The 54,942-nt window shown below is 73.3% G+C and carries 55 protein-coding genes and 1 pseudogene (1 of these 56 only partly in view); 38 read left to right on the plus strand and 18 right to left on the minus strand.

Annotated elements, in window-relative coordinates; genetic code table 11:
- Positions 1-128: 128 nt before the first annotated feature.
- Entirely contained in the window at positions 129-506 is a 378-nt protein-coding gene (locus ACZ4UB_RS22870) for a DUF1844 domain-containing protein (protein ID WP_354382649.1), read from the minus strand.
- A gap of 404 nt (positions 507-910) precedes the next feature.
- Here ACZ4UB_RS22870 and infC point away from each other — a divergent pair, with 404 nt between their 5' ends.
- The 10 genes from infC (at position 911) to ACZ4UB_RS22920 (ending at position 11,960) form a co-directional block, all read left to right on the plus strand.
- Positions 911-1,666, plus strand: coding sequence for a translation initiation factor IF-3 (gene infC, locus ACZ4UB_RS22875; protein ID WP_468072668.1), 756 nt, complete (start codon positions 911-913; stop codon positions 1,664-1,666).
- A 105-nt stretch (positions 1,667-1,771) separates the two neighbouring features.
- The gene (gene rpmI / locus ACZ4UB_RS22880) at positions 1,772-1,966 is read left to right on the plus strand and encodes a 50S ribosomal protein L35 (protein ID WP_351053231.1); all 195 of its coding nucleotides are present in this window, start codon (positions 1,772-1,774) and stop codon (positions 1,964-1,966) included.
- A 103-nt stretch (positions 1,967-2,069) separates the two neighbouring features.
- Positions 2,070-2,456 (plus strand): 50S ribosomal protein L20, encoded by a 387-nt coding sequence (gene rplT / locus ACZ4UB_RS22885; protein WP_330329547.1) that lies wholly within the window; start codon positions 2,070-2,072, stop codon positions 2,454-2,456.
- Positions 2,457-2,627: 171 nt separating this feature from the next.
- On the plus strand, positions 2,628-3,491 hold the full coding sequence (locus ACZ4UB_RS22890; protein WP_354382648.1) for a TrmH family RNA methyltransferase: 864 nt from the start codon (positions 2,628-2,630) through the stop codon (positions 3,489-3,491).
- 63 nt (positions 3,492-3,554) lie between these two features.
- A complete protein-coding gene (locus ACZ4UB_RS22895; RefSeq protein ID WP_468072670.1) occupies positions 3,555-4,760 on the plus strand; it encodes a sensor histidine kinase in 1,206 nt (401 codons plus the stop codon).
- A gap of 152 nt (positions 4,761-4,912) precedes the next feature.
- Positions 4,913-6,040: a phenylalanine--tRNA ligase subunit alpha gene (pheS, locus tag ACZ4UB_RS22900; RefSeq protein WP_354382646.1), complete on the plus strand. Its 1,128-nt coding sequence runs from the start codon at positions 4,913-4,915 to the stop codon at positions 6,038-6,040.
- Complete coding sequence (gene pheT, locus ACZ4UB_RS22905; protein ID WP_468072672.1) at positions 6,040-8,568, plus strand: phenylalanine--tRNA ligase subunit beta; 2,529 nt, start codon at positions 6,040-6,042, stop codon at positions 8,566-8,568. The genes pheS and pheT overlap by 1 nt, the downstream gene beginning before the upstream one ends.
- Positions 8,569-8,707: 139 nt before the next feature.
- Positions 8,708-9,733, plus strand: a complete 1,026-nt coding sequence (locus ACZ4UB_RS22910; protein WP_468072674.1) for a PP2C family protein-serine/threonine phosphatase — start codon at positions 8,708-8,710, stop codon at positions 9,731-9,733.
- A gap of 269 nt (positions 9,734-10,002) precedes the next feature.
- Positions 10,003-11,376: a transcriptional regulator gene (locus ACZ4UB_RS22915; protein WP_468072676.1), complete on the plus strand. Its 1,374-nt coding sequence runs from the start codon at positions 10,003-10,005 to the stop codon at positions 11,374-11,376.
- Positions 11,377-11,438: 62 nt separating this feature from the next.
- On the plus strand, positions 11,439-11,960 hold the full coding sequence (locus ACZ4UB_RS22920) for an NUDIX hydrolase (RefSeq protein WP_468072678.1): 522 nt from the start codon (positions 11,439-11,441) through the stop codon (positions 11,958-11,960).
- Between the two features lie 10 nt (positions 11,961-11,970).
- Here ACZ4UB_RS22920 and ACZ4UB_RS22925 read toward each other — a convergent pair whose 3' ends face one another.
- Positions 11,971-12,873, minus strand: a complete 903-nt coding sequence (locus tag ACZ4UB_RS22925; protein ID WP_468072680.1) for a 3-hydroxybutyryl-CoA dehydrogenase — start codon at positions 12,871-12,873, stop codon at positions 11,971-11,973.
- Positions 12,874-13,027: 154 nt separating this feature from the next.
- Here ACZ4UB_RS22925 and ACZ4UB_RS22930 point away from each other — a divergent pair, with 154 nt between their 5' ends.
- The gene (locus tag ACZ4UB_RS22930; protein ID WP_468072682.1) at positions 13,028-14,293 is read left to right on the plus strand and encodes a glycoside hydrolase family 10-like protein; all 1,266 of its coding nucleotides are present in this window, start codon (positions 13,028-13,030) and stop codon (positions 14,291-14,293) included.
- A gap of 19 nt (positions 14,294-14,312) precedes the next feature.
- On the opposite strand, the gene ACZ4UB_RS22935 is transcribed toward ACZ4UB_RS22930, so the two are convergent.
- Together ACZ4UB_RS22935 and ACZ4UB_RS22940 are read right to left on the minus strand one after the other, a co-directional pair.
- Positions 14,313-14,510, minus strand: a complete 198-nt coding sequence (locus ACZ4UB_RS22935) for a DUF1918 domain-containing protein (RefSeq protein ID WP_354382640.1) — start codon at positions 14,508-14,510, stop codon at positions 14,313-14,315.
- 55 nt (positions 14,511-14,565) lie between these two features.
- Positions 14,566-15,531 carry a DMT family transporter gene (locus ACZ4UB_RS22940; RefSeq protein ID WP_468072684.1) on the minus strand — a complete coding sequence of 322 codons (966 nt, stop codon included), beginning with the start codon at positions 15,529-15,531 and terminating at the stop codon, positions 14,566-14,568.
- Between ACZ4UB_RS22940 and ACZ4UB_RS22945 the strand changes: the two genes are divergently transcribed.
- From ACZ4UB_RS22945 to ACZ4UB_RS22955, 3 genes are read left to right on the plus strand one after another with little or no spacing between them, the layout of a single operon-like run.
- The gene (locus ACZ4UB_RS22945; RefSeq protein WP_468072686.1) at positions 15,440-16,963 is read left to right on the plus strand and encodes an aminotransferase-like domain-containing protein; all 1,524 of its coding nucleotides are present in this window, start codon (positions 15,440-15,442) and stop codon (positions 16,961-16,963) included. The two genes, ACZ4UB_RS22940 and ACZ4UB_RS22945, sit on opposite strands and share 92 nt — an antisense overlap.
- Before the next feature lie 32 nt (positions 16,964-16,995).
- Positions 16,996-17,589, plus strand: a complete 594-nt coding sequence (locus ACZ4UB_RS22950; RefSeq protein WP_468072688.1) for a histidine phosphatase family protein — start codon at positions 16,996-16,998, stop codon at positions 17,587-17,589.
- A 51-nt stretch (positions 17,590-17,640) separates the two neighbouring features.
- Positions 17,641-18,573: a TIGR03619 family F420-dependent LLM class oxidoreductase gene (locus ACZ4UB_RS22955; protein WP_468072690.1), complete on the plus strand. Its 933-nt coding sequence runs from the start codon at positions 17,641-17,643 to the stop codon at positions 18,571-18,573.
- 42 nt (positions 18,574-18,615) lie between these two features.
- On the opposite strand, the gene ACZ4UB_RS22960 is transcribed toward ACZ4UB_RS22955, so the two are convergent.
- The 3 genes from ACZ4UB_RS22960 to ACZ4UB_RS22970 form a co-directional block, all read right to left on the minus strand.
- Positions 18,616-19,212 carry a chitin binding peritrophin-A domain-containing protein gene (locus ACZ4UB_RS22960; protein ID WP_468072692.1) on the minus strand — a complete coding sequence of 199 codons (597 nt, stop codon included), beginning with the start codon at positions 19,210-19,212 and terminating at the stop codon, positions 18,616-18,618.
- 277 nt (positions 19,213-19,489) lie between these two features.
- On the minus strand, positions 19,490-20,680 hold the full coding sequence (locus ACZ4UB_RS22965) for a hypothetical protein (RefSeq protein ID WP_468072694.1): 1,191 nt from the start codon (positions 20,678-20,680) through the stop codon (positions 19,490-19,492).
- Positions 20,681-20,724: 44 nt separating this feature from the next.
- Positions 20,725-21,510: a LysR family substrate-binding domain-containing protein gene (locus ACZ4UB_RS22970; RefSeq protein ID WP_354382633.1), complete on the minus strand. Its 786-nt coding sequence runs from the start codon at positions 21,508-21,510 to the stop codon at positions 20,725-20,727.
- A gap of 57 nt (positions 21,511-21,567) precedes the next feature.
- Here ACZ4UB_RS22970 and ACZ4UB_RS22975 point away from each other — a divergent pair, with 57 nt between their 5' ends.
- On the plus strand, positions 21,568-21,972 hold the full coding sequence (locus tag ACZ4UB_RS22975) for a DUF5997 family protein (protein WP_468072697.1): 405 nt from the start codon (positions 21,568-21,570) through the stop codon (positions 21,970-21,972).
- Between the two features lie 96 nt (positions 21,973-22,068).
- On the opposite strand, the gene ACZ4UB_RS22980 is transcribed toward ACZ4UB_RS22975, so the two are convergent.
- From ACZ4UB_RS22980 to ACZ4UB_RS22990, 3 genes are read right to left on the minus strand one after another with little or no spacing between them, the layout of a single operon-like run.
- The gene (locus ACZ4UB_RS22980) at positions 22,069-22,479 is read right to left on the minus strand and encodes a VOC family protein (RefSeq protein WP_354382631.1); all 411 of its coding nucleotides are present in this window, start codon (positions 22,477-22,479) and stop codon (positions 22,069-22,071) included.
- 10 nt (positions 22,480-22,489) lie between these two features.
- Positions 22,490-22,933, minus strand: coding sequence for a helix-turn-helix transcriptional regulator (locus ACZ4UB_RS22985; protein ID WP_354382630.1), 444 nt, complete (start codon positions 22,931-22,933; stop codon positions 22,490-22,492).
- On the minus strand, positions 22,930-24,318 hold the full coding sequence (locus ACZ4UB_RS22990; RefSeq protein WP_468072699.1) for an SMI1/KNR4 family protein: 1,389 nt from the start codon (positions 24,316-24,318) through the stop codon (positions 22,930-22,932). Before ACZ4UB_RS22990 ends, ACZ4UB_RS22985 begins: the two co-directional genes overlap by 4 nt.
- Before the next feature lie 45 nt (positions 24,319-24,363).
- Here ACZ4UB_RS22990 and ACZ4UB_RS22995 point away from each other — a divergent pair, with 45 nt between their 5' ends.
- On the plus strand, positions 24,364-25,230 hold the full coding sequence (locus tag ACZ4UB_RS22995) for a hypothetical protein (RefSeq protein WP_468072701.1): 867 nt from the start codon (positions 24,364-24,366) through the stop codon (positions 25,228-25,230).
- A gap of 43 nt (positions 25,231-25,273) precedes the next feature.
- Positions 25,274-26,050, plus strand: a complete 777-nt coding sequence (locus tag ACZ4UB_RS23000) for a maleylpyruvate isomerase family mycothiol-dependent enzyme (protein WP_468072703.1) — start codon at positions 25,274-25,276, stop codon at positions 26,048-26,050.
- A gap of 139 nt (positions 26,051-26,189) precedes the next feature.
- Here ACZ4UB_RS23000 and ACZ4UB_RS23005 read toward each other — a convergent pair whose 3' ends face one another.
- Positions 26,190-26,795 (minus strand): dihydrofolate reductase family protein, encoded by a 606-nt coding sequence (locus ACZ4UB_RS23005; protein WP_468072705.1) that lies wholly within the window; start codon positions 26,793-26,795, stop codon positions 26,190-26,192.
- A gap of 207 nt (positions 26,796-27,002) precedes the next feature.
- Between ACZ4UB_RS23005 and argC the strand changes: the two genes are divergently transcribed.
- The 6 genes from argC to ACZ4UB_RS23035 all read left to right on the plus strand — a co-directional run bounded on the left by argC (position 27,003) and on the right by ACZ4UB_RS23035 (position 32,790).
- Complete coding sequence (argC, locus tag ACZ4UB_RS23010; RefSeq protein ID WP_468072707.1) at positions 27,003-28,043, plus strand: N-acetyl-gamma-glutamyl-phosphate reductase; 1,041 nt, start codon at positions 27,003-27,005, stop codon at positions 28,041-28,043.
- Positions 28,044-28,131: 88 nt separating this feature from the next.
- The gene (gene argJ / locus ACZ4UB_RS23015; RefSeq protein WP_468072709.1) at positions 28,132-29,292 is read left to right on the plus strand and encodes a bifunctional glutamate N-acetyltransferase/amino-acid acetyltransferase ArgJ; all 1,161 of its coding nucleotides are present in this window, start codon (positions 28,132-28,134) and stop codon (positions 29,290-29,292) included.
- The gene (gene argB, locus ACZ4UB_RS23020) at positions 29,289-30,209 is read left to right on the plus strand and encodes an acetylglutamate kinase (protein ID WP_354382613.1); all 921 of its coding nucleotides are present in this window, start codon (positions 29,289-29,291) and stop codon (positions 30,207-30,209) included. Before argJ ends, argB begins: the two co-directional genes overlap by 4 nt.
- Entirely contained in the window at positions 30,206-31,423 is a 1,218-nt protein-coding gene (locus tag ACZ4UB_RS23025) for an acetylornithine transaminase (RefSeq protein WP_354382612.1), read from the plus strand. The genes argB and ACZ4UB_RS23025 overlap by 4 nt, the downstream gene beginning before the upstream one ends.
- A gap of 7 nt (positions 31,424-31,430) precedes the next feature.
- On the plus strand, positions 31,431-31,967 hold the full coding sequence (locus tag ACZ4UB_RS23030; RefSeq protein WP_354382611.1) for an arginine repressor: 537 nt from the start codon (positions 31,431-31,433) through the stop codon (positions 31,965-31,967).
- 16 nt (positions 31,968-31,983) lie between these two features.
- Positions 31,984-32,790: a hypothetical protein gene (locus ACZ4UB_RS23035; protein ID WP_468072712.1), complete on the plus strand. Its 807-nt coding sequence runs from the start codon at positions 31,984-31,986 to the stop codon at positions 32,788-32,790.
- Between the two features lie 26 nt (positions 32,791-32,816).
- On the opposite strand, the gene ACZ4UB_RS23040 is transcribed toward ACZ4UB_RS23035, so the two are convergent.
- Genes ACZ4UB_RS23040 through ACZ4UB_RS23050 form a run of 3 tightly spaced genes read right to left on the minus strand, consistent with a single transcriptional unit; the run spans position 32,817 to position 35,617 of the window.
- Positions 32,817-33,488 (minus strand): L,D-transpeptidase family protein, encoded by a 672-nt coding sequence (locus ACZ4UB_RS23040; protein ID WP_354382670.1) that lies wholly within the window; start codon positions 33,486-33,488, stop codon positions 32,817-32,819.
- 33 nt (positions 33,489-33,521) lie between these two features.
- The gene (locus tag ACZ4UB_RS23045) at positions 33,522-34,103 is read right to left on the minus strand and encodes a pyridoxamine 5'-phosphate oxidase family protein (RefSeq protein ID WP_468072714.1); all 582 of its coding nucleotides are present in this window, start codon (positions 34,101-34,103) and stop codon (positions 33,522-33,524) included.
- A 26-nt stretch (positions 34,104-34,129) separates the two neighbouring features.
- The gene (locus ACZ4UB_RS23050; protein ID WP_468072716.1) at positions 34,130-35,617 is read right to left on the minus strand and encodes a hypothetical protein; all 1,488 of its coding nucleotides are present in this window, start codon (positions 35,615-35,617) and stop codon (positions 34,130-34,132) included.
- A 119-nt stretch (positions 35,618-35,736) separates the two neighbouring features.
- Here ACZ4UB_RS23050 and ACZ4UB_RS23055 point away from each other — a divergent pair, with 119 nt between their 5' ends.
- Together ACZ4UB_RS23055 and argH are read left to right on the plus strand one after the other, a co-directional pair.
- Positions 35,737-36,930: an argininosuccinate synthase gene (locus ACZ4UB_RS23055; protein WP_468072718.1), complete on the plus strand. Its 1,194-nt coding sequence runs from the start codon at positions 35,737-35,739 to the stop codon at positions 36,928-36,930.
- A 104-nt stretch (positions 36,931-37,034) separates the two neighbouring features.
- Complete coding sequence (argH, locus tag ACZ4UB_RS23060; protein ID WP_468072720.1) at positions 37,035-38,462, plus strand: argininosuccinate lyase; 1,428 nt, start codon at positions 37,035-37,037, stop codon at positions 38,460-38,462.
- Between the two features lie 63 nt (positions 38,463-38,525).
- Here the strand turns inward: argH and ACZ4UB_RS23065 are convergent, their stop codons facing one another.
- Positions 38,526-39,041, minus strand: a complete 516-nt coding sequence (locus tag ACZ4UB_RS23065; protein ID WP_468072722.1) for an HAD domain-containing protein — start codon at positions 39,039-39,041, stop codon at positions 38,526-38,528.
- Between the two features lie 84 nt (positions 39,042-39,125).
- Here ACZ4UB_RS23065 and ACZ4UB_RS23070 point away from each other — a divergent pair, with 84 nt between their 5' ends.
- From ACZ4UB_RS23070 to ACZ4UB_RS23080, 3 genes are all read left to right on the plus strand, one after another.
- On the plus strand, positions 39,126-39,677 hold the full coding sequence (locus ACZ4UB_RS23070; RefSeq protein ID WP_354382604.1) for a TetR/AcrR family transcriptional regulator: 552 nt from the start codon (positions 39,126-39,128) through the stop codon (positions 39,675-39,677).
- Positions 39,674-41,221 carry an MFS transporter gene (locus ACZ4UB_RS23075; RefSeq protein ID WP_468072724.1) on the plus strand — a complete coding sequence of 516 codons (1,548 nt, stop codon included), beginning with the start codon at positions 39,674-39,676 and terminating at the stop codon, positions 41,219-41,221. The genes ACZ4UB_RS23070 and ACZ4UB_RS23075 overlap by 4 nt, the downstream gene beginning before the upstream one ends.
- A gap of 88 nt (positions 41,222-41,309) precedes the next feature.
- Complete coding sequence (locus ACZ4UB_RS23080; protein ID WP_468072726.1) at positions 41,310-42,809, plus strand: membrane-associated oxidoreductase; 1,500 nt, start codon at positions 41,310-41,312, stop codon at positions 42,807-42,809.
- Positions 42,810-42,830: 21 nt separating this feature from the next.
- Here the strand turns inward: ACZ4UB_RS23080 and ACZ4UB_RS23085 are convergent, their stop codons facing one another.
- Entirely contained in the window at positions 42,831-43,460 is a 630-nt protein-coding gene (locus ACZ4UB_RS23085) for a lysophospholipid acyltransferase family protein (protein ID WP_354382601.1), read from the minus strand.
- A gap of 379 nt (positions 43,461-43,839) precedes the next feature.
- On the opposite strand from ACZ4UB_RS23085, the gene ACZ4UB_RS23090 reads away from it, so the two are divergent.
- The 3 genes from ACZ4UB_RS23090 to ACZ4UB_RS23100 all read left to right on the plus strand — a co-directional run bounded on the left by ACZ4UB_RS23090 (position 43,840) and on the right by ACZ4UB_RS23100 (position 46,195).
- Entirely contained in the window at positions 43,840-45,030 is a 1,191-nt protein-coding gene (locus ACZ4UB_RS23090) for a glycerophosphodiester phosphodiesterase (protein ID WP_468072729.1), read from the plus strand.
- Between the two features lie 111 nt (positions 45,031-45,141).
- Complete coding sequence (locus ACZ4UB_RS23095) at positions 45,142-45,660, plus strand: sigma-70 family RNA polymerase sigma factor (RefSeq protein WP_468072731.1); 519 nt, start codon at positions 45,142-45,144, stop codon at positions 45,658-45,660.
- A 37-nt stretch (positions 45,661-45,697) separates the two neighbouring features.
- Complete coding sequence (locus ACZ4UB_RS23100) at positions 45,698-46,195, plus strand: GNAT family N-acetyltransferase (protein ID WP_468072733.1); 498 nt, start codon at positions 45,698-45,700, stop codon at positions 46,193-46,195.
- On the opposite strand, the gene ACZ4UB_RS23105 is transcribed toward ACZ4UB_RS23100, so the two are convergent.
- Both ACZ4UB_RS23105 and ACZ4UB_RS23110 read right to left on the minus strand, forming a co-directional pair.
- Complete coding sequence (locus tag ACZ4UB_RS23105) at positions 46,177-46,554, minus strand: hypothetical protein (RefSeq protein WP_354382669.1); 378 nt, start codon at positions 46,552-46,554, stop codon at positions 46,177-46,179. The two genes, ACZ4UB_RS23100 and ACZ4UB_RS23105, sit on opposite strands and share 19 nt — an antisense overlap.
- Positions 46,555-46,648: 94 nt before the next feature.
- Complete coding sequence (locus tag ACZ4UB_RS23110) at positions 46,649-47,017, minus strand: hypothetical protein (protein ID WP_354382597.1); 369 nt, start codon at positions 47,015-47,017, stop codon at positions 46,649-46,651.
- A gap of 68 nt (positions 47,018-47,085) precedes the next feature.
- On the opposite strand from ACZ4UB_RS23110, the gene ACZ4UB_RS23115 reads away from it, so the two are divergent.
- The 7 genes and pseudogenes from ACZ4UB_RS23115 to cobT form a co-directional block, all read left to right on the plus strand.
- A complete protein-coding gene (locus tag ACZ4UB_RS23115; RefSeq protein ID WP_385785157.1) occupies positions 47,086-47,733 on the plus strand; it encodes an HAD-IA family hydrolase in 648 nt (215 codons plus the stop codon).
- Between the two features lie 420 nt (positions 47,734-48,153).
- Positions 48,154-49,248 (plus strand): methionine ABC transporter ATP-binding protein, encoded by a 1,095-nt coding sequence (locus tag ACZ4UB_RS23120; RefSeq protein WP_468072736.1) that lies wholly within the window; start codon positions 48,154-48,156, stop codon positions 49,246-49,248.
- Positions 49,245-49,913: a methionine ABC transporter permease gene (locus tag ACZ4UB_RS23125; RefSeq protein WP_468072738.1), complete on the plus strand. Its 669-nt coding sequence runs from the start codon at positions 49,245-49,247 to the stop codon at positions 49,911-49,913. The genes ACZ4UB_RS23120 and ACZ4UB_RS23125 overlap by 4 nt, the downstream gene beginning before the upstream one ends.
- A gap of 98 nt (positions 49,914-50,011) precedes the next feature.
- Positions 50,012-50,875, plus strand: a complete 864-nt coding sequence (locus ACZ4UB_RS23130; protein WP_468072740.1) for a MetQ/NlpA family ABC transporter substrate-binding protein — start codon at positions 50,012-50,014, stop codon at positions 50,873-50,875.
- Positions 50,876-51,048: 173 nt separating this feature from the next.
- Positions 51,049-51,657: pseudogene (locus tag ACZ4UB_RS23135) on the plus strand (GNAT family N-acetyltransferase); the annotation flags it as partial.
- A 297-nt stretch (positions 51,658-51,954) separates the two neighbouring features.
- The gene (gene cbiE, locus ACZ4UB_RS23140; protein ID WP_468072742.1) at positions 51,955-53,172 is read left to right on the plus strand and encodes a precorrin-6y C5,15-methyltransferase (decarboxylating) subunit CbiE; all 1,218 of its coding nucleotides are present in this window, start codon (positions 51,955-51,957) and stop codon (positions 53,170-53,172) included.
- A gap of 292 nt (positions 53,173-53,464) precedes the next feature.
- Positions 53,465-54,942 carry the beginning of a nicotinate-nucleotide--dimethylbenzimidazole phosphoribosyltransferase gene (cobT, locus tag ACZ4UB_RS23145; RefSeq protein WP_468072744.1) on the plus strand. It continues 1,804 nt past the right edge of the window, so only the first 1,478 of its 3,282 coding nucleotides appear in the window; its start codon is at positions 53,465-53,467; the stop codon falls past the right edge of the window.

Here is a 54,942-nt window from a genome sequence, read left to right on the forward strand (position 1 = left end):
CCTTCCCCCTCCCCCCCCCCCCCCCCCCCCCCACCCCCCCCAACCCAAACCCCCCCCCCCCCCCCCCCCCCCCCCCCCCCCCCCCCCCCCCCCCCGGGACCGTCGGCGAGCGGGGTGGTGCGCGGCGATCAGCCGAAGACCGGACCCGTGAACTTCTCGCCCGGACCCTGGCCCGGCTCGTCCGGGACCAGCGAGGCCTCGCGGAAGGCCAGCTGGAGCGACTTCAGGCCGTCGCGCAGCGGGGCCGCGTGGAAGGAGCTGATCTCGGTGGCGCTGGCCGTGACCAGTCCGGCCAGGGCCGTGATCAGCTTGCGGGCCTCGTCGAGGTCCTTGTGCTCGGAGTCGGGCTTGTCCAGGCCCAGGTTGACCGCGGCGGCGCTCAGCAGGTGCACGGCCACCGTGGTGATCACCTCGACCGCGGGCACGTCCGCGATGTCGCGGGTCATGGCGTCGTAGTCGGGAGCCTGGTCGGCTTCGGTGGTCTCGGGGGGCGTCGCGTCAGTCATGCCTTCACGATAAGCCGGGGTCGCAGGGGGTCGGGACCGGGCCCCCGCGGCGTCGGGTCCGTGCCCCGCGGGTGGCCCGTTCACGGCCGGGTTAGCGTCCGGGAAGAGCCCTTGCTATATTGAGGTACCAGACCGGCTGGATGCGCATGCGTCCGGCCCACAAGTGGAGGCTCCGTACTCCCACCTAGTCGTCCTCCGGACGGCAGGTCACCGGTCAAGGCAGTATCCATCGTTCCGTACGGACGATGGAAAGCCGCCTGATGCTGCGCCCCGCGATGTTGTGATGCGGTGGTGTTCCGGTATTTCCAAGGAGCCCCGCCTGTGTCCCGTCCCGGGGCATTTTTTGTGTTCCGGATCGGTTGGTCTCACGTCAGAGACGTTACGCGGCTGTCTGCCAGGCGGCCGTGTGGTGGTGCAACCGAGGAGGATCCATCAGCACCGAGCCCCGCATCAACGACCGGATTCGCGTTCCCGAGGTACGACTTGTCGGTCCGAGCGGCGAGCAGGTCGGCATCGTGCCGCTCGCGAAGGCGCTTGAGCTCGCGCAGGAGTACGACCTCGACCTGGTCGAGGTAGCGGCGTCCGCCAGGCCGCCGGTCTGCAAGCTCATGGACTACGGCAAGTTCAAGTACGAGTCGGCCATGAAGGCCCGTGAGGCGCGCAAGAACCAGGCGCACACGGTCATCAAGGAGATGAAGCTCCGGCCGAAGATCGACCCGCACGACTATGACACCAAGAAGGGTCACGTCGTCCGGTTCCTCAAGCAGGGCGACAAGGTCAAGATCACGATCATGTTCCGTGGTCGCGAGCAGTCCCGTCCGGAACTGGGCTACCGACTGCTTCAGCGTCTGGCTTCGGACGTCGAGGACCTCGGGTTCATCGAGTCGAACCCGAAGCAGGACGGCCGAAACATGATCATGGTTCTCGGTCCGCACAAGAAGAAGACCGAGGCGATGGCCGAGGCCCGTGAGGCGCAGGCCGCCCGCAAGGCCGAGCGCCAGGGCCTTTCCGCCACGGACGAGGGTTCCGAGGACGAGTTCCTCGAGGACGAGGCCGGAGTCGACGAGGTCCTCGCCGACGAGGCCACCGAAGCCGAGGCCCCCGCAGCCGAGGCCGCTCCGGCCGAGGGCGCCTCCACCGAGGCTCCTGCCGAGGCCTGAGTCCGGAGCAGCCCGCCCCGGACTCAACCGAAACTATTGACGCTCCCGCCAGCCTGGTTCTTTCCGGACCGGTGGGAGCGCCACCGACGAGGAGATAACGGCGCTATGCCGAAGAACAAGACGCACAGCGGTTCCAAGAAGCGCTTCAAGATCACCGGTGCCGGCAAGGTGCTCCGTGAGCGCGCCGGCAAGCGCCACCTGCTCGAGCACAAGTCGTCCCGTGTCACCCGCCGCCTGACCGGCACCGCGGAGATGGCCCCCGGCGACGCCGCGAAGATCAAGAAGCTTCTCGGCAAGTGACGTCTCTCCGCTCCCCGTTCGTGGGAGCGGGACGTCAGGACCGGGACCCCATCGAATTCGGGCCGTGTGAAGACAACCACGGCCCTGTTACAAGGAGCACAAAGTGGCACGCGTCAAGCGGGCAGTAAACGCGCACAAGAAGCGTCGGGCGATCCTCGAGGCCGCCAAGGGTTACCGCGGTCAGCGTTCGCGCCTGTACCGCAAGGCCAAGGAGCAGGTCACCCACTCCCTGGTCTACAACTTCAACGACCGCAAGAAGCGCAAGGGCGACTTCCGCCGGCTCTGGATCCAGCGCATCAACGCCGCTGCCCGCCAGAACGGCATGACGTACAACCGCCTCATCCAGGGTCTGAACGCCGCCAACATCGAGGTGGACCGCAAGATCCTCGCCGAGCTGGCCGTCAACGACGCCAACGCGTTCGCCGCGCTGGTCGAGGTCGCCCAGAAGGCGCTTCCGGCCGACGTCAACGCCCCGAAGGCCGCTGCCTAAGCAGTCCGTCCTTCACGAGCCCTCACCGGCTCACCGGCCCGCAAAGGCCACAGCCCGGACCCGCAGGCCTCGTGCCTGCGGGTCCGGTGCGTTTGACCAGCCGTTCTCCGCTGGTCCGAGCTGTTTCGATCCGTTTCGACCCGCAGTACGCACGGAAGCGAGCCGACCGCCATGGGTACCCCCGCCCCCGCCGAGCTGATCTCACCGCGATCCCCCCGGGTGGCCGCCGCCCGACGGCTCGCGCGCCGGAACTTCCGCACCAAGGAGCGGCGCTTCATCGCCGAGGGCCCGCAGGCCGTCCGCGAGGCCGCCGAACACCGCGGCGAGGCGGGCGCGACCCTGATCGAGCTGTTCGCCACCGTCGAGGCCGCCGAGCGCTACACCGACATCATCGAGGCGGCCCTGGCCGCCGGCGCGCGCGTGCACTACGCCGGTGACGAGGTGCTCGCCGAGGTCTCGCAGACCGTCACCCCGCAGGGCCTGGTCGGCGTCTGCCACTTCCTCGACACCTCCTTCGAGTCCGTCCTGGAGGCCGCCCCGAAGCTGGTCGCCGTCCTCGCGCACGTCCGCGACCCCGGGAACGCGGGCACCGTGCTGCGCTGCGCCGACGCCGCCGGGGCGGACGCGGTGATCCTCACGGACGCCTCCGTCGACCTCTACAACCCCAAGTCCGTACGGGCCTCCGTGGGCTCCCTCTTCCACCTGCCGGTGGCCGTGGGCGTCCCCGTCGAGCAGGCCGTCGAGGGGCTGCGCGCCGCCGGCGTGCGGATCCTGGCCGCCGACGGCGCGGGCGAGGACGACCTCGACGCCGAGCTGGACGCGGGCACCATGGGCGGCCCCTCGGCATGGGTGTTCGGCAACGAGGCCTGGGGGCTGCCGGAGGAGACCCGCGCACTGGCGGACGCCGTCGTGCGCGTCCCGATCCACGGCAAGGCCGAGAGCCTCAACCTCGCCACGGCCGCCGCCGTGTGCCTCTACGCCTCCGCCCGTGCACAGCGGGCTCCCGGAGGGTGCCGCTCCGTGACCCCCAGCTAGTAATGTGGCGCCCCGGGGGCGCCCGTCGCGGCGACCCCGACCGGAGATGTGGGGTACGGGTACATGACCGTCGGTACGAACAGCTCCCCGCGGGAGGCCACCCAGAGGGCGGCCCAGTCCGCGGGGCCCGGTGAGCCGGTGGCCGCGTCCCCGCTGGACGGCGGCGCACCCGCACCGGACGACACGCTCGGAGCGGGCTTCGGCATGCACCCCGACGACCTGCCCGACGGGCTGGTCGTCGCCGACCACGCGGGCCGGATCATCTGCTTCAACCGGGCCGCCGCGCGGATCACCGCCGTCGACCCCGGCAAGGCCCTGGGCGACCGGATCGAGCGGGCGCTGCCCCTGGAGGACCTCGAAGGCCGCCGCTGGTGGGCGCTGACCGACCCCTACGGGGGCCTGGCCACCCGGCGCGGCCAGCCCGAGCGCAACCTGCTGCTCCCCGGCGGCCGCGAGGTGCTGGTCTGCGCCCGCTACGTCCGTACGCACCCCACGGGACCGCTCAGCCACCTCGTGGTGAGCCTGCGCGGCACCGAGGCCCGGCGCCGCACCGAACGCAGCCACGCCGAGCTGATCGCCACCGTCGCGCACGAGCTGCGCTCCCCGCTCACCTCGGTCAAGGGGTTCACCGCGACCCTGCTGGCGAAGTGGGAGAGGTTCACCGACGACCAGAAGCGGCTCATGCTGGAGACGGTCGACGCCGACGCCAACCGGGTCACCCGGTTGATCGCCGAGCTGCTCGACATCTCCCGGATCGACTCGGGGCGCCTGGAGGTGCGCCGCCAGCCCGTGGACATCGCCACCGCCGTGGCGCGCCACGTCCAGGCGCTCACCGCGAACGGCCAGGCACCGGACCGCTTCCTCGTGCGGGTCGCGAGCCCCCTGCCCGATCTGTGGGCCGATCCGGACAAGATCGACCAGATCCTCGGCAACCTGCTCGAAAATGCGGTGCGGCACGGTGAGGGAACGGTCACCATCGAGGTGGCACCCGTTCCGGCCGGTGCGTCCGCGACCAAGAACGACAACGAGATGGGTACGGCCGTCACCGTGACCGACGAAGGCCCCGGCATCCCCGAGGACTCCATGCGCCGCGTCTTCACCCGCTTCTGGCGGGGCAGCAAGCGCGGCGGCACCGGTCTGGGCCTGTACATCGTCAAGGGCATCGTGGAAGCCCACGGCGGCACCATCACGGTCGGCCGCGGCCCCGGCGGCGGCGCCGAATTCCGATTTATCCTGCCCGTCGCCGCGCCGGCGTACCTCACGCAGTAACCCTGCGGAGCGTCTCGCCAGGCGGCCCACGGGCTCCTTCACCCCCAGCGACCTTTAGACTCGTCCTTTGGCACCTTTGTGTCCTTGTGCCGAGCGCGCCCTGCGTGTCGCGCGGGGGACCCACCAGCCAGCCATCGGAAGTACGGGAAGAGATGTCGGCACCGAACAAGTCGTACGACCCTGTTGAGGTCGAGGCACTGAAACCGGATGAGATCGAGCGCATGCGGGACGAGGCGCTCGCCGCCTTCGCGTCCGCCGGCGACCTCGACGCGCTGCGGGAGGCGAAGACCGCGCACATGGGCGACCGCTCGCCCCTGGCGCTCGCCAACCGCGAGATCGGCGCCCTGCCGCCGCAGGCCAAGGCCGAGGCCGGCAAGCGCGTCGGCCAGGCCCGCGGCGCCGTGAACAAGGCCTTCGGCGCGCGCACGGTCGAGCTGGAGGCGGAGCGCGACGAGCGCGTGCTCGTCGAGGAGGCCGTGGACGTCACGCTGCCTTACGACCGCGTCCCGGCCGGCGCCCGCCACCCCCTGACCACGCTGATGGACCGCATCGCGGACGTCTTCGTGGCCATGGGCTACGAGGTGGCCGAGGGCCCGGAGGTGGAGGCGGAGTGGTTCAACTTCGACGCCCTCAACTTCACCCCCGACCACCCCGCGCGCCAGATGCAGGACACCTTCTTCGTCCAGGGCCCCGAGGGCACCGTCGGCGACGAGTCCGGTGTCGTCCTGCGCACCCACACCTCCCCGGTGCAGGCGCGCACGCTGCTGGACCGCGAGCCGCCCGTCTACGTCGTCTGCCCCGGCCGGGTGTTCCGCACCGACGAGCTGGACGCGACGCACACCCCGGTCTTCCACCAGGTCGAGCTGCTCGCCGTGGACGAGGGCCTGACCATGGCCGACCTCAAGGGCACCCTGGACCACATGGTCCAGGCGCTCTTCGGCCCGGACATGACCACCCGGCTGCGCCCGAACTTCTTCCCGTTCACCGAGCCGTCCGCCGAGATGGACATGCAGTGCTACGTGTGCCGCGGCGAATCGGTGGGCAACCCCGACCGCCCCTGCCGTACCTGCTCCAGCGAGGGCTGGATCGAGCTGGGCGGCTGCGGCATGGTCAACCCCAAGGTGCTCGTCGCCTGTGGCGTGGACCCCGAGAAGTACAGCGGATTCGCCTTCGGGTTCGGCATCGAACGGATGCTGATGTTCCGCCACAACGTCGAAGACATGCGAGACATGGTCGAGGGTGACGTTCGTTTCACCCGGCCGTTCGGGATGGAGATCTGATGCGGGTCCCGCTTTCTTGGCTGCGGGAGTACGTCGACCTGCCCGCGGGCGAGACCGGTCGTGACGTACAGGCGCGGCTCGTCGACGCCGGCCTGGAGGTCGAGCGCGTCGAGCAGCTCGGCACCGGTCTCCAGGGTCCCCTGGTCGTCGGCCAGGTCCTGACCATCGAGGAGCTCGACGGCTTCCGCAAGCCGATCCGTTTCTGCACGGTCGACGTCGGCCAGGCCAACGGCACCGGCGAGCCCCAGGAGATCGTCTGCGGCGCGCGGAACTTCGCCGTCGGCGACAAGGTCGTCGTGGTGCTCCCCGGCGCGGTGCTGCCGGGCGACTTCGCGATCGCCTCGCGCAAGACCTACGGCCGCACCTCGCACGGCATGATCTGCTCGGGCGACGAGCTGGGCATGGGCGACGACGGTACGCACGGCATCATCGTGCTCCCCCCGGAGTACGAGGTCGGAACCGACGCGATCAAGCTCCTGGAGCTGATCGACGAGGTCCTCGACATCGCCGTCACCCCGGACCGCGGCTACTGCCTGTCGATGCGCGGCGTGGCCCGCGAGACGGCGACGGCCTACGGGCTGCCGCTGCGCGACCCGGCGCTGCTCGACGTCCCCGGCCCGAACTCCTACGGCTACCCGGTGCAGGTCTCGGACCCGCAGGGGTGCGACCGCTTCACCGCCCGTACGGTCGGCGGCCTCGACCCCGAGGCCCGCTCGCCGATCTGGCTGAGCCGCCGCCTGCAGAAGGCCGGCATGCGGCCGATCTCGCTCGCGGTCGACGTCACCAACTACGTGATGCTCGAACTCGGCCAGCCGCTGCACGCCTACGACCGCTCCCGCGTGGACGGTCCGATCGGCGTCCGGCGCGCGGAGCAGGGCGAGAAGTTCACCACCCTCGACGGCGTCACGCGCACGCTGGACGCCGAGGACCTGGTGATCACCGACAACAGCGGGCCGATCGGCCTCGCCGGTGTCATGGGCGGCGCCAACACCGAGATCGCCGACTCCGTCACGGACCCCGAGACCCTCCAGGTCTCGGGCACCACCGAGGTGGTCATCGAGGCGGCGCACTTCGACGCGCTGTCCATCTCGCGCACCGCCCGTCGCCACAAGCTCGCCTCCGAGGCGTCCAAGCGCTTCGAGCGCGGGGTCGACCCGCAGGCCGCGGCCGCCGCCGCGCAGCGCACCGTCGACCTGCTGGTGCTGCTCGCGGGCGGCACCGCCGAGGCGGGCGTCACCGAGCTCTCCGCACCCTCCGCGCCGCGCACCATCGCGATGCGCGCGGACCACCCGGACCGGGTGGCGGGCGTGGACTACGGTCGCGAGACCGTCGTGCGCCGCCTCCAGGAGGTCGGCTGCGACGTCTACGGCCAGGACGAGCTGGTCGTCACCGTGCCGTCGTGGCGCCCCGACCTCGCCGAGCCGAACGACCTCGCCGAAGAGGTCATCCGGCTGGAGGGCTACGCCAACCTGCCCTCCACGCTGCCGCAGCCCCCTTCGGGCCGCGGACTCACCGCCCGCCAGCGGCTGCACCGCCGCGTCGGCCGTGCGCTGGCCGGGGCCGGTTACGTCGAGGCGCTGAACTACCCGTTCCTCGGAGCCCAGGTCTTCGACCAGCTCCAGCTGCCGGCGCACGACGCGACCCGCCAGGTCGTCACCCTCGTCAACCCGATCTCCGACGAGGAGCCGGCCCTGCGCAGCACGCTGCTGCCGGGTCTGCTCGGCGCGCTGCGCCGCAACGACAGCCGCGGCAGCCACGACCTCGCGCTCTTCGAGACGGGCTCGGTCTTCCGGGCCGGTCCGCAGGCCGGCGTCGCGGTGCGGCTGCCCGTCGACCGTCGCCCGACGGCCGAGGAGATCGCGACCCTGAACGCGGCCCTGCCCGCGCAGCCGCGGTACGCCGCGGTCGTGCTGGCCGGTGCACGCGAGCAGGCCGGCTGGTGGGGCAAGGGCCGCCCGGCCGACTGGGCGGACGCGGTCGAGGCCGCCCGCTCGCTGGCCGCCGAGGCCGGTGCGGAGCTGGTCGTGCGCCAGGGCCAGTACGGTCCCTGGCACCCGGGCCGCTGCGCCGAGCTGATCGTCACCCTGGACGGGGTGGAGCAGGTCATCGGCCACGCCGGTGAGCTGCACCCGCGCGTCGTCAAGGCGCTGGGTCTGCCCGCCCGCACCAGCGCGATGGAGATCGACCTCGACCGCCTCGCGGCGGCCGGGGGCGAGGCCCTCCGGGCGCCCCGGATCTCCACCTTCCCGGTGGCGACCCAGGACGTCGCGCTGATCGTCGACGCGGCCGTCCCGGCCGCCGAGGTCGAGACCGCGCTGCGCAAGGGCGCGGGTGAACTCCTCGAATCGCTGCGGCTGTTCGACGTCTTCACCGGCGAGCAGGTCGGCGAGGGGAAGAAGTCCCTCGCCTACGCGCTGCGCTTCCGCGCGGCGGACCGCACCCTGACGGCGGAGGAGTCCACGGCCGCCCGTGACGCGGCGGTGGCCCTGGCCACCGAGCGCACCGGGGCGGTCCTGCGCGGTGCATAGCACCTGCTGACAGGTCTGTGAGGGGCACATCCGGATCACCGGAGGTGCCCCTCACTCATTTGGGTGAGAACCTCGGCGACCCGTGTCCAGCGCACCGGGTCGTGGACACAATCGTTCCGGCCGAGGGGAGGCACAGAGGATGATCACGCGCGGGCGGGTGCCCCACGTGCGCCGGGTGTGCGTCCTTGCCTGGGGCGGGGCCGCGGTGTCCTGGGAGCTGTCCTCGCCCGGACCGCTCGGCCCGAGCCTGGCCAGCTGCGCCGCCTTCCTGCTCCTGGCCACCGGGTGCGCGCTGCACATCCGCACGCGGCTGCTGGCCGAGCTGCGGCGCAGCCAGGAGATCGCGGGCGCGGTGCAGCGGGCCCTGCTGCGGCCGCTCCCGGCCCGGATCGACGGGCTGGCGCTGGCCGCGGCCCAACTGTCGGTCGGCGGCGACCTGTACGACGCGCTGCCCACGCCGTACGGGGTCAGGGTGGTCATCGGTGACGTGCGCGGGCACGGGCCGGGTGCGCTGGGGTTGGCCTCCGCGGTCCTGGGTTCCTTCCGCGAAGCGGCGTACGACGAGGCGACGCTGGGCGGGGTGCTGCGGCGGATGGAGCGGGCGCTGATCCGGCACGCGGGGGGCGAGCCGGAGGAGTTCGTCACGGTGCTGCTGCTCCAGATCGCGCCCGACGGCGGCCTGCTGGCCCTGAACTGCGGCCACCCCTGGCCGTACGTGCTGCGCTGGCTCCCGGTGCCCGAACCGTGCTGCGCCGGCTCCCGGGGCCGCGCCGCCCCGCACCCGCCGGCGCGGCCGCTCGGGGCGCTCGGTGGAGCCCCGCGCCCGGAGCGCGTCGGGCTGGAGCCGCTCGGCGGCGAGACGCTGCCGCCGCTCGGGGTGCTGCCCCTGCCCGGTCCGGGTGACCTGGCGGCGCGGCCGTGCGGCCGGCTCGCCCCCGGCGAGGTGCTCTTCTTACACACCGACGGGGTCGCGGACGCCCGTGACCGCGCGGGCCGCTTCTTCCCGCTGGCCGGCGCCGTCACCGAAGCGGCCGCGGCCGCCGCGCTCACGCCCGCGCGGCTGGTCGCGGGAGTGCACGCGGCGCTGCTGCGGCACACCGGCGGGCGGCCCGCCGACGACGTGGCCCTGCTGGTGCTGCGCAACGACCGGTTCGGCCCGGCCTGAGCACGGGCCCGACCGGGGTGTCGGGGTGCGCCGCCCGCCTGCCATGGAGTGTCGGGCAGACAGCAGAACGGGCGGCGCCAGTACGGGTCGTCGCACTGTTCGAGGGGGAGCCGACGACCCGGGCTACCTCTTTGGCGAGGCTCTTCAGTGAAGCGCCGCGGGGCACCCCTGCGGCAGGGTGCGCGGCGCATTTATGCGCGCATCCGGTTCACACCCCGTGTGAAGCGAGCACCCACTAACCTGAGAGCGACGAGCCCCGGGAGCGGCCCATGCAGCCCAACGCACTGCTCGATGCCCTCCTTGCCGAGGCGGGCATGTCCCACGCCGGATTCGCCGCACACGTCAACCAGGCCGGCCGCAGCCGCGGATTGGCCCTGCGCTACGAGCACACCGCCGTCGCCCGCTGGCTCAAGGGCCAGCGCCCCCGCGGCCAAGTCCCCGACCTGCTCTGCGAGGTGCTCGGCAGCCGCCTGCGCCGGCCGCTGTCGCTGGACGACATCGGGCTCGGCCTGCCCGGTTCGCCCGGCTCCGGTGGCGCCGCGGACGACGCCGGTCAGGGGTCGCCGCCCGGCACCCCGCTGGGCGGGTTCGTCGACCGGGCCACCGCCCTGTGGCGCGCCGACGGCCAGGCCCGCCCGCAGCTGTTGGCCGCCGGGGCGGTGTGCGGGACCCCGGCCGTCATCCCGGTCTGGGAGTGGGAGAACCCGCCGGAGGACGCGGACGTCTCGCGCTCGGGGCCCACCCAGGTCGGCCCCGAGCACATCGAGATCCTGCGGGCGGCCCGCGTGCACTACGAGCTGATGTACCGGCGGGCGGGCGGCGTGGCCACCCGGGAGCGGGTCGTGCGCTTCCTGGGCAGCGAGACCGCGCCGCTGCTGCGCGGGAGCTACCCCGACGCGCTCGGCCGGGGGCTCTACCGGGCCACCGGGTCGTTGGTGGCGGTGGCCGGGATCTGCGCGTACGACTCGGACGCCCACGGGCTCGCCCAGCGCTACTTCCACCAGGCCCTGCGGCTCGCGAAGGCGAGCGGGGACCGCGGCCTGGGGGCCTACGTGATCGCGCTGCTCGTCAACCAGTCCCTGCACCTGGGGGAGTTCCGCCGGGCGGTCGCCTTCGCGGAGGCCGCACTGCGCGCCGCCGGACGGCACATCACCCCGGCGCTCTCGGCCGACCTGCACGCGATGCAGGCCAAGGCTTACGCCCAACTCGGTGACGGGAGAGCCGCGTTGGAGTGCATCCGGCGCGCGGAGGCGGCCGCCGAGCGGATCCGGCCGGGCAGCGAACCGGACGAGACCGGGTACGTACAGCCCGGTCTGGTCAACGTGCAGGTGGCCGAGGCGCTGCTCGGCCTGGGCGAACTGGATGCCGCGTACGAGCAGGCGACGGCCGCCGTGGACACCCCGGCGCACGACCGGGGGCGGGTGCACCGGCTGGCCATCCTGTGCAAGATCCAGCTGCGCCAGGGGGAGGCCGACGGGGCGGTGGCGGCCGCGACCGAAATGGCCGAACGGGCCCGGGGGATGGAATCCCTGCGGCTGCGCGACCGGCTGCGCGCGGTCCGCGAACAGCTGCTGACCAGCGGATGTGCGGGGGCGCAGGAGACGGCGCACCTCATCGACGGGGCGCTGCGCGTTCCGCTGTGATGCTCGGAACTGCTGCCATGTTGCCACCTACTCGATCGAAAGGTGGCACAACCGTGCAGTGGATGAACCTGAGTGAGCAGACCGTGTACAAGAACCGTTGGTTCGACGTGAACCTCGCGGACGTCGAACTCCCCGACGGCCGGCACCTGGACCACTTCGTGATCCGGCTGCGCCCGGTCGCCGTGGCGACGGCGGTCAACGAGGCCAACGAGGTGCTGCTGTTGTGGCGCCACCGCTTCATCACCGACAGCTGGGGCTGGGAGCTGCCGGCCGGTGTGGTCGAGGACGGTGAGGACATCGCCGCCGCGGCGGCCCGCGAGATGGAGGAGGAGTCGGGCTGGCGCCCGGGTCCCCTCCACCACCTGATGACCGTCGAGCCCTCCAACGGGCTGACCGACGCCCGCCACCACCTCTACTGGGCGCAGGGGGCGACGTACACCGGCCATCCCGAGGACGACTTCGAGTCCTCGCACCGCGCGTGGGTGCCGCTCAAGCTGGTCCCGGACATGATCGCGCGCGGCGAGGTCCCGGCCGCCAACATGGCGGCCGGGCTCCTGCTGCTGCACCACCTGCGCCTGGGCTGAGCCCGGCGGATCAGCCGTACGGGTAGAAGCCCGAGCCCGTCTTGCGGCCCAGGCGGCCCGCGTCCACCATGCGCTGGAGCAGCGGGGGAGCGGCGTACAGGGGCTCCTTGAACTCGTAGTACATCGAGTCCGCCACCGAGGCCACGGTGTCCAGGCCGATCAGGTCCGCCAGCTTCAGCGGGCCCATCGGGTGGGCGCAGCCCAGTTCCATGCCGTTGTCGATGTCCTCGCGGCTCGCGATGCCCGACTCGAACATCCGGATCGCGGACAGCAGGTACGGGATCAGCAGCGCGTTGACCACGAAGCCCGAACGGTCCTGGGCGCGGATCGCGTGCTTGCCGAGCACGTCCCGGACCAGGGCCTCGGCCCGCTTGACCGTCTCTTCGCCCGTGGTCAGCGCCGGGATCAGCTCGACGAGCTGCTGCACCGGGGCCGGGTTGAAGAAGTGGATGCCGATGACCTGGTCCGGTCGCGAGGTGGCGACGGCCAGCTTCACCAGCGGAATGGAGGAGGTGTTCGAGGCGAGGATCGCGTCGGGGCGGGTCACCACCTGGTCGAGCACCTGGAAGATCTCGGTCTTGACCTGCTCGTTCTCGACGACGGCCTCGATGACCAGGTCACGGTCGGCGAACTCGCCGAGGTCCGTGGTGAAGGTCAGTCGGGCCAGGGTGGCGTCCCGCTCCTCCTCCGTGATCTTGCCGCGTTCGGCGGCCTTCATCAGGGAGTTGTGCAGCCGGGTACGGCCGATCTCCAGGGCCTCGCCGGTGGTCTCGGCAACCTTCACCTCGAGACCGCTGCGCGCGCACACCTCCGCGATGCCCGCGCCCATCTGGCCACAGCCCACTACGCCGACCAGTGCGATGTCGGTCGGGAGGGTAGAGAGGTCCGTCACATCGTGCCTTTCGCTGCTCATCCATCGCGGGTCCCCCGTCGTTGACAGTGGTAACTGCATTCCGGCGCCCGCCACGCCCCCCGACGTTACTCCCGACCTCGGGGCTGATGACGGCCCGGGGCGGGCATGCTGGGCGCACCGAGATCAATATCACTGTGCGGAACGGAGCGGACACATGGCGCACATCGGCCGACGGGGACTGCTGGCGGGGGTGGCCGGGGCGCTGGCCGCCGGGACGGTGACGACGGCCGCGGCGGCCCCGGCGGCGGCAGCCGCTGCGGCCCCCGCGCCCGGGGCCGCTGCCGCGCCCGCCCCCGGCGCCGCCTTCCGCGGGATGTGGGTGGCCTCCGTGGAGAACGTCGACTGGCCCTCGGCGGTGGGGTTGAGCGCCGCGGAGCAGGAGGCGGAACTGGTGTCCCTGCTCGACACCGCGGTCCGGCGGCGGCTGAACGCGGTGGTCCTCCAGGTGCGGCCGACCGCCGACGCGATGTGGCCCTCGGCGCTGGAACCCTGGTCGCAGTGGTTGACCGGGCGCCAGGGCGGGGACCCGGGCTGGGACCCGCTGGGTACGGCCGTGGCCCGGGCGCACGAGCGCGGGCTGGAGCTGCACGCCTGGTTCAACCCGTACCGGGTGGCCAACCACGCGAACGCCTCCCTGTTGGTCCCCGAGCACCCGGCGCGCCTCCATCCCGACTGGGTGGTCCCGTACGGCGGCAAGCTCTACTACAACCCCGGGCTGCCGCAGGTCCGGGCGTTCGTGCAGAAGGCGATGCTCGACGCGGTCCGGCGCTACCCCCTGGACGCGGTGCACTGGGACGACTACTTCTACCCCTATCCCGTGGAGGGCCAGTACTTCGACGACGACGAGGCCTTCGCCGCGCACGGCGCCGACTTCGCTTCGCGCGCCGACTGGCGGCGGCACAACATCGACGCGCTGGTGCGGGAGATGGGCGCGGCGATCGGGGCGACGCGGCCGGGCGTCCGCTTCGGGGTCAGCCCCTTCGCGGTCTGGCGGGGCGACGACGTCGACCCGCTCGGCTCGGCGACCCGGGCGGGCCTGGGCACCTACGACGACCTCTACGCCGACACCCGCCGCTGGGTCCGGGAGGGCTGGCTCGACTACGTCGCGCCGCAGCTCTACTGGCACATCGGGCACCCGCAGTGCGACTACGAGACGCTCGTCGACTGGTGGTCGCAGACGGTCCGGGGGACCTCGGTGGACCTGCTGATCGGCGAGGCGCTCTACCGCTGCGATCCCGACAGCCCCACCGCGGCCTGGCGGGACCCGGCCGAGCTGTCCCGGCACCTGACGGTCGCCGCCCGTTACCCGCAGGTCCGCGGCCACGTCCACTTCTCCGCGAAGCAGGTGGTCGCGGACCGCAACGGAGCGATGGCGGAGGTGGTCGCGGACCACTATCCGACGCGGGTGCCGCCGCGCTGATCGGCCGCCGTTGCCGGGCTCACTGGGGGTGTGCGTCCGGGTGGCGTACGACGCAGTCCGGCCCGGGGGCCATCAGCGCCTCGTGGCCGTCCTGGAACCGCACCCGGTAGGGCGGGGTTCCGTTGTCCCCCAGGACCTGGAGGATCTCGCCGACCTTGTCGTTCTGTCCGACGATCCTGCCGTGCTGCACCAGCTGGTCACCCTCGGTCGCGTGCATGCTGACCTCCCTCGGGCCGGTCCGGTCGGTGACAGCAGTTTACGGCGTTCCGGCCCTATTTGACCCGTTGGGTCAGGGCGATGCAGACGAGCACGGCGGCAGCCGCCACCGGCGCGGCAGGGGTCAGGTGCTCGCCCAGCAGGGCCACCGCCCACACCAGCGTGAGCAGCGGCTGGGCGAGCTGGAGCTGGCTGGCGCGGGCGGGTCCGATCTCGGCCATCCCGCGGTACCAGACGTACAGCCCGAGGAAGCTGGAGCCGGCCGCCGCCCACACCAGCCCGGCGATCCCGTGCCCGCTCAGGTGCACGGGCTCGGCGGCCAGCCCCAGCACCGACCCGGTCACGGTCAGCGGCAGGCACAGGACCAGTGCCCAGCCGATGACCTGCCAGCCGGGCATCGTCCGGGCCAGCCGGGCGCCTTCGGTGTACCCGGCAGCGCACACCAGCAGGGAGGCGAAGAGGTAGGCGTCGCCCGCGGAGAGGGCGCCGCCGCTCTGCGCGAGGGTGAAGCCGAGCACCACCGCGGCTCCCGCGACGGCGGCGGCCCAGAAGGTGCGCGACGGCCGGACGCCGGTGCGCAGCGCGGCGAGCGCGGCGGTGGTCAGCGGCAACAGGCCGACCACTACGGCGGAGTGCGAGGTGGTGGAGGTGCGCAGGGCCAGCGTGGTCAGCATCGGGAAGCCGACGACCACCCCGGCGGCGACCACGGCGAGGCCCGCCCAGTGCGCGCGGCCCGGCAGCGGGACCCGCAGCGCGAGGAGGAAGACGCTCGCGATGGCGGCGGCGAGGACGCTGCGCAGCGCGACGAAGGACCAGGGGCCGAAGCTCTCCATGCCCCAGACGGTGGCGGGGAAGGTGAGCGAGAAGGTGACGACGCCGAGGGCGGCGAGCAGCGTGCCGGAGGTGGCGCCGGACGCGGTGGCGGAGGTGGTGCCCGATCCGGTCGCTGGTCCGGCTCCCGGGTCCGTCTCGTGCTCAACCGCTATCGTGGCGAGGCGGGTAGCGCTATTCTGTGCTCTCATGTACGAGCGTAGCAGTGTGGCTGAACTGGTGGAATCCCTCAGATCCGAGTTGAACCGCTACTCGGTGGGTGGAAAGCTGCCGTCGAGCCGCTCCTTGGTCGAGCGGTTCCGGGTGAGTCCGGTGACCGTGTCCCGGGCCCTCGCCCAGCTCGCCGCCGAAGGGCTCGTGGTGACCCGGCCCGGCGCCGGGGCGTTCCGCTGCGCGCCGCGCGAGGCGGCCCCGGCCGCCACGGACACCTCCTGGCAGGAGGTGGCCCTCAGCGCGGAGGAGGGCGGCGAGATCGTGCCGCGCTCGGTGGACGCCTCCGGCGTGCTGGTCTCCCTCGCGGCCCCGCCGCCCGGGGTGATCGAGCTGAACGGCGGCTACCTGCACTCCTCCCTCCAGCCCGAACGGGCCCTCGCCGCGGCCCTGGCCCGTGCCGGCCGGCGACCCGGGGCCTGGTCCCGGCCGCCCGTCGAGGGGCTGACCGAGCTCCGCGACTGGTTCGCCCGGGAGATCGGCGGCCCGCTCACCGCCGCCGACGTGCTGGTCACCGCGGGCGGCCAGAGCGCGCTCACCACCGCCCTGCGGGCGCTGGCCCCGCCGGGTGCGCCCATCCTGGTCGAGTCCCCGACCTATCCCGGCCTGTTGGCGATCGCCCGCGCCGCCGGGTGCCGGCCGGTGCCGGTGCCGTGTGACGCGGAGGGGGTGCGTACGGACCTGCTCGCCGCGGCCTTCGAAGCCACCGGCGCGCGGGTGTTCGTGTGCCAGCCGCTCTTCCAGAACCCGAGCGGATCGGTGCTGGCCGACGCGCGGCGGGCCGAGGTGCGCCGGATCGCGCGGGCCGCCGGGGCCTTCGTCGTCGAGGACGACTACGCGCGCTCGCTCGCCCACGAGGACGCCGGACCGCTGCCCCCGCCGCTGGCCGCCGAGGACCCCGACGGGGTGGTGGTGCACGTGCGCTCCCTCACCAAGGTGGCCTCGCCCAGCCTGCGGGTGGGCGCGCTCGCGGCCCGCGGGCCGGTCCTGGAGCGGCTGCGCGCCATCCAGGTCGTGGACAGCTTCTTCGTGCCGCGGCCGTTCCAGGAGGCCGCGCTGGAACTGGTCGGCTCTCCCGCCTGGCCGCGTCACCTGCGGGCCGTCGGCGCCGAGCTGCGCCACCGGCGGGAGGTGCTCGTCGGCGCCCTGCGGCGCGAGCTGCCCGACCTGACGCTGCCCCACCTGCCCGTCGGCGGCTACCAGTTGTGGGTGCGGCTGCCCGACGGAGCGGACGAGTCCGCCTTCGTGGCGGGGGCGCTGCGGGCCGGGGTGGCGCTCACCCCGGGCCGCCCGTACTTCTGCGCGGAACCGCCGGGTCCGTACGTCCGCATGAGCCTCGCCGCGGTCGCGTCCGCCGGGGAACTGGCGGCGGCCGTCGGCAAGCTGCGCTGCGGGGTCGGTACGCAGGCTTGACCTCGGGCGACGCTCGCCGCACCATCGCCGCTATGCATGTTCGGGTCTCGCTCGTCACCGCAGCCCGTAGTTCCTCGCTGCTCGCCGAGCGCTTCGACGACGACCGCCCGCTCGACACCGTCGGCTGGCGGGCGGTGGAGACGGCCGCGCACGGACTCGTGCCCCTGGGCGCGGCCGAACTGCGCTACTGCTCGCCCACGGCACGCAGCCGCGCCACCGGTCGGGCCCTGGGCTACGCACCGCTCGCCCAGCCGGCCCTGCGCGACTGCGACATGGGGCGTTGGCGGGGGCTCACCCTGGCCGAGGTGGCCGCGCGCGAGCCGGGGGCGGTGGACCTGTGGTTGTCCGACCCGCGCGCGACCCCGCACGGCGGGGAGTCGCTGCTCGCCTTCATCGCGCGGATCGGGGCCTGGCTGGACACCCGGCCCGCCGACGACGGGGGAGCGATCGTGGCGGTCGCCGAACCGTCCGTGGTGCGCGCCGCCCTGGTCTTCGCGCTCGGGGCGCCACCGCAGACGTACTGGAACGTGGACGTCCGGCCGCTGTCCCCCCTTGTCCTTGGTCGCCCTCGCCGGATCCGCGGGGCGTTGGCACCTTTCGCTGGAGACGACCGTTTGACGCACTGACGGCGCCTCACCGGCAGGCGCCGCGCGTCCCTCCGGTGAAGGAGAAGAACCGTGGCGATCCGGCTCGGGCTCAGCCTGCCCCAGATGAAGCACTTCGACGTCGGCCGCGACGTCCCGGTGGTGGCGCGCGCGGCCGAGGCGGCCGGGTACGGGAGCCTGTGGGTCTTCGAGCGGATCCTCTTCCCCGAGCAGCCCCTGGAGGGGATGTACGGGATCCCGGGCCTGCCCTGGACGGAGAAGTACCGCTCGGTCGCCGACCCGTTGATCACGCTGACCCTCGCGGCCGCCGCGACCGGGCGGACCCTGCTGGGGACCAGCGTGCTCGTCGCCCCGCTGCACATACCCGTCCAACTGGCCCGGTCCCTCGCCTCCCTGGACGCGGCGAGCGGCGGCCGGGTGCTGGCGGGCCTGGGCACCGGTTGGTCGCGCGACGAGTTCGCGGCCGCGGGCGTGGCGCCCTTCGAGCGGCGCGGCGCGGTGCTGGACGAGCTGCTCGACGTGTGCGCGGCGGTCTGGGGTCCCGACCCGGTCTCCTACAAGGGCGAGTTGACGGTCATCGCCCCCGCCGGGATCGGTCCCAAGCCCGCCCGTCCGGTCCCCGTCTACCTGCCCGCCACGAGCCCGCGCGCCGCCCGCCGCCTGGTGGACCGGGCGGACGGCTGGATGCCGGTGGCCACCGGCCCGCAGGTGCTGGCCGGGGCCTGGGGGAGGCTGACGGACCTGGCCGCCGAGCGCGGTCGTACCCGGCCGATCGAGGTGTGCGCGCGGGCGAACGCGCTCTACACGCCGCACCCCTTCGAAGGGGCGGACCGGCGGCCCTTCCAGGGGAGCGTCGAGCAGATCGCCGAGGACGTCGCCGCGCACGCGTCGGCCGTCCCGCTGACCGACCTGCTCGTGGACCTCCAGGGCAGCGTGCGGGACGCGGCCGAACTGGCGGACGTGGCCGCCGAGCTGTACGCGGCGGTGCGCGCCACCGGGGCCTGATCCCGCGCCCGCCGGTCCTGTGCCGGTCCGGTTCCCCGCCGGTCAGAGGAGGGAGATGGGTCCGGTCGCCGTGGAGGGCAGGTAGATGCCGTCGATGCCGGCGTAGGTCGCCCGGTAGCCGCGCAGGATCTCGTCGAGCGGGACGTTCAGTCGGGCCGGTGAGTCGCAGCGGGCCGCGCCGTACTGGTCGGTGACGGCCGTGCAGAGGGTCTTGCCGCCGGCGGTGGTGAAGGTGACCGGGACCCCGTCCAGCCCGGCGGGGCCGTCGGCCATGCGGACGGTGGTGCTGAGGTTCCTCACGCCGAAGAGCAGGCCGTTCAGCTTGGCGGGCCCGGCGGTGGTCTCGGTGGCCACGGCCGGGCGGACCCGCTCGGGCAGGTCGCACGCCTGCTGCCCGAGATCGAAGACCTGGCCGGTGGGGCAGGGCAGCACAGTGGCGACGCCGTTCGCGCACTGGACGTAGAACCGCTGGTCCTGCGGGCGCGGCAGCCGGTTCGAGGCGCCGCAGTCCCCGGTCGCGGCGGCGGTCGCGGGGGCCGCGCCCGGTCCCAGCGCGAGTCCCAGGGCCACGAGTGCGCCGAGGGCCGAGCCGGCCAGGACCCGGCCGACGCGGCGTGCGATGGTGCGTGAGCGTGACACTGCTGCCCCCATGGATAGTGACCCTGTGTGATGAGATGAATGCAGAGGGGACTGTAGGGAGGGTGGGGCGGGGGTCGCAACGATCGATTTCAGGCCGGGCGCGTGGCGGATTCCGCTCCCGCGCGTGCGGCGGAACGGGTGGTCCGGCAGCCTCGGGCGCCGGACTTCCTGGTGGCGGGGCCGGCAGAATCGTTCAGTCGGTCCGGGCGGGTGGCGGCTGCGCCCCGGGTGGCCGGAAACGGCCCCCGGCGCACCACCCGGTCGACTGTCCGATGGATCAGATGTTCCCCTCGATGGCGTCCAGCGCCGTCTCCAGGCACCGGCAGAGGCGTTCGTCGAACAGGATCCGCTCGTGGGCGCGGCGGTCGTCGGCGAGCGCGTCCCGCAAGAGCGGTACGGCCGCGGCGGCCGGAGCGCCGATCGCGCCCAGGTGTCGCACGGCGGCCCCGGCCGGCTCCGTCAGACGGGCGTCCCGCAGGGGGGCCAGCTCCCGCAGGAGGACCGCCACCGCCGGCTCCGGGTCACCGGTGATCCGCCAGAACGCGCCCGCCGCCTCCATCCGGGTCCACGCACCCGGCGCGTCGAGCAGCGTCCGCACGTCGTCCACGTGCGCGGCGGCGGCCGGGCCGAGGTCGCCGAGGTAGCGCAGGACGGGCCCGCCGAGCCCCGCGCGGGCGAAGCTCCCGCACACCTCCAGGGCGAGCCCGGCGTCCCCGGTGACCCGCCAGTGGGCCCAGGCCGCGCTCTGGCGGCCGTGCCAGGGGTTCGCGGTGTCGGGCCAACCCTGCCGCGCGGGGCGCGTACGCCCCCGGGCGAGGTCGGCCAGGACGTCCGCGGTGGCCGCGCCGGCGGGCCCGATCCGGCCGAGGACCTCGCAGGCGCCGCGTGCGTACGGGCCCCCGAGCAGCGGCGCCAGCAGGGGCACGGCGGCTCCGGCCGGCGCACCCCACCGGCCCAGCAGGGCGAGGGCGCCCTCCATGGAGTGGCCGTCCGGCGCGGCACGCAGGCGGGTCAGGAGCGCGGGCAGCAGCTCCGCGGCCGGCAGCCGGGCCAGCGTCGGGGCGAACTCGGCGCCGAGCGGGGACCGGGCGGGGTCGGCGACGCGCGCCGTCAGCAGCGGGAGGGCGCGCCGGTCGTCGAGCCCGGCCAGGGCGACCAGGACGTGATCGGTGAGGGAGGGCGAGTAGGCGTCGGCCGACCGGTGGTGCCGGAGGAAGGCCGCGAGCCGATCGGCGTGCCCGTCGAGCACGCCCGGCCCGGCCTCCGCGAGCAGGTGCCCGGCCGCGCAGGCGACCATGATCTGGTCCTCCATGGCGAAGACGACCCGGTCCCACAGCTCCTGCGGCGGCCGACGCAGCTGCGCCAGGACCACGGCGACCTTCGCCATCCGCGTGTACCGCAGGTCCGCGGTCACCGCGAGCCGCCCCGGCCCGGGCCCCCGCCCGCGCAAGATCCTTCTCCACCCCATGGGCGGCACCCTAGGGGGGGCCGGCAAGATCCGGAAGGGACGGTCTAGCGGCCGCGCGGCTTGCCGCGCTTGGCGCCGCCCTTGCCGCCGCCCTTCGCGCCGCCCCCGGAGGCGCCGCGCGGGTTCTTGCCGGCGGTCGGCTTGCCGCCGCCGGGCTTGCGGCGGGCCGCCGCGGGGTCGGGGCGCTTGGCCTTCTTCGGCTGCGGCGGGGTCGGCGTGCGCCCCCGCGAGCTGTTGACCGTACGCCCGCGCACGATCCCGATGAACTCCTCCACCAGCTCGGGTGCCTCGTCCGCCTCCGGCCACGACAGCGCGACGCGCGACTGCGGCCCCTCCGTCAGCGTGCGGTAGGTGAGGTCCTTGCGGTGGTGCAGGCGCGCGAGGGACTGCGGTACGACGAGCACGCCGATCCCCGCCGCCACCAGTTCGATGGCGTCTTCCGTCGTCTCGGGGCGGGCGATCGCGGGCTTGCCCGGCAGCTGCTCCCAGTCGAGGGTGTCGTCGAGGGGGTGCAGCACGATCTCCTCGGCCAGATCGCCCGTGGACACCTCTTCGACCGCCGCGATCAGGTGGTCCTTGGGGATCACGACCACGGTGGTCTCGGTGTAGAGGGGGATCGCGCTGAGGCCCGTGCGGTCGATCGGCAGCCGCACGAAGCCCGCGTCGGCGCCGCCGTCGCGGAGCAGGGCGGGCGCCTCGCCGGGGGTCACCTGGACCAGCGTCAGCGGGACGTCGGGCAGCCGCTCGTTCCAGATCCGCACCCACTTGGTGGGCGTCACTCCCGGGACGTACGCGAGCCGGAACGAAGGGGGTGTTTCCGAGCCTGTCACCCGGCCAGGTTACCGGTCGTGGTCGGAGGTAGCGCACACGCTCGATACCCTTGACCCATGACGTCGCACCAGAACGCCCAGACCATGAAGCCCGCGACCGCGGCGAAGAAGCTGGGTGTGTACCTCGAGGCCACACCCGCCGAGTTCCAGGAGGGTGTCGTCTCGCGGGCCGAGCTGAGTGCCCTCCAGGCCGAGCCGCCCCAGTGGCTCCAGGACCTGCGCCTCAACGGTCCGCACCCGCGCCCCGTCGTCGCGTCCAAGCTCGGCGTCTCCATCGCCGGTCTCGCGCGCGGGGGCGTCACGGACGCCCTGACCACCGAGCAGATCGAGGCCATCAAGGCCGAGCTGCCCGAGTGGCTCCAGAAGGAGCGCGCCACGCAGGCCGATGTCCGCAAGGAGACGGTCCGCATCAAGGAGCGCAACGCGGAGCGCGCCGCGAAGGCGGCCGGCCAGGACTCCTGACCCCAGGGATCACCACCGGTGCCCCGGACCCGCGGCCCTGCCGCCGGGTCCGGGGCACCGCTGCGTGGTGCGGCGCCGCGACCGGGCGGGGCGGTGTCAGCGCGGCTGGTTGAAGCGGAGCATGTTGCCCGCCGGGTCGCGGAAGGCGCAGTCGCGGACGCCGTACGGCTGGTCGGTCGGCTCCTGGAGCACCTCGGCGCCCGCCGCCCGGATCCGTTCGAAGGTGGCGTCGACGTCGTCGGTCGTGAAGATCACGCCGCGGAGCATGCCCTTGGCCAGCAGTTCCGCCATGGCCCGCCGGTCGGCCGGCGAGGCGTTGGGGTTGGCCAGCGGCGGTTCGAGGACGACCTCCACGTCCGGCTGCTCGGGGGAGCCGACGGTGACCCAGCGCATCCCCTCGAAGCCGACGTCGTTGCGCACCTCCAGGCCGAGGGTGTCGCGGTAGAAGGCGAGCGCCTTGTCGTGGTCGTCGACCGCGATGAAGCACTGCGAGAGCTTGATGGTCATGACTGCGACGCTACGACGTGCGGCCGGACTCCGCCTCCGCGTCCGGCGCCGGTCGCGGCGGCCCGCTCCGGGAGGGGCGCGTGAGGATCTTGGCCACGCACGCGGGGATCGCGGCGCCCTCCTCGTGGCGGCGGGCCCGGTAGGCGCTGGGGCTCTCGCCGACCAGCTCGGTGAAGCGGGAGCTGAAGGACCCCAGCGAGGTACAGCCGACCGCGAAGCAGACCTCGGTCACGCTGAGGTCGCCCCGGCGCAGCAGCGCCTTGGCGCGCTCGACGCGGCGGGTCATCAGATAGCCGTACGGCGTCTCGCCGAAGGCCGCGCGGAAGCTGCGCGAGAAGTGCCCGGGGGACATCAGCGCGATGGCCGCGAGCGCGGGCACGTCCAGGGGCTCGGCGTAGTCGCGGTCCATCGCGTCCCGGGCGCGGCGCAGCCGTACGAGGTCCTCGATCGTCACGGGCCCAGCATCGCACGGGTGTCCGCCGCCACGGGGCCGATGTCCCCTTCGAGCAGCGTCTGCTCGATCGGGGGCCGGTCCCACAGGGCCAGGATCTCGTTGGCGACGTCCACCACGGGCAGGTGCTCCTCGTCCCGCACGGTGACGGCCGCGGCCTTCAGGGTGCGCGGGACGGCTCCGGCGTCCAGCAGGAGGCGCCATTCGCGTACGCCGACCGCCAGGAACTCCAGCGCGGGCAGGCCCGTGACCTCCAGCGGGTCCGCCAGGGTGCCGGGCGCCGCCGTGAGCGTGCGCAGGCGGGGCAGTCCGACGACCGGGGCGAGGGCGAACGGCGCGCCGTCGGCGTCCGGGACCTCGATGGTCAGGACCTCCAGGGCCGGATGCGCGGCCTCCTCGACGCTGCCGAGGCCGCCGGCGCAGACCTTCGCCGTGATCCCGGGCAGCCCCGCGGCGCGGTCGCGGGGCTCCTCCCGTACCCGGCCCAGCACGAAGTCGGTGAGGGAATCGGCCACCAGCTCGGCGCCGAGACCCTGCTCGTGGCCGATCAGCAGGACCTGCCCGAGGTGGCCGCCCGGGCCGGGCGTGAGGTCGATCGCGTACTCGTCGCCGCCGTTGCTCCCGAATCCGATCCAGCCCGGCGAACCGGCCAGGGGCTGCACCGCGGCGTCGGGTCCGGCGCCGATCGCCCGCCGGGCGCCGAGGCCCCAGCCGGTGTGGCGCTCCGCCGCGTCGACGGCCCGCAGGTCCGCCGGACCGCTCAGCTCGCAGCCGACCGCGTCGCCCGCGAGGTCGGCGCCCTCGAAGTCCTCGAACCAGTCCACCCGGGCCACCCGGTAGAGCGCCTTCAGCTCCTCGGACAGGGTGACGCCCAACCGCGCCTCGGCGGCGTCGATCTCCTCCCGCGTCGCGCCCACGGCGTCGGGCAACCGCTCGCGCAGCGTCCGCTCCAGCAGCGCCGGATCCGCCGACGGCGCCGGGACCGCCCCGGGCGTCGGGTCGGGACGGCGCAGCCACGGGGCGGGGAGGGAGCTCTCGACCAGGACGAGGACGCCCAGGTCGGCGTAGCCGACGGGCGCCTCCACGACGGGGCTCGGCCAGACCACGGCGAGCGTGGTCCTCCCGTCCGGCCGGACCTCCGCGCGGAAGGCGACCTCCTGGACGCGGCCGCGCGCCAGCGCCCGCTGCAGGTCCTCCACCGCGCTCCGCGCCATTTCGGACATCGCGCCCCGGTGGGCCAGGCTCCATCCGTGCTGCCCGACGCGTCCCGCCACCCGGGCCACCTGCCCGTGCCGGCGCCGCGGGTCCGCGGTCAGCACGAGGCGCAGGACCGGCTCCCAGGCCGCGAACTCGGACACCGACGACAAGGGGGGTCTGTGATCCATCATGATCAGACGGTACGGGGCGGTCGGCGGGTTCTCAGGGGCGGGGCAGTGATCGAAGTCGGGCAACAGGGCGCGTTCAGCGTGAACAGCGTCGGCTGGGAGCGCAGGCCGTTCCCCCTGGCCTTCAGCGTCCGCGAGGCCGACGGCCTGTGGCGGGTGCGAGCGAGCGCGGCCCAGGCCGGTGAGCTGGTCGACCTGCTCCTGGCCGCGGCGAACGACGCGGTGGCGGTGGTGGCGCTGGAGACCAACTCCTACCTGGACGCGGACGGGCACCCGCTGCGGCCCTCGCTCATCGCGGCCGACCTCGGGGTGCCCTGCGCGGTCCACCCGATCGGATCCTGGGCGGCCGGCTTCAACGGGCTCGGGGAGGAGTTCCTCGTGCTGGACCGCGACCTGCTGCCGCGACTGCTGGACGGCACCTGGTCGCCGTACGAGCTGGCCCTGATCGACCTGCCCGCCGGCCGGAGCGCGGAGCAGCTCGACGAGCTCGCCCTCGTGCTCGGCACGACCGGCGTCGACGAGCCGCTCCTGAGCCGCCTGGCCGGCTCCCGCATCTGGTTCTCGGGCCACGACGACTGCTACGCGTTCCTGGAGACGAGCGACCCCGCCCTGCCGGCCGCGGTCCTGGCGCGGCTGCTCACGCTGATGGCCGGCGCCGCCCTCGTCGAGGGCGAGCGGGAGCCCCTCCCGCGCGTTCCCGAGCCCGGCCCGGGGCTCGCCGAACAACTGATCGCCGCCGCGCCCCACTGGATCGGAGCCCTGGGCGAGGCCGCCGACCGCACGGGCGCCGAGCACCTGATCGCCATCGACCTGGCCGCCCTGCCCGCCCCCTGGCGCCTGGGCGAACCCTTCCCGCGGCGGGCCGACGTCACCGCGACCCTCGACGTGCGCCGGGGCACCTGGCAGCTCCGGTGAAAATCGCTGTCCGATCATCGGATCACGGTGATAGACATCCGACGTGGAAAAAAATCTTGAATTCCCGGCCCTGCTGCACCTGATCGACGAACGGTCGACCGCCTTCCGCGCCGCGGTCGCCGCCGCGCCCAGCCTCGACGCACAGGTGCCCACCTGCCCCGAGTGGACGCTGTTCGATCTGGCGCAGCACCTGGGCGGGGGCGACCGTTTCTGGGCCGCCATCGTCGGCGCGGGGCCCGCCGACGGTCCGCCGGCCGAGGCCGTCGCCGCGCGCGCCGCCCTGGAGCCGCCGCGGGAGCGCGAGGCTCTGGTGGCCTGGCTGGCCGCGTCGACGGAGCTCCTGCTGGGCGCCCTGCGGAAGGCGGGACCGGACGTCGACTGCTGGGCCTGGTGGAGCGGCCTGCAGACGCCGCGGAGCTCCGGCGGAGTCGCCCGGCACCGGGTCCAGGAGAGCGCGGTGCACACCTACGACGCCCAGCTCGCCGCGGGCGCCGCGCAGCCGCTGCCGACCGGGCTCGCCCTCGACGGCGTCGAGGAGTTCCTGTTCACCTGCGTCGCGTCGCGCGACGCCTGGCCGCACGAGCCCACGACCTTCGACTTCCACGCCACCGAGGGCCGCTCCTGGCGCCTCACGGTCGACGGCGACGGCGCTCGTTCCACCCGCATCGCCGAGCCCACCACGGCGCCCGGCGCCTCCGTCCACGGCACGGCCAGCGAGGTGATCCTCTACTTCTACGAACGCATCCCGGCCGCATCCGTGCGCATCGACGGAGACCCGTCCCTGCTCGACCTGCTCCGCGCCTGGGAACCGGACGCGTAGGCGCTCAAGGCTCCACCCCCCAGGGCGGCGTACGGACGGTCCTGGCGCAACCGCAGTGACAGCGGACCCGGTCGTTCCTACGGGCCGCAGGGCGCCGTGCCCATCGCTCTGGGGAGGGGCCCGCATCGGCTGGGCGAGATCACGTCGGGGCGCCGAGCGGCGGGTGCGCGAGCACGCGGGGCGCGTACTCGACCAGCTGGATGCGGCCGTCGAAGGTGCGGTGCTCGATCATGTCGAGGGCGACGTCCGGATAGCCGTCGTAGATGCGTTCTTCGCCCGTGGCCCCGGTGATCACCGGGAACATCACGACCCGGAAGCGGTCCACGAGTCCGGCTCGTAGCAGGGACCGGCTCAGGCCGAGGCTGCCGATCGTGCTGAGGAGCCCCGAGCCGCTCGCCTTCATGGCGCGGACCGCCTCCACGGCGTCGTCGCGGACGAGCGTGGAGTTGGCCCACGCCAGTGGCTCCTCCAGCGAGGAGGAGAACACGACCTTGGACGCTTGCGTGAGCGCGTCGACGGACGCTTCTTCCTCGGGCCTGAACTCGTCTTGGCCACTCGGGACCTCGCCTGCGGCGAAGCCCGACATGAGGCGGTAGGTGTTCGCTCCCATCAGATAGGTGGCCTCGGGCTGCTCCCCGAGCCATGCCAGGTACTCCGGGCCCTCAAGGCCCCAGAATCCGGGCCATCCCTCTCCTGACGCGTACCCGTCGAGGGAGGTGATGAAGTCGACGAGAAGCTCCGACATGGCGGTGTCCTTTCCTGGGGTGTCACGAGCTTGGACCGGCCGGGAGCCACAAACTCATCGGCCGCGCGGGAAGCGGCGCGAAACCCATGGCGCCGCAGGCCGAACGGACCGGCGGGGCGCCGCCCGCGGACGGCCCGGGCCGCTGGCCGGAGCTTTGCATAAACGTGCAGCGAAACGTATAGTCATGCCATCGACGAGGAGGGTCCGATGGTGGTTCGTGTTGCGGTGGCCGGGGCGAGTGGGTACGCGGGTGGGGAACTGCTGCGCCTGCTCCTGGCCCACCCCGAGGTCGAGATCGGCGCGCTGACCGGCAACTCCAACGCCGGAGCGCTCCTGGGCTCGCTCCAGCCGCACCTCGTGCCGCTGGCCGGGCGCACCCTGGAGGCGACCACCCCCGAGGTGCTCGCCGGCCGGGACGCCGCGCACGACGTGGTCTTCCTCGCCCTGCCGCACGGCCAGTCGGCCGCCGTCGCCGCCCAGCTCGGCGAGGACGTCCTCGTCGTCGACATGGGCGCCGACCACCGGCTGAAGTCCGCTGCCGATTGGGACGCCTTCTACGGGGCCCCGCACGCCGGTACCTGGCCCTACGGCCTCCCCGAGCTGCCGGGGGGCCGCGCGGCGCTGGAGGGGGCGAAGCGCATCGCGGTTCCGGGGTGCTACCCGACCGCCGTCTCCCTGGCCCTCTTCCCGGCCTACCAGGACGGGCTCGCCGAGCCCGAGGCCGTGATCGTCGCCGCCACCGGCACCTCCGGCGCGGGCAAGGCCCTGAGGCCCCACCTGCTCGGCTCCGAGGTGATGGGTTCCATGAGCCCGTACGGCGTGGGCGGCGGCCACCGGCACACCCCCGAGATGGTCCAGAACCTCTCGGCCGTCGCCGGGACCCGGGTCTCGGTGTCCTTCACCCCGACCCTCGCCCCGATGGCCCGGGGCATCCTGGCCACCTGCTCCGCCAAGGCCGTCCCCGGCACCACCGCCGAGTCGGTGCGCGCCGCCTACGAGAAGGCCTACGCCGACGAGCCGTTCGTCCACCTGCTCCCCGAGGGGCAGTGGCCCGCGACGGCATCCGTCTACGGTTCCAACGCCGTTCAGGTCCAGGTCGCGTACGACGCGTCCGCGCAGCGGATCATCGCGATCAGCGCCATCGACAACCTGACCAAGGGCACCGCCGGTGGCGCGGTGCAGAGCATGAACATCGCCCTCGGGCTCCACGAGAGCTTGGGTCTTTCCACGATCGGAGTCGCACCGTGAGCGACGCACGTGCAGCCACTCGGCTGCGGACGACGATGATGCCCGCACCGGCGCGCCGCGCGGTCGGAGAAGCGAACGAGGAGATGCAGTGAGCGTCACGGCAGCACAGGGGTTCAGCGCGGCGGGCATCGCCGCCGGGATCAAGGCGAACGGCAACCCGGACCTGGCCCTCGTGGTCAACCACGGCCCGCGCCTGAGCGCGGCGGGCGTCTTCACCTCCAACCGCGTCAAGGCCGCCCCCGTCCACTGGTCCGAGCAGGTGCTGCGCGGCGGCACCGTCAGCGCCGTGGTCCTCAACTCCGGCGGTGCCAACGCCTGCACCGGCCCCCGGGGCTTCCAGGACACCCACGCCACCGCCGAGAAGGTCGCCGCCGTCCTCGGCGGCGAGCACAACGCCGGCGAGATCGCGGTGGCCTCCACCGGGCTGATCGGCGTGCTCCTGCCCATGGACAAGCTGCTGCCCGGCATCGAGAGCGCCGCCGAGGCCCTCTCCGCCGACGGCGGTGAGGCCGCGGCCGTCGCCATCAAGACCACCGACACCGTCCACAAGACCGCCACCGTCAGCCACGCCGCGGGCTGGACCGTCGGCGGCATGGCCAAGGGCGCGGGCATGCTCGCCCCGGGCCTGGCCACCATGCTCGTCGTCCTCACCACCGACGCCGACCTGGACAGCGCCACCCTCGACAAGGCGCTGCGGGACGCGACCCGCACCACCTTCGACCGGGTCGACTCCGACGGCTGCATGTCCACCAACGACACCGTGCTGCTGCTCGCCTCCGGCGCCTCCGGCGTGGACCCGGCCTACGACGCGTTCGCCGAGGCCGTACGGACCGTCTGCGACGACCTGGCCCGCCAGCTCATCGGCGACGCCGAGGGCGCCAGCAAGGACATCCGGATCGAGGTCGTGAACGCGGCCAGCGAGGACGACGCCGTCGAGGTGGGCCGCTCCATCGCCCGGAACAACCTGCTCAAGTGCGCCATCCACGGCGAGGACCCGAACTGGGGCCGGGTGCTCTCCGCGATCGGCACCACCAAGGCCGCCTTCGACCCGGACCGGCTGAACGTCGCCATCAACGGCGTCTGGGTCTGCAAGAACGGCTGCGTCGGCGAGGACCGCGACCTGGTCTCGATGAAGGACCGCGAGGTCCGCATCACCGCCGACCTGGCCACCGGCAGCGAGTCCGCGGTCATCTGGGCCAACGACCTGACCGCCGACTACGTCCACGAGAACAGCGCGTACTCCTCATGAGCGCCGGCGCCGGCAGTGCCCGCAAGCACACCGCCCTACCCAAGGCCGAGATCCTCATCGAGGCACTGCCCTGGCTGACCCGCCACAACGGCAAGATCGTCGTCATCAAGTTCGGCGGCAACGCCATGATCGACGAGGACCTCAAGGCCGCCTTCGCCCAGGACGTCGTCTTCCTGCGCCAGGCCGGCCTGCGGCCGGTCGTCGTGCACGGCGGCGGCCCGCAGATCAACGCCCAGCTCGACCGGCACGGCCTGGTCAGCGAGTTCAAGGCCGGCCTGCGCGTCACCACCCCGGAGGCGATGGACGTCGTACGGATGGTGCTCGCCGGGCAGGTCCAGCGCCAGCTGGTCGGCCTGCTCAACCAGCACGGACCGCTCGCCGTCGGCATGACCGGCGAGGACGCCCACACCATCACCGCCGTCCAGCACCGGCCCCAGATCGACGGCGAGAGCGTCGACATCGGCCGGGTCGGCGAGATCACCGCCATAGACACCGGCGCGATCGAGGCGCTGCTGGCGGACGGCCGGATCCCGGTCATCTCCTCCATCGCGCGCAGCGCCGACGACGACCACGTCTACAACGTCAACGCCGACACCGCGGCCGCGGCGCTCGCGGCCGCCCTCGGCGCCGAGACCCTGATGGTCCTCACCGACGTCGAGGGGTTGTACGCGGACTGGCCGAACAGCGACGAGGTCATCAGCCGGCTCACCGTCAGCGAGTTGGAGAAGCTGCTCCCGGAGCTGTCGAGCGGCATGGTCCCCAAGATGGAGGGCTGCCTGCACGCCGTCCGCGGCGGCGTCGGCACCGCCCGCGTGATCGACGGACGGGTCCAGCACTCGATCCTGCTGGAGATCTTCACCGACGAGGGCATCGGCACCATGGTCGTGCCCGACGCAGAGGGAGGGGAATCCGCGTGAGCGGGAACAGCTCGAACGAGGAGTACGCGGCGCGCTGGAAGGCGGCGCTCACCGACAACTACGGCACCCCCGCGCTCGCGCTCGTGCGCGGCGCCGGGGCCCAGGTCTGGGACGCGGACGGCAAGCAGTACACCGACTTCGTCGGCGGCATCGCGGTCAACGCCCTGGGCCACGCCCACCCGGCGGTCGTCGGGGCGGTCTCCGCGCAGATCGCCTCGCTCGGCCACGTCTCCAACCTCTACGCCTCCGAGCCGGTCCTCGCGCTCGGCGAACGGCTGCTCCAGCTCTTCGGCCGCCCCGGCAAGGTCTTCTTCTGCAACTCCGGCGCCGAAGCGGTCGAGGCGGCCTTCAAGGTCGGCCGGCTGACCGGACGCACGCACATGGTCGCCACCACGGGCGGATTCCACGGCCGCACCATGGGCGCGCTCGCCCTGACCGGACAGCCCGCCAAGCAGGCCCCCTTCCTGCCGCTGCCCGGCGAGGTCACCCACGTGCCCTACGGCGACGTGGAGGCCCTGCGGGCCGCCGTCACCGAGGACACCGCCCTCGTCCTGATCGAGCCGATCCAGGGCGAGAACGGCGTGGTCGTCCCGCCGGCCGGGTACCTGACCGCCGCCCGCGAGATCACCCGCGCCACCGGCACCCTGCTCGCCCTCGACGAGGTGCAGACCGGCATCGGCCGCTGCGGGCAGTGGTTCGAGCACCAGGCGCACGACGGGGTCGAACCCGACCTCGTCACGCTCGCGAAGGGGCTGGGCGGCGGTCTGCCGATCGGCGCCCTCGCCGCCTTCGGCCCGGCCGCCGACCTGCTCCGGCCCGGCCAGCACGGCACCACCTTCGGCGGGAACCCGGTCGCCTGCGCCGCCGGGCTCGCCGTCATCGACACCATCGCCGCCGACGGACTCCTGGGCCGGATCAAGGAGCGGAGCGAGCAACTGCGCTCCGGAATCGAGGGCGCCGGCGCGGGCGGGCGCCACCCGTTGGTATCCCATGTCCGCGGGGCGGGCCTCCTGCTGGGTATCGTGCTGACCGAGCCCCTCGCACCGCAGGTGCAGAAGGCGGCTCAGGATGCCGGCTTCCTGGTCAACGCGCCCGCCCCCGACGTCGTACGGCTGATGCCGCCGTTCGTCCTCACCGAGGCGGAGGCGGACGCGTTCCTCCGGGCCCTGCCCGGCATCCTCGACGCGGCCCACGGGGACGGATCCGGAGAATGAGACGACGATGAGTCAGGCGCAGGAACACGAGGCGAGCGGCCAGTCCGTTCCGCAGACCCGAACCGCCCGCCACCGCCGGATCGTGGACATCCTCAACCGGCAGCCGGTCCGCTCCCAGAGCCAGCTGGCGAAGCTGCTCGCCGACGACGGGCTGAGCGTCACCCAGGCGACGCTCTCCCGGGACCTCGACGAGCTGGGCGCGGTGAAGATCCGCAACACCAACGGCGAGTTGATCTACGCGGTACCGAGCGAGGGCGGCTTCCGCACCCCGCAGGCCCCGCTGGGCGAGTCGGCGAAGGAGGAGCGCATGCGGCGCCTCTCCGGTGAACTGCTGATCTCGGCGGAGGCGTCCGCGAACCTCGTGGTCCTGCGCACCCCGCCCGGCGCCGCCCAGTTCCTCGCCTCGGCGATCGACCAGGCCGAACTCCAGGCCATCCTCGGCACGATCGCGGGTGACGACACCCTGATGCTGATCAGCCGCGATCCCGCGGGCGGTCAGGCGCTGGCCGATCACCTCCTGCGTCTGGCGCAGAAGGAGGGCTGAGGGCGACCCTGGGGGGATGAGCCAACACCCCCTCTGGGCAGCGGTGTTCGAGGCCGCTGCCGTCGCCCTTGCCTGTTACGCCCTGCTCGGAGTGCTGTGGCGCCTGCGGGACCGGTCCGACCGGTCCGCGGCCGCGCTGCTCGCCACCGCGCCGCCCGATCCGTACCACGCGGTGGCCGTGGCGGGGCGGTCCGAGGACGTCCACCGGCCGGCGGTCGCCCGGCTGCTGCTCGACGGCTCCGTGGAGGTGGACGGGGCGGGCCGGCTGGTCGTCGCCGCCGGGGGGCCGCAGCACGGGCCTCGGGCCGACCCCGCGCCGGTGCACCCGCTGCCCGCCGCCGTCCTCGCCGCGCTCGTGCGCCGCGCCCGGCCCACGAGCACGGCGGAGCTGTCCGGGGACCAGGAGCTGCGCGCGGCCCGCGAGGCCTTCCTGGCCGCCGAGGACGCGAAGCACCCGCACCTGGCCGAGGTCCGGGACCGCGACCGGCTCGCCGACCTCGCGGTCCTGCTCATCATGGCGGTGGTCGCCTGGTACAGCTTCCAACTGGTGGTGCTCTCGCGGCCGGACACGCTGCGCGGGATCGTGCTGATGGGGACCTTCGTCCTCGCGGTGGCGGTCGGGGCCTGCGGCGCGCTGCTCGCCGCCATGGCCATGGTGCGGGTGTGGCCCAAGCGGCGCGATCCCTTCCGTACGTACTGCGCCGCGCTGCCCCCGCACCCGGACCTCCTCGCCCTGGACCCGGAGCTGCTGGCCCGCCTGGACCACCGGGAGCCGCGCCCGGTGGAGTACGACACCTGGGTGGACAGCGGCGGCGCGTTCTGAGCCACCGCCACCCGCGGGCGCCGGTGTCAGTACCGGGTCACGTCCAGCGGCCCCGACTCCGTGCCCACCGCGATGTGCGGCCGGCGTTCCGGCCGGGCCCAGCGCAGGATCGCGCGCATGGACTCCTCGGGAACCGACACGCATCCCGCCGTCGCGCCCTTGCCGTTGACGTGCAGGAAGATCCCCGCGCCGCGTCCGTGCACCGGCCGGTCGTAGTTGAAGCCGATGACCAGGGCGTGGGCGTACTGCTTCGCGTAGCCGACCAGGTGCTCCGCCTCGCCGGGCGCGCAGTCGGCGGGCAGGGGTTCCACCCACCGGTTGTAGTGGAAGGAGGTGTTGTCCTGACACCACCAGGAGCCGTCGCGGACGGGCCGGTAGGTGTACGCCGTCCCCACGGGCGCCGGCCGGATCCCGAAGGCGTACGGCAGGTCGTACAGGCCGGCGGGCGTGGTGTCGGTGCCCTGGACGCGGGTGGCGCCCTCGGTGAGGCCCCGCGCGCCGAACCGGGCGGGCGCCCGGCCCATCGCCACCCACCGCCCGGACCGGCGCTCCCACCAGGTCAGGCGGCCGGTGGTCGCACCGGCCGAGGGGGCGACGGCGGTGATCAGCTGGCTGCCGCCACCGGTGTCGGCGAGCCGGTCCGGCAGCGTGGAACCCCACGGCGGTCCCGACGCGGCGAGCAGCGAGGTGACGAACAGTGAGCCGAGGGCGAGGGCGGTTCGCAGCACATGTCAGACGGTACGCGGCGGGAGCGGCAACGGCAGTGCGGGCAGGCCGTCCAGGCTCGTCGCGATGAATTCCTTCTTCTCGCAGTACTGCGAGAACTCCTCGTCCGTCTTGCGGCCGAAGTACTCCGCGTGGAGGGTGCGCTCGCCCTGGTACTCCATGAAGGGGACGGCGTAGCCGCACACGTCGGAGATCCGCTTGGTCCGTACGACGATGATCGCGCGGGCGGAGGGCCCGTCGGCCGCGCCGAACAGGGCGATCAGCTCGCCCCACCGGGGGTCGTCGCGGAAGACCGCCTCGCCCTCGCCGTGCACGCGGACGATGTTGGGCGCCTCGGAGAAGGAGCACCACATGAGGGTGATCCGGCCGTTCTCGCGGACGTGGGCGATGGTCTCGGCGCCGCTGCCGCCGAAGTCCAGGTAGGCGAGGGTGTGTTCGTCGATGACGACGAGGGTGCCCGCGCGGCCCTTGGGGGAGAGGTTGACGTGGCCGTCGCCCGCCAGCGGAGCCGTCGCGGTGAAGAACATCGGCTGGGCCTCGATGAAGGCGCGCAGCCGGCCGTCTATGTGCTCGTGCAGTTTTCCCATGCGGTCAGTATCCGCTCCGCTCCAGGTCAGCCGCGGGGGAGTCCGAGGCGTGAACGCATCAGGCGCATGACGTGATCGCCGAAGAGCCCGGAGCAGCGCTCCAGCAGGGCGCCCACCTCCGGATCGCCGGCGGGCAGGGCCGGCGGGGCGTACGGCGACCACATGGCCCGGGCGTGCTGCTCCGCCCGCCGGCGCAGGCTCGGGTCCGGGTCGTCCAACAGGGTTACGGTGGCCCGCAGTCCGGCCACGCCGCCCCGCGCGTGCAACAGTCGGTGGGCGGCCCGCCGCTGCGACGGGGGACGTCCGGCGGCGAGCAGTGCGACGAGCGGGGCCTCGGGCAGCCGGTCGGCGCTCGGCAGCAGCGCGAGGGCCGCCTCGCGTACGACGGCCCCCGCCGGGTCCGTCAGCAGCGGGAACAGGGTGGCGGAGTCCGCCGCGTCGAGCAGTCGCAGCCCGGCCACCGCGCCGGCCCGCACCCCCGGCCGGTGGTGCGTCAGCAGCCCGCGCAGCAGCGACGCGTCCGCGCGCCGCCCGCACTCGGCGAGCCCGAGCGCGGCGCCGCCGCTCACGGCGGCGGGCTCGGCGCACAGCTCCAGGTAGCGGGCGCGGGGGTCGCCGCCGTCCTGGCCGACCAGCCAGCGGGCGCAGGCCCGTACGACGCCCGTGCGGTCGGTGAGGTGGGACGCGGCCTCGGACGCGCGGCCCGTGCGGCGCAGGGCGGTGACCCCGGCGGCCCGGACCTGGCCCGAGCGCGAGCCGAGCAGCAGGTCGACCACGGCGTCGGCGTCCGGCCCCGGCGCCCCCGCGGCCAGCGCGGCGAGCGCCCCGTCGGTCCACAGCCGGCGCAGCACCGGGTCGCCCTCGCGCGCGGCCGCCCGGGCCAGCTCCCGGGCCCCCGGGCGCCCGGAGTCCAGCAGCAGCCGCCCGGCGAAGCGGCGCGCGGCCGGGTCGCGGTCGCCCAGCAACGCCTCCAGCACCGCGGCGGGGGCATCGCCGAGGGCCGCCTCGAACAGCTGGCGGGCCCACTCGCCCCGCCCGCGCGCGCCGAGCCGCAGGACCAGCGGGGTGAGCGCGAGCAGCGTCTCGGCGGGGGAGTCGGCCAGCACCCGGGCGAGCAGCGCGCGGGCGCGGGTCCGTACCGGCCCGGCCCAGTCCGCACAGCGGATCACCACGAGCGGCAGCAGCGAGGGATGCGGCCGGGCCCCCCGCGCGAGCTGCCGCACCGCCTCCTCGCGCACCCGGCCCTCGGGGTGGCACAGCGCGGTGTGCGGCCGGGAGCGCAACAGCGCGGGCAGCGCGCCGTCCCAGCACGGGAGGCCCCGCACCCCCTCGTCGAGCGCGATCCAGGCGCCCGGGTCGGCGGGGTCGAGCACCTCCGTGAGCACCGCGCCCCGCGCGAGGTGCTCGGCGGCCTCGCAACCGGCCCGGTGCGTCCAGCGGTGGCGCGGCGCGGGCGCGGGCCGCGGCGCGGGCGGGTGAGCGTGGTGCGGCGCGCTCTGCGCGGGGTCCCTCATGCCCTGACCTTAGGCGGGGACGACCCCCCTGAGCAGCCGGTTTCCCGGCTCGTTGACGAAACATACGGAGTAGTGCATAGTTATGCCTGTCGTCAGATGCACCCTGTAAGGAGAAACCCGTGACCGAGCGCGTCGTACTCGCCTACTCGGGCGGCCTGGACACCTCCGTCGCCATCGGCTGGATCGCCGAGGAGACGGGCGCCGAGGTCATCGCCGTCGCCGTGGACGTCGGCCAGGGCGGCGAGGACCTGGACGTCATCCGCAAGCGCGCGCTCGCCTGCGGCGCCGTCGAGGCCGAGGTCGCGGACGCGAAGGACGAGTTCGCCAACGAGTACTGCCTCCCGGCGATCAAGGCCAACGCCCTCTACATGGACCGCTACCCGCTGGTCTCCGCCCTCTCGCGGCCGACCATCGTCAAGCACCTCGTCGCCGCCGCCCAGAAGCACAACGCGACGATCGTGGCCCACGGCTGCACCGGCAAGGGCAACGACCAGGTCCGCTTCGAGGCCGGCATCGCCGCCCTCGGCCCCGACCTCAAGTGCATCGCCCCGGTCCGTGACTACGCGATGACCCGTGACAAGGCGATCGCCTTCGCCGAGAAGGCCGACCTCCCGATCGCGACCACCAAGAAGTCCCCGTACTCCATCGACCAGAACGTCTTCGGGCGCGCCGTCGAGACGGGCTTCCTGGAGGACATCTGGAACGCGCCGATCGAGGACATCTACGAGTACACCTCGAACCCGGCGGTCCCGCGGGAGGCCGACGAGGTCGTCATCTCCTTCAAGGAGGGCGTCCCGGTCGCCATCGACGGCAAGCCCGTCACCGTGCTCCAGGCCATCCAGCAGCTCAACGAGCGGGCCGGCGCCCAGGGCATCGGCCGGATCGACATCGTCGAGGACCGCCTCGTCGGCATCAAGTCCCGCGAGGTCTACGAGGCCCCGGGCGCGATCGCGCTGATCACCGCCCACCAGGAGCTGGAGAACGTCACCGTCGAGCGCGAGCTGGCCCGCTACAAGCGGCAGGTCGAGCAGCGCTGGGGCGAGATGGTCTACGACGGCCTGTGGTTCTCCCCGCTCAAGCGCGCCCTGGACGGCTTCATCAACGAGGCCAACCAGCACGTCACCGGTGACATCCGGATGACCCTGCACGCGGGCCGCGCCGTGGTCACCGGCCGCAAGTCCGAGGAGTCGCTGTACGACTTCAACCTCGCGACCTACGACTCGGGCGACACCTTCGACCAGTCCAAGGCCCAGGGCTTCATCGAGATCTTCGGTCTGTCCTCGAAGATCGCCGCGCGGCGCGACCTCGCCTGAGGTCCGCTCGTCGCGCGGTACGCACGCGCAGTGCTTTGACGGCCTCCCCGGTACCTCCGCGACGGGGAGGCCGTCGTACACCCACCTCTTGAGGAGCAGTAGCTGTGAGCAGCAACAACGGTGACGTCCGGCTCTGGGGCGGCCGGTTCGCCGACGGGCCCGCCGAGGCCCTGGCGAAGCTGTCCGCGTCGGTCCACTTCGACTGGCGCCTCGCGCCCTACGACATCGCCGGTTCGCGCGCCCACGCCCGCGTCCTGCACAAGGCGGGCCTGCTCACGGCCGACGAGCTCCAGCGCATGTCGGACGGGCTGGACCGGCTCGCGGCCGACGTCGAGTCCGGCGCCCTCGTGGGCACCATCGCCGACGAGGACGTGCACACCGCCCTGGAGCGCGGCCTGCTGGAGCTGCTCGGCCCCGACCTCGGCGGCAAGCTGCGGGCGGGCCGCTCGCGCAACGACCAGGTCGCCACGCTCTTCCGGATGTACCTGCGCGACCACGCCCGGATCATCGGCTCCCTGATCGCGGACCTCCAGGACGCCCTCGTCGGTCTCGCCGAGACGCACGCCGACGTGGCGATGCCCGGCCGGACCCACCTCCAGCACGCCCAGCCGGTGCTCTTCGCCCACCACGTGCTGGCGCACGTGCAGTCCCTCTCCCGGGACGCGGAGCGGCTGCGGCAGTGGGACACCCGGACCGCGGTCTCCCCGTACGGCTCGGGCGCCCTGGCCGGCTCCTCGCTCGGCCTGGACCCGGAGCAGGTGGCCGCCGACCTCGGCTTCGAGCGGGGCTCGGTCGGCAACTCGATCGACGGGACGGCCTCGCGGGACTTCGTCGCGGAGTTCGCCTTCATCACGGCGATGATCGGGATCAACCTCTCCCGGATCGCCGAGGAGATCATCATCTGGAACACGAAGGAGTTCTCCTTCGTCACCCTGCACGACGCCTTCTCCACCGGCTCCTCGATCATGCCGCAGAAGAAGAACCCGGACATCGCGGAGCTGGCGCGGGGCAAGTCGGGCCGCCTGATCGGCAACCTCACCGGCCTGCTGGCCACGCTCAAGGCGCTCCCGCTCGCCTACAACCGGGACCTCCAGGAGGACAAGGAGCCGGTCTTCGACTCCTGCGACACCCTCGAGGTCCTGCTGCCCGCCTTCACCGGCATGATGGCGACCCTCACCGTCAACCGGGCGCGGATGGAAGAGCTGGCCCCGGCCGGTTTCTCGCTCGCCACCGACATCGCCGAGTGGCTGGTCCGCCAGGGCGTGCCCTTCCGGGTCGCGCACGAGGTCGCGGGCGAGTGCGTCAAGGAGTGCGAGGGCCTCGGCATCGAGCTGGACGAGCTCACGGACGAGCAGTTCGCGAAGATCTCCGAGCACCTGACCCCGGAGGTGCGCACGGTCCTCAACGTGCCCGGCGCCCTGGCCTCCCGCAACGGCCGCGGCGGCACCGCGCCGAGCGCGGTCGCCGTCCAGCTCAACGAGCTGAAGGCGGACCTGGTCATCCAGCACGCCTGGGCCGACCACAAGAACTAGCGCGCGCGTCCCGCAGGGGGCGGTCGGGGCACCCGCCCCGGCCGCCCCTCGGGCGTTGCGGTCCTACGCCGCCCAGTCGGCCAGCAGGTCGAAGTCCGCCCGGACCAGCCCGATCCGCTCGTCGACGCGCAGCAGCAGGGCGCGCGCCGGATGGTGCTGATCGACGTACTCCCGGTCCATCGGCGTGATGTCGTCGTCGACCCAGGCGAAGGGCCGGCCCCCGGCGTACTCCAGGACGTACTGCGTCTTCCAGAACGTCCCGCGCGGCGCCCTCCCGTGCATCTGCGGCCAGTCGATGAACGGCAGCCGGGGCAGCCCCAGGTGCGGGCCTATCCAGTCGTTGGCCTCGTCCTTCCAGGTCGTCGCCCAGACCAGCTCGTACGCGCCCGCCAGCGCCCGCAGCCGCGCGCCGTGGCCCGGATGCAGCCAGACCCGCAGCGGTTTCGCGTTCTCGGTCAGTGACCAGCCGGTGGGGCGCATGCGGTGGGTGGTGTACCCCTCGGGGCGGCTCTGGGGCTTGGCCGCGTAGGGGTTCAGCGGGCCGTCCACGTCGATCAGGAGCAGGGGCTTCTTCGTCATCGCGACAGGATTCCTTCCGTGCCCGCGCGGGGCACTCGAATATTCAATGAGACATGGACGTCTCATTCGGGTTAGGCTTGTCTCATGGCCATGGATCGTGACCAGGTGCTCCGCGCTGCGGCGGCCCTGCTCTCCCGCAAATCGACCGCGACGATGGACGAGGTCGCCCGCGCGGCCGGCATCGGCCGCGCGACCCTGCACCGGCACTTCGCCGGGCGCGACGCCCTCGTACGGGCCCTCGAAGAGCTCGGCATCCGCCAGTTCGAGATCGCCTTCGACGCGGCGCGCCTCGACGAGGGCAGCGCCGTCGACGCCCTCGGCCGCCTCGTCGCCGAGGCCGAACCGAACGCGCTGCTGCTGGCCTTCCTCGTCACCGAGAACCAGCTCTTCGAGGGCGACGAGGTCAACGAGGGCTGGGCCCGGCTCGACGCCCGGGTGTCCGCGCTCTTCCGGCGCGGCCAGCAGGAGGGCGACATCCGGATCGACCTGAGCCCCGCCTGGCTCACCGAGGCCCTGTACGGGCTGATCGGCACCTGCGCCTGGGCCGTCATGGACGGTCGGGTCGCGGCCAAGGACTTTCAGTACATGATCACCGAGTTGCTGCTCGGTGGCGCACGACGGAGTGTGGAGAAATGAGCAGAACCGAAGAGCTGAGCAGACGGCAGGGGACGGAGGACGGCAAGAGCCCCGGGCGCTGGATCGCGCTCTCGGTCCTCGTGCTGGCCGTCCTGCTGGTCGCGGTCGACGCCACCGTACTCGGTCTCGCCACCCCCTCCCTGAGCGAAGACCTCAAGCCGTCCGGCACCCAGCTGCTGTGGATCGGCGACGTCTATTCCTTCGTCATCGCCGGTCTGCTCGTCTCCATGGGCTCCCTCGGCGACCGCATCGGCCGCAAGAAACTGCTGCTGATCGGCGCCACCGCCTTCGGCCTCGTCTCGGTCCTGAACGCCTACGCGACCAGCCCCGAGATGATGATCGTGGCCCGCGCGCTGCTCGGCGTCGCCGGCGCGACGCTGATGCCGTCCACCCTCGCGCTGATCCGCAACATCTTCCACGACCCCAAGGAGCGCAGCCTCGCCATCGGCATCTGGGGCGCCACCGCCTCGGCCGGCGCGGCCGTCGGCCCCGTGGTCGGCGGAGCCCTGCTCCAGCACTTCTGGTGGGGCTCGGTCTTCCTCATCAACCTGCCCGTGATGATCGTCCTGGTCGTCGTCGGCATCAAGCTGCTGCCCGAGTCGAAGAACCCGGCGAGAGGCCCCTGGGACCTGCTCAGCGTCGCCCTCTCGCTCGTCGGCATCATCGGCATCGTCTACGCCGTCAAGCAGGTCGCCACGCACGGCCTCTCCTGGGAGGTCTGGGCGGCCGCGGTCCTCGGCGTCGCCATGCTCTACGCCTTCGTCCGCCGCCAGCACACCCTGGCCGCGCCCCTGCTCGACATGAAGCTCTTCAAGCACCGCGGCTTCTCCGGTGCGGTCCTCGCCGACCTGTTGACCGTCTTCGGCCTCTCCGGGCTGGTCTTCTTCCTCTCCCAGTTCCTCCAGCTCGTCCAGGGCCGCGAGCCGCTGGAAGCGGGACTGGCCGAACTGCCCGCCGCCGTCGGCGCGGTGGTCACCGGTCTGCTCGCGGGCCGCTACGCCCGCAAGTACTCCGTACGCGTCATCGTGGCCGGCGGCCTCGCCGCGATCGGCCTGGCGCTGGGCGCCCTCACCGTCATCAGCAAGGAGACCGGCTACCCGCTGCTCGGCGCCGCGCTGCTCGTCGTCGGCCTCGGCGCCGGCTTCTCCTTCACCGTCACCGCCGACGTGATCCTCTCCAGCGTGCCCAAGGAGCAGGCCGGTTCCGCCTCCGCGGTCTCGGAGACGGCCTACGAGCTCGGCGCGGCCCTCGGCATCGCCCTGCTCGGCTCCATCGTCACCGGGGTCTACCAGAGCTTCACGGCCCCCTCCACGGTGTCCCCGGCGCTCGCCGACGCCGCGCACGAATCCCTGGGCGGAGCCGTCGAGGTGGCCAAGGGGTTGGACCCGCACACCGCCGAGGTGATGGTGGCCGCGGCCCAGAACGCCTTCGTGGACGGACTGCGGCTCGCCTCCGGCGTCGGCGCGGTCGTCCTGCTCGCCACGGCCGCCGCCGCGTGGTTCCTGCTCAAGGGGCAGGAGCTGCAGGACGGCATCGAGCACTGACCCCGGGCGCGTCCCGATGGTCGAGCCCAAAGGGTGGTGTCGCGCGCGGAGTTGACACGACGATCACGCGCGCGACACCATCCCCGCGATGGAGCTCACCGATCTGACCCCGGCCGAACGTCGCGTCTGGGACGCCTTTCCGCGCGGCGAACGCGTCGACGTCCGCGCGGCCCCCGACGAGGACGCCGCCGACGGCGCGGCATGGGGCCCCGAGCGGACGGTACGGGCCGAGGTGCTGGGCGCCCTGCTGCTCGGCGGGACCGCGGCCGAGGGCCAGGTCGCCGGGCTCAACCTCAAGGGCTTCCGCATCACCGGCAAGCTCAACCTGAAGTACGCCGTCGTCGAGCACGCGATCCGGCTGCGCGGCTGCTGGTTCGAACGCAAACCCCTGCTGTACGGGGCCCAGTTGCGCGCCTTCGTACTGAGCGACTCCGCCCTGCCGGGCCTGACCGCCGCCACCGTCACGGTCGACGTGGTCCTGCGGCTGTCCTGCTGCCGGATCACCGGACCGGTCCGCCTCGCCGGGGCCCGGATCGCCGGCGGCCTCTTCCTCACCCGCGCGGTCATCGGCACCCCGCCCGCTCCCGCGGGGGAACCGCCCGCCCCGGCCGGCGAGCCCCCGGAGCCCCCGCTCCAGTTCAACCACGCCGACATCGGCACCGACGTCATCGCCACCGGCCTCACCGTCCACGGGCAGACGCGCATCAACGGAGCCACCGTCGGCGGCCAGATCAACCTCGAAGGCGCCCGCCTGCTCAACCCCGGCGGCGACGCCCTGTACGCCGAGACCCTGTCGGTGGGCACCGACGTCCGCGCCCGCGGACTGCGCGCCGAGGGCCGGGTCAACCTCACCGGCTCCCGCATACCGGGCCAGCTGGGCCTCAGCTACGCCCAGCTCGTCAACCCCGGCGGCACCGCCCTGCGCGCCTCCAGCTGCGCGATCGGCGAGGTCTGGCTGCGCTCCTGCGACACCGTCCAGGGCGCGGTGAACCTGCGCCGCTCCCAGTTCGACCTGCTCCACGTCGAGCCCGACAGCTGGCCCGCCACGGTCCGCCTCGACGGCCTGGGCTACGGGTCGCTGCGCCCGCACCTGCCCGCCGAGGAGCGGCTGCCGGCGCTGGAGCGCGAGGAGGCGGGCTACCTCCCCTTCGCCTACGAGCAGTTGGCCGCCGCCTACCGCACCGCGGGGGACGAGGTGGCCGCCCGTACCGTCCAGCTCGCCAAGCTCCGCCGGCACCGGCACACCCTGCCCCGGCACGCCCGGGTGTGGGGGCTGCTCCAGGACGTCACCGTGGGGTACGGCTTCCGGCCGCTGCGCGCGGCGGGCTGGCTCGCGGCCCTGCTGTGCACCGGGGCCGTCGCCTACGGGCTGCGGCCGCCGGCCCCGCTCAAACCGGGCGAGGCGCCCGAGTTCAACCCGGTCTTCTACACCCTCGACCTGATGCTGCCCATCATCGGCTTCGGGCAGGAGGAGGCCTTCGGTCCGCGCGGGTGGTACCAGTGGCTGTCGTACCTGTTGATCGTGACGGGCTGGGTGCTCGCGACGACCACCGCGGCCGGCGTCAGCCGGTCACTGAGCCGCCAGTAGCGCCCGGGGCCGCGCGCCGGCTCAGGCGGCCTTGGCCTTGGTCGCGTACATGTCGACGTACTCCTGGCCCGAGAGCCGCATGACCTCGGCCATCACCGAGTCGGTGACCGCGCGCAGCACGTACCGGTCGCGGTCCATGCCCTCGTAGCGGGAGAACTCCATCGGCTCGCCGAAGCGGACGGTGACCCGGCCCGGGCGGGGCATGCCCTTGCCGCCCGGCTGGAGCTTGTCCGTACCGATCATCGCGAACGGGACCACCGGGGCGCCGGTCATCAGGGTGAGCCGGGCGATGCCCGTGCGGCCGCGGTAGAGGCGACCGTCGGGGGAGCGGGTGCCCTCCGGGTAGATGCCGAAGATCTTGCCCTCTTCGAGGATCCTGCGACCGGTCATCAAGGCCGCGACCCCGCCGTTGGCGCCGTCGCGGTCCACCGGGACCATCCCGGAGCCGGTGAAGAACCAGGCCATCGCCCGACCCTTGAGGCCCTTGCCCGTGACGTACTCGTCCTTGCCGATGAAGTGCACCTGGCGGTCGCACACCAGGGGCAGGATCATCGAATCGATGAAGGTCAGGTGGTTGCCCGCGAGGATGACCGGCCCGGTACCCGGAATGTTCTCGGCGCCCTCGACACGGGTGCGGAACATCATCCGCATGACCGGTCCGACAGTGGCTTTGATGAGCGCAATACGGGACAACGTGGGCCCTCCGGCATCGAATGCGTCTTCAGCACCGTGCGTGCTCAGTGCAGGTGAGGACGATACTCGCGGGTCCGCTCTGATCGCACATCGGGTTCACGAGGCCGATACGCAAAGTTGACGCACGTTTCCGCCATGTTTTCCGCCCGTCCCTCCCCGTATCGCCCGCGCGCCACCGAGCACTGCCTACGATCGGTCCGCCGATCGGGGACGTGCGGCCCGGTGATCCCGGGAGCAAAGCCCCTGGTCGGTGCGTGATCCGGCCGGTCCGATCCGGCCGGTGCGATCAGGTCGCACCGGAGGGCTCCGGGCGGTCCGAAGGGGATGAGGGACGGACATGGCGCAGGGCGGGGCAGGCAGGCGCGCGGTGCTGGGGGCGGCCGTACTGGCGGCGGGCGGCGGGGCGCTCGGGCTCGGCGCGGGCCCGGCGGCGGCCGCCGGCGCGGCCGCAGACGCGCAGCCGTCCGACGCGCAGGCGCACGGCGGCGGCGGGGGCTACCGGGAGCTGCCCTACCCCACGGTCATCGGACACCGGGGGGCCAGCGGCTACCGGCCCGAACACACCCTCGGCTCCTACCAGCTGGCCCTCGACCTGGGCGCGGACGTCATCGAGCAGGACCTGGTGCCCACCCGCGACGGCCACCTCGTCTGCCGGCACGAGAACGAGATCGGCGGCACCACCGACGTCGCCGACCACACCGAGTTCGCCTCCCGACGCACCACGAAGTCGGTCGACGGCGTCTCCGTCACGGGCTGGTTCACCGAGGACTTCACCCTGGCCGAGCTGAAGACCCTGCGCGCGAAGGAGCGCATCCCCGCCGTCCGCCAGCGCAACACGCTGTACGACGGCCGCTGGGAGGTGCCCACCTTCGAGGAGGTGCTGCGCTGGGCCGACCGCGAGGGCAAGCGGCGCGGCAAGCGGGTCTGGCTGCACGTGGAGACCAAGCACCCCAGCTACTTCCGCGCCCTGGGCCTCGGCCTGGAGGAGCCGCTCGCGAAACTGCTCCGCCGCTACGGCCGCGACCGGCGCGATTCGGCCGTTTTCCTCCAGTCCTTCGAACCCTCCAGCATCCAGCGGCTCGCCAAGCTCGTCTCGGCGCCCCGCGTGGTGCTGCTCGGCGCCGCGAACACCCGCCCCTGGGACTTCGAGCTGGCCAAGGACCCGCGCACCGTCGCCGACCTGGTCAAGCCCGAGGGCCTGAAGTGGATCGCCGGCTACGCGCAGGCCATCGGCCCGACCCTGGACCTGATCGTGCCGCGCGACGCCGCCGGCAAGCTCGGCACGCCGACCACCCTGGTGCGCGATGCCCACGCGCGCGGGCTGATCCTGCACCCCTACACCGCGCGCAACGAGAACGCCTTCCTTCCCGCCGACTTCCGCAAGGGCACCGACCCGAACGCCTACGGCGACTCCTTCGGCGCCTTCCGCACCTACTTCGCCCTCGGGATCGACGGGATCTTCTCGGACAACGCCGACACCGCGCTGCTGGCCGCCGAGGACTTCCGGCCGGGGCGCCGGCCGCGCTGACCCGCGGCGCCGCCCGCGCCGAAAGCGTCAACGGCTGAGCGGAAGGACTCGTACGGGTGTGCCGCGTCCGGTGGGGAAACCACCGGGCGCGGTCTTCGCGTCCCGCCCGGCATGGACCTGCTCAAGGAACTCGGACCCCTGCTCTCGGCGGAGGCCGCCGCCGAAGCACCGCTCGCCGGGATGGATCCCGCCGATCTGGAACAGGCCGTGTGGGTGCGGCTGCTGGAGCGGGACCGGCAGGGGCCGGCTCCGGCCGAACCCGCCCGCTGGCTGCGCCGCGCGGTGCGCGCCGAGGCCCGCGTCGCCCGCCGCCGCGCCCAGCGCGAAGTCCCCTACGCCGGCCCGGCCGGCTGCGCCGACGAGGCGCCCGAACACGGGCCCGAGGGCGAGGTGCTGCACCGGGAGCAGGACCGCGCCGTCCGCTCGGCGGTCGCCCGGTTGCCCGGACGCTGCCCGGAGCTCATGACTGCTTTTCTTTCGCCCAGGGACCTCACCTACCGTGAAATCGCAGGAGAGTTGGGTATCTCACAAGGAAGTTTGGGGCCAGTACGTTCCCGTTGCCTGGGATGTCTGCGCAGAATGCTGGCTGCAGAGGTTGAGGCTCCTGGCCTGCGGGGAAAGGAGCGATAGACCAACGGGCCACCAGGTGAGCGGGAGGCATGCGCACATGGGCATGAGCGTGACCATTTCGGCAGCTACGGCCGAGGACGCGGAGCAGATCTTCAAGCTGCAGTACCTGTGCTTCCAGCGCGAGGCCGAGCTGTACGGCAACTACTCCATCCAGCCCCTCACCCAGTCCCTCGATTCCCTCAAGGGCGAGCTGGCCAAGGACATCGTGCTGGTCGCCCGGCTCGGCGACGAGGTGGTCGGCGCGGTGCGCGGCAGCACCGAGGAGGACGGCGCCGGCAAGATCGCCAAGCTGTGCGTCCACCCCCGGCTCCAGGGCCACGGGCTCGGCGCCCGCCTGCTGCGCGGCGTGGAGGAGGCACTGGCCGACGGCTCCAAGACCTCCCGCTTCCGCCTGTTCACCGGCCGCAAGAGCGAGTCCAACCTGCGGATGTACCGCAAGGCGGGCTACGTCGCCGTCGGCGGCCGGACCGCTTCGGACGGCATCGAGCTGGTCATGCTGGAGAAGGAAGCCACGGACTACGCCGTCAGCGCCTGATCCGTACGCTTCGCGCGCAGCCAGAGCATCCCGGTGATCGGCAGGATCACCGGGATGAACAGGTAGCCCATCCCGAACTGCGACCACACCGTCGAGTCGGGGAAGGAATCGGGCCGCACCAGGGTCCAGGTCCCGACCGTGAGCACGCCGGTCAGTTCGGCGGCGCAGCACAGCCGGGCCGCCTTGCGGGCCGTCTCCCCGCCGCGCACCAGCGAGTAGGTGATGAAGGCGTAGACGAGGGCGGCCACCCCGCTCAGCGCGTACGCCAGCGGGGCCCGGTCGAACTCGGTGGAGATCTGGTAGGCCGAGCGCGAGACCGCGCCGACGGTGATCACCCCGTACAGCCAGACGAGCAGCACTCCCGGCCCGGAGACGAGCTTCGTGCGCCCCGCCTTCGTGGCCGCCGTCCCGTCCGTCGACGGCCGTGCGCCCTCGGTCGTGTCCGCGTCCGTGTCAGGCACCGGTGCCACCCCAGATGTCGTAGAGCCGTACTTCGAGCACCGCGAGGACGACCGCGCCCGCGGCCACCGTCACCGAACCCCATTTGCTGCGCTCGGTGAGCGAGAGGAACCCGGCGGCCGGAACCGCGGCGAAGGAGCCGACGAGGTACGCCACGAAGAGCACCGAACCGTCGTGCGGCTCCGCGCCCTGCCCGAGCTTGACCAGCCCGACCACCAGCTGGGCCAGGACCAGCAGGGTGACCACGGCCATCGCGGCGAAGTGCCAGTCCTTGGTCGGCTGGTCCCGCCAGGCGGCGAATCCGCACCAGGCGGCGAGGGCGAGTGCGGCCACGCCGATGGCGACCGTCAGGGCGTCGAGCATGCAGCGAGGGTATTACGGGTCCAAAGACCCGATGCGCGCACCCCTGCGCCGGGGCTTTCCTGGAAGGCATGACGCTGCACGCCGACGCCCTGCTCTTCGACAACGACGGAACCCTCCTCTCCTCGATGGAATCGGTCTACCGCTGCTGGGCCCGCTGGGCCGGGGAGTACGGGATCACCGAGGCCGACTTCGCCGCCGTGGAACTGCACGGTCGCCCGGCCGCCGAGATCATCGCCGACCTGCTGCCCGAGGCGGTCCGGGCCGAGGCCCTGGCCCGGATCGAGCGGCTGGAGGTGGAGGACGTCGCGGGCGGCGTCGTCGCGCTGCCCGGCACCAAGGAGCTCTTGTCCGCCCTGCCCGCCGGCCGCTGGGCCGTGGTGACCTCCGCCACCCGCCCGCTCGCCGAGGCCCGGCTGCGCGAAGTGGGCATCGACTTCCCCGAGCTGGTGGCCGCCGACGACATCACCCGCGGCAAGCCCGACCCCGAACCCTTCCTGCTCGCCGCCGCCCGACTGGGCGTGGATCCGGCCCGCTGCGTGGTCTTCGAGGACGCCCCGGCCGGTCTGGCCGCCGGGCGCGCGGCCGGGATGCGGACCGTGGCCTTGACCACAACCCACCGGGCCGACGAGCTGGTCGCCGACGTGGTGGTCAGGGACCTGTCGGCCGTGTCGGTGCAGGTCACCGCTGACGGCCTGGTGATTGACACGAACGGCTGACCGCACCGCCCCACCGTGACGCGACGTCCGGATGGCGGTCGAAATCCGTCCGCTATCCGGACAGCGTTGATCGATGAAGGGAGACGTCTGGTTTACTGGGTCCATGACCACGACGAGCAGCCGCACCCTTGCGACCGAGGCGACGATGACGCCCGGTGCTCGTTGTATGTGTCGAATGCGCGCCTTCTGAGGGCCCCCCTTCCTGAGCCTCGCGCCCCGAAGCGAGATCGGCCGAGTCCGTCCGGACCGTGCCGGCTGTAGAGCCCCCGCGCTGTAGAGCCACCGAATCACCCGGACCACTCCTGCCACCCGCCCGGCGTCGAACCGCCGATTCATCCTGGTTCGTCCCGTATCGCGTCCCCAGATGATTGCCCCGTGCCCGGTCTGCCATGCCGTGCACTCGACAGCGACGGAATTCCTGTGATCACCACATCGGGCCTCACGAAGGTCTACCAGTCCCGTGGCCGCGAGGTCACCGCCCTGGACGGCGTCGACCTCCACGTCCGCGAGGGCGAGGTCTTCGGAGTCATCGGCCAGAGCGGCGCCGGCAAGTCCTCCCTGATCCGCTGCGTGAACCTGCTGGAGCGCCCCACCACCGGCACCGTGAGCGTGGACGGCGTCGACCTCACCGCGCTGGCCGGCCGCGGCCGCCGCGCGGGCAAGGAGCTCCGCGAGGCCCGCAGCCGCATCGGCATGGTCTTCCAGCACTTCAACCTGCTGTCCTCGCGCACCGTGCAGGGCAACATCGAGCTGCCCCTGGAGATCCTCGGGATCTCCGGCCGCGAGCGCTCCCGCAAGGCGCTGGAACTCCTCGACCTCGTCGGCCTCGCCGACAAGGCCACGTCCTACCCCGGCCAGCTCTCCGGCGGTCAGAAGCAGCGCGTCGGCATAGCCCGCGCCCTGGCGGGCGACCCCAAGGTGCTGCTCTCCGACGAGGCCACCAGCGCCCTCGACCCCGAGACCACCCGCTCGATCCTCCAGCTGCTGCGCGACCTCAACCAGCAGCTCGGCCTGACCGTCCTGCTCATCACGCACGAGATGGACGTGGTCAAGGCGGTCTGCGACTCCGCGGCCCTGATGAAGCGCGGCCGGATCATCGAGTCCGGCACCGTCTCCGAGCTGCTGGCCACCCCCGGCTCCGAACTCGCCGACGAACTCTTCCCGGTCAGCGGCTCCGCCACCGGCATCGACCGCACGGTGGTCGACGTCACCTTCCACGGCGAGGCCGCCACCCAGCCGGTCATCTCCCAGCTGGCGCGCACCTACAACATCGACATATCGATCCTCGGCGCCGCCATGGACACCGTCGCGGGCCGCCAGGTCGGCCGGATGCGCATCGAACTCCCCGGCCGCTACGAGGAGAACGTCGTCCCCGTCGGCTTCCTGCGCGAGCGCGGCCTCCAGGTCGACGTGGTCGACTCCGAAACCGACGCGGACGGCGCCCCCGCGGCCCCCGCGGCTTCCGCACCCGCCGGCACCGTCCCGGCCCAGCTGGTCAAGGATGGCGCCAAGTGACCTGGTCCGAGATGCAGCCCCTGCTCACCCAGGGCACGTACGACACCCTCTACATGGTCCTGTGGTCCACCCTGGTGACCGTCCTCGGCGGGCTGCCCATCGGCATCCTGCTCGTCCTCACCGACACGGGCGGCCTGCTGCGGAACCGGGTGGTCAACAAGGTCCTCGGGGCGATCGTGAACGTCGGCCGCTCGATGCCCTTCATCATCCTGCTGATCTTCCTGATCCCGGTCACCACCGCCGTCGTCGGCACCTTCATCGGCCCCACCGCGATGATCGTCCCGCTCGCCATCGGCGCCATCCCCTTCTTCGCCCGGCTCGTCGAGACGGCCGTCCGAGGCGTGGACCACGGGCTGGTCGAGGCCGTCGAGTCGATGGGCGGGGGCGTCCCCACCCTCGTCGGCAAGGTGCTCCTCCCGCAGGCCCTGCCCTCGCTGATCGCCGCCGTCACCACCACCGTCATCACCCTCGTCGGCTACTCCGCCATGGCGGGCGCGGTCGGCGGCGAAGGGCTCGGCTCCAAGGCCATCACCTACGGCTTCCAGCGCTTCGAGACCGGCTTCATGGTCGCCACGGTGGTCGTACTGATCGTCCTGGTCACGGTGATCCAGCTGCTCGGCGACGGCGTGGTCCGCCTGCTCGCCCGCCGCGGCCGGACAACCTGACGGGGCACGGCGCCCCCACACAGACTTCCTTCCCTCCCACAGCCCGCACTCGTCGTGCTCGGGCGTTGTCCGCACCACCCAAGAAAGAGGCACTCTTCGTGCGCAGCTCCATCAAGTTCACCGCCCTCGCCGCCACCACCGCGGCCCTCGCCCTCGGCCTCACCGCCTGCGGCACCTCCTCGGACCCGTCCTCCACCAAGGCCGACGGCGGCAAGGTCGACGAGAGCAAGCCCCTGGTCATCGCGGCCTCCCCGAGCCCGCACGCCGACATCCTGAACTTCGTCAAGGACAAGCTGGCGGCCAAGGACGGCCTCAAGATCGAGGTCAAGGAGTTCACCGACTACGTCCTGCCCAACACCGCCACCGAGCAGGGCCAGGTCGACGCGAACTTCTTCCAGCACAAGCCGTACCTGGACGACTTCAACAAGAAGAACAACACCCACATCGTCCCGGTGGTCAACGTCCACCTGGAGCCGCTCGGCCTCTACTCCAAGAAGGTCAAGTCCCTCACGGACATCAAGGCCGGCCAGACCGTCGCCGTCCCGAACGACCCGACCAACGAGGGCCGCGCGCTCCAGCTGCTCGCCGCCAACAAGCTCATCACCCTCAAGGACGGCGTCGGCACCGCCGCGAAGCTGGCCGACATCACCGACAAGAAGGGCCTGGAGTTCAAGGAGCTGGAGGCCGCCACGGTCCCGCGCGCCCTGAACGACGTGGACGCCGCCATCATCAACGGCAACTACGCCATCGAGGCGAAGCTCGTCCCCGCCAAGGACGCCCTGGTCCTGGAGAAGGCCGAGGGCAACCCCTACGCCAACCTCCTCGCGGTGAAGGACGGCAAGCAGAGCGACCCCCGGATCCAGAAGCTCGCCAAGCTCCTGAACTCCGACGAGGTCAAGAAGTTCATCGAGGAGAAGTACCAGGGCTCGGTCATCCCGGCCTTCGGCACCCCGGCCTCCTGACCCCCCGGTAACGCAGCCCCGGCCCCGCACGCCCTCCCCGGGCGGGCGGGGCCGCGCCGCTGCGCGCGCACGGCCGCCGCCTGCCCGCATCCGGGCAGCCCGACCCTGCACACCACCGGACCGATACTGCATGCTGTGGCTCTACGGCCACGGTCTCAGGCATGGAGCTGCGCATGACAACCACCTTCCCGGACGTCTCCATCAGCACGGACCGGCTGGTGCTGCGCCCCTTCGAGGAAGAGGACGTCAGCGCGCTCACCGAGATGATGAACGACGAACTCATCACCGCCTGGACCGAGGCCCCGCACCCCTACGGCCGAGCCGACGCCCACCGTTGGGCCACGGGCGGCGCCCACCGCGAGCGCACCGACGGCCGCGGCATCGTCTTCGCCGTGACCGAGTTCCTCACCCACCGCCTGGTCGGCACCGTCCACGTCCGCCACACCGACTGGCGCTGTCTCAGCGCCGAGGTGGGCTACGCCACCGCCCCCTGGGCCCGCGGCGAGGGCTACGCCTGCGAATCCGTGCTCGCCGTCGCCCAATGGCTCTTCCGCGACCACGGCTTCGAGCGCCTCGAACTGCGCACGGCCGCCGACAACACCGCCTCGCAGCAGGTCGCCCAGAAGATCGGCTGCATCAGCGAGGGCGTCCTGCGCAACGCCTGGATAGTGCGCACCCAGACGCCCGACGGCAGATGGGTCGACACCCGCACCGACCTGCTGGTCTGGGGCCTGGTCCCCGAGGACCTCGACGACCTCGACGTCCTCGACGGCTACGGCGAGTTCCACGCCGTGCCCGAACCGCCCACCGACCGCGGCGGCGACCCGCACCCCCCGGCGGCCGACACCGACGCCCACGGCCGCCAGACCCCGCGCCAGCCCCCGCACGCACCCCCGTCCCCGCACCAGCCGCACGCCGGACGCCACCCCCATCCGCACGAGCGCACCGCCCGGTCCGACCGGCCCTGACCCGGCCGTCCGCCGACACCGGACGCACCGATCAGCAGGTAGTCTCACGGTGCCCGCCCCTCACGGCCGGGCCGCCCCGCACCACCACCCACACCAGGGAGACCGACGACGATGGCCGACCGGGTCACGGTGATCGGCTGGGACGGCTCGCCCCTGACCGCGGCCGCCCGATCAGCGCTCTCCGCAGCCACGCTGGTGGCCGGAGCCGGCCACCACCTCGCGCTCCCCGAGATCCCGCCCGCCGCCGAACGCATCCGGCTCGGCAGCCTCGGCCTCGCCGCCCGTCGCATCGCGGGCCACCGCGGCACCGCCGTCGTCCTCGCCGACGGCGACCCCGGCTTCTTCGGCGTCGTACGGGCCCTGCGCGCCCCCGAACACGGCCTGGAGGTGGAAGTGGTCCCGGCCGTCTCCTCCGTCGCCGCGGCCTTCGCCCGCGCCGGAATGCCCTGGGACGACGCCCAGGTCGTCGTGGCCCAACGCCGCACCCTGCGCCGCGCGGTCAACGTCTGCCGGGCGCACACCAAGGTCGCCGTCCTCACCTCGCCCGGCGCCGGTCCCGCCGAACTCGCCCTGCTGCTCGAAGGGGTCCACCGGACCTTCGTCATCTGCGAGGAACTGGGCACCGACAAGGAACGGGTCACCGTACTGACCTCCGACCGGGCCGCCGACCACAGTTGGCGCGACCCCAACGTCGTGATCGTCGTCGGCGGTGGCGGGCCCGTCTCCGCCGACCCCGGCTGGCTCATGGGCCAGCCCACCGCCGTCGCCGTGGCCGCCGCGGGCGCCCGCGGCTGGGCCCGCCCCGACCCCGGGGTGCCCGGCGGGGAGGGTGAGTCGGCGCTGCTGCGCGCCGCCCAACTGGCCCGGCTCGGCCCGCGAACCGGCGACCTCCTCTGGGACATCGGCGCCGGAACCGGCGCGCTCGCCGTGGACGCCGCCTCCTTCGGCGCGGCCGTCATCGCGGTCGACGCCGACCCCCGCGCCTGCGAGCGGATCGAAGTCGCCGCCCGCCACCGCGGCGTGCTCCTCCAAGCCGTCGCGGGCCGCGCACCGCACGTACTGGAGAACCTCCCCGAACCCGACGTCGTCCGGATCGGCGGCGGGGGAGTCCCGGTCGTCCAGGCCTGCGCCGACCGCCGTCCGGAACGGATCGTCACCCACGCCTCCACCCGCGACGAGGCGGAGGCGATCGGCCGCGCCCTGACCGAAGGCGGGTACGCCGTGGAATGCGCGCTGCTCCAGTCCGTCGGCATGGACACCCGGACGTGGCGCGAGCAGGAGCGCTCCGTCGTCTTCCTCATCGCGGCCGAACGCCCGTTGAGCCGCTAGACCGCTCGTGCCGTGACCCGGGCGGGCCTGGGAATCGGCCCGGGGTAGGCTGGCCGATCGTCGTACTGCCTGGTCACTCCGGGCACATCGGCACCAATGGACCACCCGACGTGGCGCAGTCCACAGCAGACCGCGGCAGTTATGGCCGCCGTGGTGGCGAACGGGCGCGACAATGCTTAGTGGTTGTCGGCGCCGGCGCGCCCGAGAGGCTCGTGCCGCACGGCAGCCACGCTCGTTGGTCATACGGGCGCCGGGCGATCGAAGCAGTAACACCGATGGGCGAGGGGTAAGCATGACTGACACCGGCCAGGTTCCGGGCGAGGGCCACCCGGACAACGCGGGCATGGTGGATCAGCACGGCATCCCCGCGCCGGTCCCGGCACCGCTCCAGACACCGCTCCAGGCGACGGGCGGGTACGCGTTCCAGGACCTGGTGGACAACCCGGCCGAGGACGACGAACTCCTGCTGATGCCCAGCGGCCAGGGGGCGTGGAGCGACCCGCAGGTGGTGCCCCCGGCTCCCGTCTTCCCCGTCGAGGGCGGCTTCTACGAGCCCGCGCCCGCCTTCGTCGACCCCGGCTTCGCGGAGCCCGGTCACACCGACACCGGTTCCTACACGCACGGCGCGCACGAGGCGGGCGGCCGTGACTCCGGCGCCCTCGACCTCGGCGGCCTGTTGCCGCCGCCGGCCGCCCCGGCGGCCGCGCCCGTGACCCCCGTCCGGCGCCCGCTGCACATGGGCCCGCCGGTCCCCGACGCCTCGGGCGGCGTCGTACGCTCCCTCGCCGACCGCGGCCCGGCCGCGCCGGTGCCGCCGGTGGCCCCCGTCGCTCCCGCCCCCGTGCCCGTCGCCGTGAGCGCCCCGGTCGAGCCCGAGGCGCCGGCGCAGGCCGAGATGCCGGTCGCCCCGGTCGCCCCGGCTCCGGTCGAGGAGCAGGCGCCGCAGGCGCAGGCCCCCGCGGACGTTCCGGCGGCGGCTCCGACGGAGGCTCCGGCGGAGGTGCAGGTCCCCGAGGCCGCCGCCGAGGCTCCGGCTCCCGCGCCGGTCGAGGCGCCGATCGAGGCGCCGGCCGAGCCCGCACAGCAGGCTCCGGTCGAGGAGGCGCCGGGCGTCGTGGCGCAGGCCGTGGCCGACGCCCCCGCGGAGGTGCCCGCCGAGGTACCGGCGGCCGCGCCCGTCGCACCCCCCGCCGAGGCTCCCGTCGAGGTCGCGGCCGTGGCCGTCGCCGACACGCAGGCGCAGGCACCGGTCTTCCAGACCGCTCCGGCGACCAGCGGCGGCCTGGAGTACCTGGACGTCCCGGCCGCGGAGACCGGCGCGCTGCCCGGCCCGCAGCTGGGTGAGATCCCGCTCCAGGCGGGCGCCCCCTGGTCGGCGGAGCCGGTCGTGGCGGCGGCTCCCGAGCCGGTGGCCGCTCCGGCCCCGGTCGTCGAGCCGGTCGTCGAGGCCGCTCCCGCTGCCCCGGAGCCCGTCGCCGTGCCCGTGGTTCTCGCGGAGCCGGCCCCGGCCGTGGCTCCCGCGGAGCCGGTGGCGCCGCCCGTCGCCCCCGAGGTCGTGGCCCCGGCCGCGCCCGAGCCCCAGCCCCAGCCCGCGCCCGAGCAGGTCCCGGCCCCCGTGGCCGAAGCCCCTGCCGAGGTGCTCCCCGAGGCGGCGCCGGCGCCGGTCGTCGAGGCCCCGGCCGCGCCCGAGCCCGTAACCGAGCCGGTGGCCGTGGTCGAGTCCGCCGCCGCGGTGGAAGCGGCCGAGCCCGCCGACGCTCCGCAGGCCGT

It is taken from the genome of Streptomyces sp. NPDC028419, assembly GCF_055565515.1.

Excerpts from the sequence above, each read along its gene's own strand:
- ACZ4UB_RS23080 (WP_468072726.1), top strand. The coding sequence starts at position 41,310 with ATGGAGCTCACCGATCTGACCCCGGCCGAACGTCGCGTCTGGGACGCC.
- ACZ4UB_RS23005 (WP_468072705.1), bottom strand. The coding sequence starts at position 26,795 with ATGTCGGAGCTTCTCGTCGACTTCATCACCTCCCTCGACGGGTACGCG.
- ACZ4UB_RS22925 (WP_468072680.1), bottom strand. The coding sequence starts at position 12,873 with ATGAGCAGCGAAAGGCACGATGTGACGGACCTCTCTACCCTCCCGACC.
- ACZ4UB_RS22950 (WP_468072688.1), top strand. The coding sequence starts at position 16,996 with ATGCATGTTCGGGTCTCGCTCGTCACCGCAGCCCGTAGTTCCTCGCTG.
- ACZ4UB_RS22870 (WP_354382649.1), bottom strand. The coding sequence starts at position 506 with ATGACTGACGCGACGCCCCCCGAGACCACCGAAGCCGACCAGGCTCCC.
- ACZ4UB_RS23070 (WP_354382604.1), top strand. The coding sequence starts at position 39,126 with ATGGCCATGGATCGTGACCAGGTGCTCCGCGCTGCGGCGGCCCTGCTC.
- ACZ4UB_RS23075 (WP_468072724.1), top strand. The coding sequence starts at position 39,674 with ATGAGCAGAACCGAAGAGCTGAGCAGACGGCAGGGGACGGAGGACGGC.
- ACZ4UB_RS23065 (WP_468072722.1), bottom strand. The coding sequence starts at position 39,041 with ATGACGAAGAAGCCCCTGCTCCTGATCGACGTGGACGGCCCGCTGAAC.
- ACZ4UB_RS22915 (WP_468072676.1), top strand. The coding sequence starts at position 10,003 with ATGCAGCCCAACGCACTGCTCGATGCCCTCCTTGCCGAGGCGGGCATG.
- ACZ4UB_RS23045 (WP_468072714.1), bottom strand. The coding sequence starts at position 34,103 with ATGGGAAAACTGCACGAGCACATAGACGGCCGGCTGCGCGCCTTCATC.
- ACZ4UB_RS22910 (WP_468072674.1), top strand. The coding sequence starts at position 8,708 with ATGATCACGCGCGGGCGGGTGCCCCACGTGCGCCGGGTGTGCGTCCTT.
- ACZ4UB_RS23050 (WP_468072716.1), bottom strand. The coding sequence starts at position 35,617 with ATGAGGGACCCCGCGCAGAGCGCGCCGCACCACGCTCACCCGCCCGCG.
- ACZ4UB_RS23100 (WP_468072733.1), top strand. The coding sequence starts at position 45,698 with ATGGGCATGAGCGTGACCATTTCGGCAGCTACGGCCGAGGACGCGGAG.
- ACZ4UB_RS23115 (WP_385785157.1), top strand. The coding sequence starts at position 47,086 with ATGACGCTGCACGCCGACGCCCTGCTCTTCGACAACGACGGAACCCTC.
- argB (WP_354382613.1), top strand. The coding sequence starts at position 29,289 with ATGAGCGCCGGCGCCGGCAGTGCCCGCAAGCACACCGCCCTACCCAAG.
- cbiE (WP_468072742.1), top strand. The coding sequence starts at position 51,955 with ATGGCCGACCGGGTCACGGTGATCGGCTGGGACGGCTCGCCCCTGACC.
- rpmI (WP_351053231.1), top strand. The coding sequence starts at position 1,772 with ATGCCGAAGAACAAGACGCACAGCGGTTCCAAGAAGCGCTTCAAGATC.
- ACZ4UB_RS23030 (WP_354382611.1), top strand. The coding sequence starts at position 31,431 with ATGAGTCAGGCGCAGGAACACGAGGCGAGCGGCCAGTCCGTTCCGCAG.
- ACZ4UB_RS23090 (WP_468072729.1), top strand. The coding sequence starts at position 43,840 with ATGGCGCAGGGCGGGGCAGGCAGGCGCGCGGTGCTGGGGGCGGCCGTA.
- ACZ4UB_RS23095 (WP_468072731.1), top strand. The coding sequence starts at position 45,142 with ATGGACCTGCTCAAGGAACTCGGACCCCTGCTCTCGGCGGAGGCCGCC.
- ACZ4UB_RS22890 (WP_354382648.1), top strand. The coding sequence starts at position 2,628 with ATGGGTACCCCCGCCCCCGCCGAGCTGATCTCACCGCGATCCCCCCGG.
- ACZ4UB_RS22920 (WP_468072678.1), top strand. The coding sequence starts at position 11,439 with ATGAACCTGAGTGAGCAGACCGTGTACAAGAACCGTTGGTTCGACGTG.
- ACZ4UB_RS23110 (WP_354382597.1), bottom strand. The coding sequence starts at position 47,017 with ATGCTCGACGCCCTGACGGTCGCCATCGGCGTGGCCGCACTCGCCCTC.
- pheS (WP_354382646.1), top strand. The coding sequence starts at position 4,913 with ATGTCGGCACCGAACAAGTCGTACGACCCTGTTGAGGTCGAGGCACTG.
- pheT (WP_468072672.1), top strand. The coding sequence starts at position 6,040 with ATGCGGGTCCCGCTTTCTTGGCTGCGGGAGTACGTCGACCTGCCCGCG.
- ACZ4UB_RS22975 (WP_468072697.1), top strand. The coding sequence starts at position 21,568 with ATGACGTCGCACCAGAACGCCCAGACCATGAAGCCCGCGACCGCGGCG.
- ACZ4UB_RS22935 (WP_354382640.1), bottom strand. The coding sequence starts at position 14,510 with ATGCACGCGACCGAGGGTGACCAGCTGGTGCAGCACGGCAGGATCGTC.
- ACZ4UB_RS22980 (WP_354382631.1), bottom strand. The coding sequence starts at position 22,479 with ATGACCATCAAGCTCTCGCAGTGCTTCATCGCGGTCGACGACCACGAC.
- ACZ4UB_RS23085 (WP_354382601.1), bottom strand. The coding sequence starts at position 43,460 with ATGCGGATGATGTTCCGCACCCGTGTCGAGGGCGCCGAGAACATTCCG.
- ACZ4UB_RS22930 (WP_468072682.1), top strand. The coding sequence starts at position 13,028 with ATGGCGCACATCGGCCGACGGGGACTGCTGGCGGGGGTGGCCGGGGCG.
- ACZ4UB_RS22990 (WP_468072699.1), bottom strand. The coding sequence starts at position 24,318 with ATGATGGATCACAGACCCCCCTTGTCGTCGGTGTCCGAGTTCGCGGCC.
- argC (WP_468072707.1), top strand. The coding sequence starts at position 27,003 with ATGGTGGTTCGTGTTGCGGTGGCCGGGGCGAGTGGGTACGCGGGTGGG.
- ACZ4UB_RS22965 (WP_468072694.1), bottom strand. The coding sequence starts at position 20,680 with ATGGGGTGGAGAAGGATCTTGCGCGGGCGGGGGCCCGGGCCGGGGCGG.
- ACZ4UB_RS22940 (WP_468072684.1), bottom strand. The coding sequence starts at position 15,531 with ATGAGAGCACAGAATAGCGCTACCCGCCTCGCCACGATAGCGGTTGAG.
- ACZ4UB_RS23035 (WP_468072712.1), top strand. The coding sequence starts at position 31,984 with ATGAGCCAACACCCCCTCTGGGCAGCGGTGTTCGAGGCCGCTGCCGTC.
- ACZ4UB_RS22895 (WP_468072670.1), top strand. The coding sequence starts at position 3,555 with ATGACCGTCGGTACGAACAGCTCCCCGCGGGAGGCCACCCAGAGGGCG.